Source organism: Streptococcus sp. Marseille-P6264, from assembly GCF_902460355.1.
Classification (GTDB): domain Bacteria; phylum Bacillota; class Bacilli; order Lactobacillales; family Streptococcaceae; genus Streptococcus.
Genome location: NZ_CABPTO010000005.1, coordinates 115,344 through 172,606, shown reverse-complemented (window position 1 = coordinate 172,606; position 57,263 = coordinate 115,344). Strand labels below are relative to the sequence as shown.

Genomic DNA, 57,263 nt, shown 5'->3' with positions numbered 1-57,263 from the left:
AATAAGGAAACTGAAATTTTGTCTGTTCTCTATCTTGGAAAGGATATAAAAATCTTTTAAACTGATGGATTTCTTCAGGGAAAGACCATGAAATTTTTGATATAATATGGAGGATAGACTGCTAGATACTTTTTTATTTGTCTAGTAAAAAGGGATATTTTTCAAAAGACTTACAGGTGAGAACTAAGAAAATTTAAATACATATGTAATGTTTGACAGAAAATCACTCTGCCCTCATCAATGGATAAACAGAAATAAATTAAATAAAAGGAGTAACCAATGTCCGGAAACTATTCAACACGGGAATACCGTGAGAAATTATACGATGACCTTCATGTTCGATTGAGAGATACAGCGATTTTGATGTGTGCAATTTTTATTGCCTCTATCGGTCTAAATATGAATTCAACAGCTGTTATTATTGGAGCCATGCTGATTTCCCCTCTTATGACACCGATTGTTGGACTGGGGTTTGGTTTAGCTATTTTTGATACGCGTTTAATCAAGCAATCTCTAGAGGTTTTATTTACCCAAGTATTGGTCAGCTTGCTTGTCTCAGCTCTGTATTTCTGGATTTCTCCCTTATCTTATGAAAGTAGCGAATTGATTGCACGAACCTCTCCAACCATTTGGGATGTCCTCATTGCTATTGCTGGTGGGATTGCTGGTGTGATCGGTTCAAGGAAAAAAGAAGCAAACAATATCGTGCCAGGAGTAGCCATTGCTACAGCTCTGATGCCGCCTATCTGTACTGCTGGCTATGGTTTAGCTAATGGGAATGTACGATTTTTATTGGGGGCTCTCTATCTTTTCTTGATCAACTGTGTCTTTATCATGCTAGCCAACATTGTTGGAACAAGAATTTTGATGAGAAAATCTCCTTTAACTTCATTTAAAGAGCTGAGCATTAAAATGAGAATTGGCTTGATATCTTTGATTGTATTGTTGATTCTTCCAGCTAGCTATTCGGCAGTTACTCTGACAATAGAACAAGCGCGCAAAGAAGGGATCAAACAGTTTGTAGGAAAAGAGTTCGCCAATTATACGGTTATTAATCAAGTCTACAAGTCAAGGAACAATGAATTGGTCTTGACGGTTGTTGGAGATCCGATTTCAGAAGAAGAATTAGAAACACTCCACCAAAAACAAGCCTCTTACGGTATTCAATCTGTTCAATTGAAAGTGAATCAAGTTCAGAACTCGCCAACATTAGATAGTGAAGCGACCAAGGAATTTTATGAAAACATTGACAAGTATATTGATCAAAAACTCTCTGAAAAAGATTCACAAAACGATCTCGTAAAAGAAAATGAAGCAGACAAGGATTGAGGACAATGAACTGAATCGGTTTTTACGCCGTGTTTTTCTTGTATCTTCCTCTTTCTTACTTATAGCAGGTTGTTTTTGCTTGAATAAGAAATAAATTAGAAGTTCTATCATCTAAGAAAAATGATGAACAAAAAATCATTTAACTAATGGTGTGAACGTTTAGTGTTTATCAGCTCCATTCTCTGTAATTTTGGGGGTAAAATCCACACCATTCGGATAAAATTAGTTGAATTTGATTGGAAAAAAGCTTTTATAAAAGCGGAGAAAAGTCTTGATATTACGCTGTTTTTAGTCCAACTGAAATTCATACTTTCCAAACCAGGCTTGAAAAAAGCTCGTAAAGCATCACAATTTAGTAAACGTTAAAACTTATTTAAACTTATTGAAAGCATTTCGTATCAAAAATACGGGATGCTTTTTCTGTTCACCCCAAATTTTTGTAACTAGGTGATACTTGAAATTAATACAAATTTGGTTGTTTTTGATAAATCTAAGCAACACTACATGATGAAGTGAAAGGGGATGAATCTTTGATAGTATTCACTTATTGTGAAATATGATATATTTATTAATTAGATGGATGAATACTTCTAGAGTTAAATATAGTATAATAGGGACATACTTTTTGGTTTATTTTTGTTTGTAGTCGGATTATGAAAGAATATCCAATATTATGCGATAAGATAGAATGTTACAAAAAAGAAAGGGGATGCAATCCGATGAAGAAAGACAGATTAATTGTATTGACAGATGCTGTTCTAGCAATTATTATGACCATCTTGGTTTTAGAGTTAGAAAAACCAACAACACCAAGTCTTGAAGCTTTTTGGGATTTACGGCAAAATTTCTTTGCTTGTTTTCTTTCCTTTTTCTGGTTGGGATCGTTATGGATGGCACTAAACACATTATGGGAAAAGGTTGAGAAAATTTCCTCAGAAATTATTTGGTGGAATTTGTTTCTACTCTTGGAGCGGCAGGAGTTCTCTTTGGAGAATTTCATGCCATCCAAGATACCAGTCTGAATGATGTGGTGGACCGGATCTATATAAATGTCAAGGATTTACCGTTTCAGTCCTTGGGAGCTTTAGCTAATATCCTGTCTGATATTAAGAAGGGACTGATTCAAGACAGTCATATCTGGTCTTTCTTCCAGTCATTTTTCAAACAATATCAGTTGATAATCAGCTTAAATCAGATCTATCAGTTTGTCTATCTTTCTCTGATGGAGATCATGTCCTATCTTCACTTTGATTATTGGAAAAAAACGGCTCGGTCAGGAGCTAGTATGAATAAGGAGAACAAATGAAACGTTTAAAAATGTTATGGCATATTATGCAGGTTACGGGTTTTACTCGGTTTGCCCTGAGTTTTGTGACCTTTGTTTTTGGGTCAGGAGGCGTGCTTTTCCTAGTTGAACCTGCTATCACAAATTACGGAGACGGTCTTTGGTATGCTTTTGTGACTTCGACGACTGTCGGCTACGGGGATCTCCTAGCTGTGACCTTGATTGGAAGGATTACCAGTGTCTTCTTGACGATTTATGGGCTCATATTTTTTGGCTGTTTATCAGCTGTTATTTTTAATTATTATACCAATTTAAATAAGGAAAGAGGAGAGGACAAATGACTGCCAATTATTCAACACGGGAATACCGTGAGAAATTATACGATGACCTTCATGTTCGATTGAGAGATACAGCGATTTTGATGTGTGCAATTTTTATTGCCTCTATCGGACTAAATATGAATTCAACAGCTGTCATTATAGGAGCCATGTTGATTTCACCTCTCATGACACCGATTGTTGGACTGGGATTCGGTTTAGCTATTTTTGATACGCGTTTAATCAAGCAATCTCTAGAGGTTTTATTGACTCAAGTGTTGGTCAGTTTGCTTGTCTCGACTCTGTATTTCTGGATTTCTCCCTTGTCTTATGCAAGTAGCGAGTTGATCGCACGAACCTCTCCAACCATTTGGGATGTTCTCATTGCTATTGCTGGTGGGATTGCTGGTGTGATCGGTTCAAGGAAAAAAGAAGCAAACAATATCGTGCCAGGAGTAGCCATTGCTACAGCTTTGATGCCGCCTATCTGTACTGCTGGCTATGGTTTAGCTAATGGGAATGTACGATTTTTATTGGGGGCTCTCTATCTTTTCTTGATTAACTGTGTTTTTATCATGCTAATCAACATTGTTGGAACAAGAATTATGATGAGAAAATCTCCCTTAAGTTCATTTAAAGAGCTAAATATTAAAATGAGAATTGGGTTGATATCCTTGATTGTATTATTGATTCTTCCAGCCAGCTATTCAGCAGTCACTCTGACGATAGATCAAGCGCGAAAAGAAGGAATCAAACAGTTTGTAGGAAAAGAGTTCGCCAATCATACGGTCATTAATCAAGTCTACAAGTCAAGGAATAATGAATTGGTCTTGACGGTTGTTGGAGATCCGATTTCAGAAGAAGAATTAGAAACGCTCCACCAAAAACAAGCCTCTTACGGTATTCAATCTGTTCAATTGAAAGTCAATCAAGTTCATAATTCGACAAAATTAGACAGTGATACGACCAAGGAATTTTATGAAACCATTAACAAGTATATCGATCAAAAACTCTCTGAAAAGGATTCACAAAACGATCTCGTAAAAGAAAATGAAGCAGACAAGGATTGAGGGCGATGAACAGAATAGGTTTAGAGTTGCTGTCTGAAGAAAATAGTCTAGATGTCTATTCTTTTGAAAAAGAAAATCGGGAGTATTTTGAGCGAAATTTACCTCCCAGACCAGCTAACTATTTTGATCCAGAAGGTTTTAAAAAAATTACAGCGGAATTGTTAATGGAACAAGAAAATCATGACACCTACATGCATCTTATTAGAGATTCGCAAGGCATGATGGTCGGAAGAATCAATTTAAGTGTTTTAGGGAGCGATAGAAAAACAGCAGAACTTGGATATAGGATTGGAGAAAATGTTACTAATTTAGGCTATGCAAGCGAAGCGGTTAAACTCGTTTTAGACAAAGCATTTCATACTTATGGTTTAAATAGAATCATTGCGGGAGCGGCAACGGATAATCTTGCCTCTAAGAGAGTGCTTTTAAAAAATGGTTTCACCTTTAGTAGGATCATAGAAAATGACCTACAAATGAATAATGAGTGGGTTCATACAGCGGTATTTGAGATAATGAATCTATAACATCATCATTTCCAGTTTAGTGACAGGAATGATGGAGTCGTTAATCTTTGCGGACATTCAAGAATTTTCTCTGGATCTCTTTTTTCTAAAAAGTCAAGAGTTTCCCGGAAATTTCTCTGAGTCATTTTTTGAGATTTATAAAAGCAATTTTCACGAATTGTTTGATTAGCGATATCAGCTGTAATTACATATGCTTTTGTTACCTGTTTATCACTATGAGTTAAGGCTCCAGAAACAGGCTGTAGTGAAACTCCAGCTTGTTTGGCTAACATGGCTTCTGTGTATCTCAGTTTATAAAAGGATCGTAGAAAAAGTCTCAGTTTGACATTCAGGGGATGCTTCTGATCTCTCCTGAAAAGTCAATGCCTTAGCAATATAGAAAAACACCCTTATCCCTAGTTCTGCTAAAAGCATAGGATAAGAGTGTTTTTTATAAGAACGACAGATGATGATTATTCTTCGTCTTTTTTGATAATGTTTTTAACGCCTGCGATAGCACCTTCAACAGCGCCTTTTGCGTCTTCAGCAACTTCTTTCGCTTTTGAAGCTAGTTTTTCAGCAGTGCCTTCTGCTTGAGTTTTTGTATCGCCAGTAAGTTTTCCCAATCCTTCTTTGAGAGAACCTTTAGCTTGGTTGAATTTTTCTTCGATTGACATGGAAATTTCCTCCCTTTATTAAATGTATTATCTAAGTTGGATGCGGTTTGATACTCATTCAAGCGAGATAATACATACAAGTATAGACTCTTTACTAAGAAAAAGCAAATAACTGCTACGAAATGACAAAACATTTTTAATAAGTCACGACATTAATTTCGCCTTTGTCATATTCTGCAATGAAGATATCGGAGACATTTTCAAAGCCTTCTTTTTGGAGTTCGGTCATCAACCATTCTTCTGACTTACCAATAGATTCTAAAATTTCAAGCTGGACAACTCCATCCGTAATGATTGGATACTTCGGATTTTCGTCGCCAATTCTTACGATAATCAATTGACCATTTTGCTCGATGACAGCTCTTTTGACTTCTTTCAGTTGGAAGACTCCTTGGGAGCGTAATTTCAGAGCGACGTCTGATGCGGATAGGCCTTTTGAACGGCAGGCTTCAGGATCTAGTTTGCCGTTTTTGATGATAATAGTTGGCTTCCCGTCAATCAGGTGTTTGATGTAGGAAACATTGGTGTTCAGCCATTTTAAGAGCAAAATCAGAATAGTCCAGATGATTAGGATGATTGCATATTGAAGGATAGTAATGGAGCTATTGTAGATGACCCCGCCGATAATGCCACCGAGAACATAGTTTTGTACTTGGTCTGTTGCAGAGCTTGGTGCTAAATTCCCTTTACCTGTCACATTGATGACAAAAACGAGGGAAACAAGTCCCAAAGCTAACTTAATCGCAATTGTAATAAAAAAGCTCATTATTTTTCAACCTCCACGAGTTCAACGTCTGATTTGTACAGTTCCATTTTTTCTAATAAATAGCTATCTTGGTCGGTTCCGCTAATAGCACGGTAGAATTGTTTGCCAACCTTGATGATTGCGCCATCTGTAGTAGCTGAAGTATTGACGTAGACTTCTTCCTTCTCAACGCCTAATTCCTTTGAGACAACCTCAATAAAATGCAAGGAGCTACGGAATTGATTGTCATTTGATTGATTACTTTGGAAATTAGTAATGCTAATCAGAACAGTTGCTACTAGGGTCAAAATAGAAATAATGGACAGTTCACGGAACTTACTTCCTCGTCTATCTTTATAGGCCTTAAAGGCGAAAAATCCTGTTACCAAAACCAAGCATGCTGATACAATCACCATCACCCAATTCTGCTGGCTAATCTGACTCAGTACATAGTCATATGAATAGAATTTCATAAGATCCCTCACTTTTTTTGAATTCAAGCTATTATAAAACAATTAATCAGCTACATCAATAGCTTTATATAGAAAAAATAAAGTTTTCTAGAACTTGTTTGAAAGATGGAAGCTATATATTCCTAAGTAGAATATTTCACTTCATTCGAGTTTTGAAACTGCTAATAAAGCTTGACAAAATCCTTCAGAGTGCTAGAATAAGAGACAGGTAGAGGCCGATTTAGCTCAGTTGGTAGAGCAACGCACTCGTAACGCGTAGGTCACAGGTTCGAACCCTGCAATCGGCAAAAAGAAAACCAGCACCTTTTTTATGGGGTTGCTGGTTTTGTTTATATAATTCTTATAAAGAAGTAAGAAAAGTTAGGCCACCTAATATCACCCCCGCAGCATTGGGAATAATGAGGATCCAGTCTTTTTTAGGTTCTTTTGTCCAACCGTAGATAACCCAAATCAGGCAAGAAACTGCTGCGAATAGTGGTTGGAAAGGTTGAGCTTTGGATCCTTGTAAGTTTGCGATAATTTGTGGAATATAAGCGACGAATACAAGAATTCCAATAAAAGCTCCAATAGATCCGACAAAACGATTAATTTTTTGTTTTGACATACGATACCTCCTGAGCGTCCATTATATCAAAACGGAAAAAATTGTCAAATGAGACATAAGCCAGTATGGGAAATTCAAGATTTTTTATTTCATTTTAATCTTTTAAAACAACCACTTACTGCTCCAAATTGACCACTTACTGAAAGTCCCTTGTTTCTTTTCAAGAAATTGTTATAATGAAGATAGAAAGAGGGGAGGAGTGCTTATGAAGGTTCGGATTGAGCTAGACGATCGTTTGGCTGATACAGAATTGGTGATTCGAGTATCGCGGATTGATGAGAGGATTCAGAAGATTCAAGAGGCTTTGAATGAAGCGACTGCTCCAGCTATTCTCTTTTATAAGGAAAATAGTGAGTATTTTGTGGACTTGGCGGAGATTCTCTTTTTCGAGACCGATGGAGCCAAAATCTTTGCTCACGCGCGCAATGATGCCTATGAGGTCAAGTTGAAACTCTACGAATTGGAGGACTTACTGCCCCGTTATTTTTGCAGAATTTCCAAGTCAACCATTGCTAATGCTAGGGCGATCTATTCTTTAGAAAAGTCTTTCTCGGGTACTAGTTCCGTCCAGTTTTCTGAAACGCATAAGAAAGTGCATGTTTCAAGGCATTATTATCAACTACTAAAAGAAAAGTTAAGTGAAGTGAGGTAATCATCATGAAAAAAACAATTCTAGGCATCGGTTTTTTGGTTTTAGCCGGCTGGGTTTTGCTTCAGGGAAACTTTGGTATTCCTATGTTCAATTTTAATATCTGGCCCCTGCTTTTGGTCGGCATGTTTGCGTATTTTGCTTTGGAAAATTTCTTGGAGCGAGATTTTGGGACTGGTTTGATTATGACGATTATTGCTCTGATGATTGCCAATTCTGCCTATCACTTTTTGGCTATCTCCACAGGTACCTTGATCATGGGTGGTATTTTGGCCTGCATTGGGCTCAATATGATTTTCAAGCCAAGAAGGATCTGGGGTGTTCGTTATTTGTCTAGAAAGGGCTTGTCTACAACGGAAGGAGAGATTTCTTTTGGCAGCGGCACTCGCTATATCAATTCGGAGAATTTCGTCCATGATAAAGTAGAATGTGTTTTTGGTAGCGCAACTGTATATTTTGATAATGCCAGAATTTTAGGCGATTCTGCTAGTTTTGATGTGGAAGTATCCTTCGGTAGTGCGGTGCTTTACATTCCAAGCAACTGGCGAGTAGAGCTAAATGTGGACAATGCTTTCGGTACGGTTGTCAATCCGCATAATGGTAATGAAAAAGACAAGACTTTATATGTGCGCGGGGATGTCGCCTTTGGAGCTTTGAAGATTGTTTACATTTAAGAAAACGGATTATTGGTTAGAAATTGTAAAGTTTGGGAAAATGTACTTGCCAAACGTCAAGTTTTTTGATAATATAGTACGGTATGTGGTGCTAGCACATCCGTAATATTAGATCTAATAGGAGGAAACACACTAATGGCTAAAGTATGTTACTTTACAGGTCGTAAGACTGTATCTGGAAACAACCGCTCTCACGCGATGAACCAAACAAAACGCGCTGTTAAACCAAATCTTCAAAAAGTTACTGTTTTGATCGACGGAAAACCTAAAAAAGTTTGGGCTTCAGCTCGCGCGCTTAAGTCAGGTAAAGTTGAACGCGTTTAATACATGAAAGGGATTGGAAAGATTTATTCCTTCCCTTTTTTGTTGTTGAATTTTCAGACTAGACAGTTTATTTCTGTCCTTCCTCTTTTACACCCTGTCTAAAATATGGTAAAATAAACTATAAAATACTTTTGAGGTACAAGTGATGACTGTAAAAATCAATACAAAAGATGGTCAAATTGAGCTGACTGATGACGTGATTGCGACAATCGTTGGCGGCGCAGCAACCGAAATTTTTGGTGTGGTTGGAATGGCCAGCAAAAATGCAATTAAAGATAACTTTCAAGCTCTTTTGGGTAAAGAAAACTATGCCAAGGGTGTGGTAGTAAAAACGTCTGAGGATGGTGGTATTGCAGTTGATGTTTATACCGTTTTGAGCTACGGCATTAAAATTAGTGAAGTTTCCAAAAATATCCAAGAACGCGTTAAGTTTAGTTTGGAAAATCAACTTGGGATCACTGCCCACACAGTGAATGTCTATATCCAAAATATTAAAGTTGTAGGAGAATAATCGTGTCAAATATTACTACTAGTTTATTTCAAGAAATGGTGCAGGCGGCATCAACTCGTTTAAATAAACAGGCTGAATATGTCAATTCTTTAAATGTTTTCCCAGTTCCAGATGGTGACACAGGAACGAATATGGGCATGACCATTGAAAATGGTGCCAAAGAAGTAGCGGATAAGTCAGCTTCAACAGTTGGTGAAGTGGCCGCTATCTTTGCCAAGGGACTCTTGATGGGTGCGCGTGGGAACTCTGGTGTTATCACGTCTCAGCTCTTTCGTGGTTTTTCACAAAGCGTGAAAGGAAAAGATGAGCTTGATGGACAAGCTTTGGCTCTTGCCTTCCAGTCTGGTGTAGAAGTGGCCTATAAGGCTGTTATGAAGCCAGTTGAGGGAACGATTTTGACCGTTTCCCGCGGTGCGGCTATCGGTGCTAAAAAGAAAGCTGAAGCGACAAATGATGCTGTCGAAGTTATGAAAGCGGCTCTTGAAGGAGCAAAGGCTGCCCTTGCTAAAACGCCAGATATGTTGCCAGTTCTCAAGGAAGTTGGTGTTGTGGACTCTGGTGGTCAAGGTTTGGTCTTTATCTATGAAGGTTTCCTTTCTGCCCTGACTGGCGAATACATCGCATCAGAAGATTTCCAAGCGACTCCAGCTACGATGAGCCAGATGATCAATGCTGAACACCACAAATCTGTAGCAGGTCATGTGGCAACAGAAGACATCACTTTTGGTTATTGTACAGAAATCATGGTTGCCTTGAAGCAAGGACCAACCTATGTCAAGGACTTTGACTATGATGAATTCCGTAATTATTTGAATGAGCTTGGGGATTCCTTGCTGGTAGTTAATGATGATGAAATCGTGAAAGTGCACGTTCATACAGAAGATCCAGGTCTTGTTATGCAAGAAGGCCTGAAGTATGGTAGCCTTGTCAAGGTAAAAGTGGACAACATGCGTAACCAGCACGAAGCCCAGCTTGAGAAGGAAGAAAAAGCTACCAAGCCAGCTGAAGAAAAAGAATACGCTATTATCGCCGTAGTAGCTGGTGACGGTCTTGCTGAAATCTTCAAGGCTCAGGGTGTGGACTATATCATTTCTGGCGGTCAGACTATGAACCCTTCTACAGAGGACTTTATCAAGGCTGTTGACCAGGTGAATGCGCGCAATATCATTTTCTTGCCAAACAATAAAAATATCTTCATGGCAGCTCAATCTGCAGCAGAAGTGCTTGAGCAACCGACGACAGTGATTGAAACACGCACACTTCCTCAAGGTTTGACAAGCCTTTTGGCCTTTGATAGTGGAAAAACAATTGAAGAGAACCATGAGAGAATGACAGCGGCTTTGAGCGATGTGGTCAGCGGTAGCATTACGACTGCAGTTCGTGATACGACCATTGATGGCCTCGAAATCCATGAAAATGATAACTTGGGCATGGTGGATGGCAAAATTCTTGTGTCAAATCCAGATATGTTAACAACTCTGAAGGCAACCTTTGCGAAGATGTTGGATGAGGACAGTGAAATTGTTTCCATCTATATCGGTGAAGATGGTGACGAGGAATTAGCAAATGGCTTGGCTCAAGATCTGATGGAAGAATATGAAGATCTAGAAGTTGAGATCCACCAAGGAAATCAGCCAGTTTATCCATATATTTTTAGTGTAGAATAATTTATTTGGGAGTGGGGCAGAAATCGGTCATTCGTTAGAATTCGATTTCGTCGTCCCACCTCCGCACAGTTAAGTAGGGCTGTAAAAGCTGATGAAATCAGCGTAGTAGAGCCCACTCAACCACCGCGTCTTGCTCGACAATCCAAAGACAATTGAGAGGCTAGGACTTTTGTCCCAGCCTCTTTGATTTTTTTATATGCAAGATTTAGACAAGATAGTGGCATTATGGTATACTGGAAAAAATAAAAAGAAAAGGTGTACTATGAAAAAGTTATTTATTCTAGTTATTTCTGCTTCTGTATTATTGACAGGATGTGTAGTTCCGAAATTTGGCAAGCATCGTCCAAAGGCTCCAGCAGAATCAAGAGTTGCTGAAACGAGTTCAAGCTCCAGCTCTAGTGCTTCATCTTCTTACTCACTTTCTGAAAGCAAAGAGATTGTTTCTAAAACCTTGGTTGGAGACCTTAAAGGTATCCATCATCGCGACACGGTGACCTATCGAGGAGACAAACTCTTGAAACTTCGAATGGAGCTATTGAGTAATTTGCCAGAAGAAGCCAGTGGTGCTGCAGCTACTATGAGCCCAGAGGAAATGACAGTTATCATTCGAGAAGGAATGGAATCAGAACCAAACTACGTGGAAGCTAAGAATATGGAGGGAGTGACGATTGAATACTCCGTAACAGCTGATAAGAAATTACAGGCCATAGTTGATCTGGATTTTGAGAAAATGGATATAGCGAAAGCAGCAAGTCTATCTTTCTTTAAAGAATTGGGACTTAATGACATAAAAGACGCCTCCCCTTCAATGTTTATTTTAGGTATGAAATTAGGCGGCTTGAAAGAAGAATAAGAATATTTAAAAGGCGAGTCATCTCGTCTTTTTTTGCTGTCTAGAAACCATGACATTTGTCATATGGTCTAGTGACAAAATCATCTAGTCGGAAGAGGCAGGAAGTTTTATAATACAAGTAAGAAATGAAGAAATAGGGAGTAGTTACATGAAAATATGGTTGATAAAGGTAGCAGTCTTGAGTCTTGTTGGGATGATGTTTTACCAGTTAGCAAGAATGAGCGGAGTAGGTCTTTACCGCTTTCCTTGGGAGATTTTTGCTAGCTTGGGAATGGCTAGCTATGTCCTAAAGGAAGTGGCTAAGTTAAGCAAAAGGGGAAAGTAGAAATGAAAAAGCGCTTGCCCCTCTTATTCATTGGAGTTGCAATGGGTGTATGGTGTTTTCAGATGATACCGGGTTTTCTGTTGGAATTTCTACCCCGGCAATTTTATATAGGAGTATGGGGAGTGATTCTAGTTGTCTTTGTCATCTGGCCGCTCATCTATGATTTTATTAAGGAGGAAGATCATGAAATTGATTGAAGTGAAAAAGTTATCTAAAAGTATTCGGGGGAAGGAGATTTTGCGCCACATTTCCTTTGACATTGAAGAAGGGGATTGTATGGCTTTGATTGGCCCCAACGGAGCTGGCAAAACAACTCTGATGGACTGTCTCCTAGGCGATAAATTCCTGACTTCTGGCCAAGCGCTGGTTCAAGGGCTAAAACCAACAGATAATCGATTAAAAGAGATGGTTGCCATTTTGCCTCAGGAAAATACAGTGGTGGGAGATTTGAAAGTCAAGGAACTCCTTGCTTTCTTTCGCTCTATCTATCCTAACAGCCTGTCCGAAGAGGAAATCGATGCCTTGTTGGGCTTTTCTGACAAGCAGAAGAACCAGCTAGCTTCCAAGCTCTCTGGTGGTCAAAAACGCCTCTTCTCCTTTATCTTAGCCTTGATTGGCCGTCCGAAGATTCTTTTCTTGGATGAACCGACTTCGGCTATGGATACCTCGACCCGCCAGCATTTCTGGGAAATTGTGGATCAGCTCAAGAAGCAAGGCGTGACTATTGTCTATTCTTCCCACTACATTGAAGAAGTGGAGCATACAGCTGACAGGATTTTGGTGCTTCATAAGGGAGAGCTGATCCGCGACACCACGCCTTATGCCATGCGCAAGGAAGAGCAGGAAAAACACTTCACCCTGCCCCTTTCCTATAAAGAAGTTGTGGAAAAGATAGCTGGTGTGACAGAGATTGAAATCAAGCAAAAGGCCTTATCCTTTGCGACCAAGGACGCCAGTCAGGTCTGGCAAATTCTGCAGGAGCATGGCTGTACGATTGAAGAAATCGAAGTCCGCAATCGCACCCTGCTGGATAGTATTTTTGAGACGACACAAGAGTAAAGGAGCAGCATCATGAAAAATATGGCAAGTTTAATGAAAATGGAGCTAATTTTGATGAAGCGGCAGGCGGCCTACTACCTGCTCTCTATCGGGCTACCCAGCGTTTTCTATCTGATCTTTTCAGGAATAATGTCAGGTTCTGATATACCGGCGCTTGTGCTCCGAACCTATCTCTTTTCTATGACACTTTTTAGTATCATGTCTAGTGCCTTTTTTAGCATTCCTAGCACCTTGCAGTCGGACAAGACCAATAACTGGCAAAAATTGATTCAGCATTCGCCCGTTTCTATGGTAGAATATTATATATCAAAGCTTTTCAGTACTTTACTGACCTTTCTGCTTTCCATCATCGTGGTCTTCTCTGTTGGACATTTCGTTCGTGGAGTCAATATGCCCATGATGGACTGGCTAGTGATTGCCCTAATTCTTTTGGTTGGCAGTATGGTCTTTATCGCCATGGGCGTCTTGGTTAGTCTCCTGCCCAGTGCCCAGCTCATGTCGGTCGTAGGCAATATCGTTTATATGGCTTTAGCAGTCTTGGGTGGGCTTTGGTTTCCTCTGACCATGTTCCCAGACTGGTTGCAATCTATCGGCAAGTTAACGCCAAGCTATCAGCTCATGCAGGTGGTTTCTGGCTATTTGGAACACCATAACTGGAATGTCTCTGCCATGCTAATCGTTCTAGCCTACACCATTTTCTTTAGCATTTTAGTCCTTCAGCTCAAAAAACGGATTGAGGTTAAATAATTCTATGTGGGAAAAGTTCAAAAACATACATCATATGTTTCATATTTCTCTGGTCTTTATCATCTTTCCGATAGCGGGTGTCATCAGTGGTGAATACCCGCTTTTGACTTTGCTTTGGACAGCATTGTTTATCGGGGCCTATTACACCATCCTCACGGAGAAAAAGCCTTTCTACCAGGCTCTGTCCTGGTGGGGCATGCTTGCTTACATTTTTTACACTCCCATTTGGCTGAATGTGGGCTTTGTGTGGTATATTTTTTATTTGTCCAACCTTCTTGTTTATCATTACAATGAGATTTCCCTTAAATCTTGGCGCTTTTGGAGTTTCTTGGCTGTCCAACCGGCTCTTCTGGTCGGGCTGTATATGCAGCAGCAATTTAGCACAGGCTATCTGGTCTTTTTCTCGACGACTTTCCTCTTTTCGGATTTCTTGACCTTGGGTCTGCATCGCATCCAAGTTGCTGAACAGCTCAAGGAAGAAAAAAGTAAGCAAAATGCCCAGCTCAATCTTTTCTTGGCGGAAAATGAGCGCAATCGAATCGGACGGGATTTACATGATAGTTTGGGCCATACCTTTGCCATGCTCAGCGTCAAGACAGAGCTGGCCCAGCAATTCCTGCAAATGGAGGCCTACGGGCAGGCGGAGAAAGAGATGGAGGAAGTACGACGAATCAGTAAGCAGGCCATGGCAGATGTTCGACGGATTGTAGAGAATCTCAAGACGCGGACGCTGGATGAAGAATTAGCAACAATCCGAACCATGCTGGAAATGAGCGATATTGACTTGGAGCTTCATAATCAGCTCAATGTTGCTAGCATTCCTACAGAAATGCAGTTTACCATTAGTATGATTTTATTGGAATTAGCAACTAATATTATCAAGCATGCGGAGGCCAAGAAGTCCAGAATTAATTTGTATAGTCAGGATCAAGATTTGATCTTGGAAGTTGAAGATGACGGCCGAGGCTTTAAGCAAGTGACGGACCAAGACTTGCATTCGGTACGTGAGCGCTTGGAGGGACTTGACGGTAGCGTGGAGGTCATCAGCAATCACAAGCCAACCATTATTCGCGTGCACTTGCCATATAGGATTAGAGGAGACGAGCGATGAAGTTATTATTAGCAGAAGACCAGAGTATGCTGCGGGATGCCCTTAGCCAGCTCTTGCAGTTGCAACCGGATGTTGAAGTAGTTTATCAAGCGGCAGATGGTCGTGAAGCTATTGAGCTGCTCAAGACCAATCCAGTCGATGTGGCCATCTTGGATGTGGAAATGCCCTATCAGACGGGACTGGACGTCCTAGAATGGATCAAGGAACACCAGCCAGTTGTCAAGGTCATCATTGTGACAACTTTTAAGCGGCCAGGCTATTTTGAGCGGGCTGTCAAGGCGGATGTTGATGCCTATGTACTCAAGGAGCGGAGCATTGCAGACCTGATGAAGACTATCCACACTGTCTTAGCTGGGCAAAAAGAATACTCACCTGAACTCATGGAAGTGCTGATGACTCATAAAAATCCCCTCTCCCATCAGGAGCTTCTAGTCTTAGAGGCAGCAGCAACTGGGCTTTCTAATAAAGAAATTGCTGAAAAACTCTATTTATCAAATGGCACTATTCGTAACTATATGTCGACCATCCTGACCAAGCTAGCAGCAGACAATCGCACAGAAGCTGTCCGGATTGCTCAAGAACAAGGATGGATATAAAATAATTATCTCGCTACATTCGGATTTAGCGGGATTTTCTTATCTTTTTCAATCAGAATGAAAAAAAACATCCGCGATACTTGCAATTTTTTTCAAAAATGTTATCATAGTAGAAAGCTTTTTGAATTTTTAGAAAATTGTAAATAAATGAAAGGGGAAATATGGAAAGAATCCAATTAGAAACTCCTAAGTCCGGCTCGCAGCTGGTCTTGGAAACCTTGAAGAATCTTGGTGTTGATACTATTTTTGGCTATCCTGGTGGTGCAGTCTTGCCCCTCTATGATGCTATTTATAGCTTTAAAGGTATCCGCCATATTCTTGGTCGCCATGAGCAGGGGTGTGTTCATGAAGCAGAAGGCTACGCTAAGTCTACTGGGAAAATTGGTGTGGCCGTTGTAACTAGTGGTCCGGGGGCAACCAATGCCATTACTGGGATCGCCGATGCGATGAGTGACAGTGTTCCCCTTTTGGTTTTTACTGGGCAGGTAGCGACGCCAGGCATTGGTAAGGATGCCTTTCAAGAAGCCGACATTGTTGGTATTACTACTCCCATCACTAAGTACAATTATCAGGTACGGGAGACGGCAGATATACCAAGAATCATTACGGAGGCCATTCATATTGCGACCACAGGTCGTCCAGGGCCAGTCGTTATTGATTTGCCAAAGGATGTCTCAGCTCTAGATACGGCCTTTATCTATGACACTCAGTTGCATCTGCCAAGCTATCAACCAACAATTGAGCCTAATGAATTACAAATTAAGAAGATTCTTAAACAGCTTTCTAAGGCTAAAAAACCCGTTCTTCTTTCTGGTGGCGGTATTAGCTATGCAGGAGCAGCAGCGGAGATGGTTGCTTTTGCAGAGCGGTATCAGATTCCAGTAGTGACCTCATTGTTGGGTCAGGGAACGATTGCGACAGATCATCCTTTGTTCTTAGGTATGGGTGGCATGCATGGTTCTTTCGCGGCTAATATTGCTATGACGGAAGCAGACTTCATGATTAGCATTGGATGTCGTTTTGATGACCGTCTGACTGGTAATCCTAAGACCTTTGCTAAAAGTGCTAAGGTAGCCCACATTGATATCGATCCAGCAGAGATTGGTAAAATCATCAGCGTGGATATTCCTATTGTAGGAGATGCCAAGAAAGCTTTGCAAATGTTGCTTGAAGAAGAGCAGGTGCACAACAATACCAGCAAGTGGATAGAAAAGGTGACACGAAACAAGGAGCGGGTGCGCTCCTATGATAAGAAGGAACGAGTTGTCCAACCTCAGGCTGTTATTGAGCGCGTGGGTGAGTTGACCAAGGGAGACGCTATTGTGGTAACGGACGTTGGCCAGCACCAAATGTGGACAGCCCAGTATTATCCTTATCGCAACGAGCGTCAGCTAGTTACGTCTGGTGGTCTGGGAACCATGGGCTTTGGTGTTCCAGCAGCGATTGGAGCCAAGATTGCCAATCCAGATAAGGAAGTAGTTCTCTTCGTTGGAGATGGCGGCTACCAGATGACCAATCAAGAGATGGCTATCCTAAATATCTACAAGATTCCGATTAAGGTTATCATGCTCAATAATCATTCGTTGGGGATGGTTCGTCAGTGGCAGGAAGCCTTCTATGATGGTCGGACCTCCGAGTCAGTCTTTGACAGTTTGCCAGATTTTCAGCTCATGGCTCAGGCTTATGGTGTCAAATCCTATAAATTTGATAATCCCGAGACCATTGCTCAAGATTTGGAAGTCCTAAAGGAAGATATACCGATGTTTATCGAGGTAGATATTTCTCGCAAGGAGCATGTGCTTCCAATGGTGCCAGCTGGCAAGAGCAATCATGAGATGTTGGGGGTGAAGTTCCATGCGTAGAATGTTGACAGCTAAACTCCAAAATCGTTCGGGTGTTCTGAACCGCTTCACTGGTGTGCTTTCCAGACGTCAGGTCAATATCGAAAGTATCTCTGTAGGTGCGACCGAGGATGAAAATGTTTCTCGGATCACCATTATCATTGATGTAAATTCCCTCAATGAAGTGGAGCAGATTATCAAGCAGCTTAATCGCCAGATTGATGTGATTCGGGTGCGAGATATTACAGATCATCCTCACCTAGAGCGAGAAGTTATTTTGATCAAGGTATCAGCACCGGTTGCTAAGCGTGCAGAAATCTTGGCCATTATCCAGCCTTTCCGGGCAACGGTAGTCGATGTGGCGCCAAGCTCGATCACTATCCAGATGACGGGCGATGCAGAAAAGAGCGAGGCCCTCTTACGAGTCATCCGTCCTTACGGCATTCGCAATATCGCACGGACTGGGGCAACTGGCTTTACCCGTGATTAAACGAAATCTTTAATTTGTTAAAACCGCCTAAGAGGCAATAAAAATAGAAAAGAGAGTAAACATTATGGCAGTAACAATGGAATACGAAAAAGATGTAAAAGTAGCAGCACTTGACGGTAAAAAGATCGCCGTTATCGGTTATGGTTCACAAGGTCATGCTCATGCACAAAACTTGCGTGATACAGGCCACGATGTGATTATCGGTGTTCGTCCAGGTAAGTCATTTGACAAGGCTAAAGAAGATGGTTTTGCTACATACACAGTAGCAGAAGCTGCTAAATTGGCTGATGTTATCATGATCTTGGCTCCAGATGAAATCCAACAAGAACTTTACGAAACAGAAATCGCTCCTAACTTGGAAGCTGGTAACGCAGTTGGCTTTGCTCATGGTTTCAATATCCATTTTGAATTTATCAAAGTTCCTGCAGATGTAGATGTCTTCATGTGTGCACCAAAAGGTCCTGGTCACTTGGTTCGCCGTACTTTTGAAGAAGGCTTCGGTGTTCCAGCTCTTTACGCGGTATATCAGGATGCGACTGGCAATGCCAAAGATATCGCGATGGACTGGTGTAAAGGTGTTGGTGCAGCTCGTGTTGGTTTGCTTGAAACAACTTATAAAGAAGAAACAGAAGAAGATCTCTTTGGTGAACAAGCCGTTCTCTGCGGTGGCTTGACAGCTCTTATCGAAGCAGGATTTGAAGTCTTGACCGAAGCAGGCTATGCACCAGAATTAGCTTACTTTGAAGTGCTGCACGAAATGAAACTGATTGTGGACTTAATCTATGAAGGTGGATTCAAGAAAATGCGTCAATCTATTTCAAACACTGCTGAATACGGTGACTATGTATCAGGTCCACGTGTGATTACTGATCAAGTCAAAGAAAACATGAAAGCAGTTCTTGCAGATATCCAAAATGGTAAATTTGCAAATGACTTTGTAAATGACTATAAAGCTGGACGTCCAAAACTCACTGCTTACCGTGAACAAGCAGCTAACCTTGAAATTGAAAAAGTCGGTGCAGAATTGCGTAAAGCAATGCCATTCGTTGGTAAAAACGACGATGATGCTTTCAAGATCTACAACTAAGATTGTGTGGAAAACTCAGCTGGTATCCCAGCTGAGTTTGTTTACCTCATTTGGAAAGGAAAAGGAATGTTAACAGCAAAAGATATCGTCCGTGCTCATAAGGTATTAAAAGATGTTGTCGTCAATACACCGCTTGATTATGATCATTACTTGTCAGAGAAGTATGGGGCAAAGGTCTATCTTAAAAAAGAAAATGCCCAAAGTGTCCGTTCTTTCAAAATCCGTGGTGCCTATTATGCCATTTCTCAGTTGAGCGAGGAAGAACGTGAACGTGGGGTTGTCTGTGCTTCTGCGGGCAATCATGCTCAAGGGGTCGCTTACACTTGTAATGAGATGAAAATTCCAGCGACCATTTTTATGCCCATCACGACTCCCCAGCAAAAAATTGGGCAGGTTCGCTTCTTTGGCGGTGACTTTGTGACCATCAAGTTGGTAGGAGATACTTTCGACGCTTCTGCTCGGGCAGCTATGGAATTCACACGAGTGGAGAATCGGACCTTTATTGATCCCTTTGATGATGTATATGTCCAAGCTGGTCAGGGAACGGTTGCTTATGAAATCCTAGATAGTGCAGCTCGGGAGTCCATCGATTTAGACTTGGTCTTGGTACCAGTAGGAGGCGGCGGTCTCATCGCAGGAGTATCCACTTACATCAAGGAAAGTCAGCCACAAATTGAAGTGATCGGGGTAGAGGCGAATGGGGCCCGCAGTATGAGAGCGGCTTTTGAAGCAGGCGGTCCTGTAAAACTCAATGAAATTGACAAATTTGCGGACGGTATCGCAGTCCAAAAGGTAGGGGCTTCTACTTATGAAGCAACGAAGAAGAATGTAGAAACACTTATCGGGGTTGATGAAGGATTGATTTCAGAAACCTTGATTGATCTTTATTCTAAACAAGGAATCATCGCAGAGCCTGCTGGTGCAGCTAGCGTGGCAGCCTTGGAAGTGTTGCGAGAATATATCAAAGGAAAAACTGTCTGCTGTATCATTTCGGGAGGAAATAATGACATTAACCGTATGCCTGAAATGGAAGAGCGTGCCCTTATCTATGATGGCATCAAGCATTATTTTGTAGTAAATTTCCCGCAGCGGCCAGGTGCCTTACGTGAATTTGTAAATGATATCTTAGGGCCAAATGATGACATTACTCGATTTGAATACATCAAGCGGGCCAGCAAAGGAACCGGACCGGTCCTGATTGGGATTGCCTTGGCCAATAAGCATGACTATGCAGGTCTGATCAATCGAATCGAGCATTTTGATCCTTCCTTCATCAATCTAAACGGAAATGAAACGCTTTACAACATGTTAGTCTGATCCTAAAAATATTTTAGCAAAAGTCCGCTTTTTGATTGCAAGCGATTGAGGACTGTGCTAGAATATAATATATTAAATCAAGGAGATGATCTTATGTTTTTTAATTTCTTCTTTTTCTTCTTTCTCTTTTTTATCATTCTTTGTGTTTTAGCAGCATTTAGCTCGCTCTATGTCGTGCGCCAGCAGTCTGTTGCCATCATTGAGCGTTTCGGCCGCTACCACAAGACTAGTACAAGTGGGATGAATGTTCGTTTGCCTTTGGGAATTGACAAAATTGCTGCTCGTGTCCAGTTGCGTTTGCTGCAGAGCGAGATTATTGTCGAGACCAAGACTCAGGATAATGTCTTTGTGACCATGAATGTTGCGACCCAGTATCGCGTAAATGAACACAATGTCACAGATGCCTACTATAAACTCATGCGACCAGAAGCGCAGATCAAGTCCTATATCGAAGATGCCCTGCGTTCTTCTGTTCCTAAACTGACCTTGGACGAGCTCTTTGAAAAGAAAGATGAGATTGCCCTGGAAGTTCAAAAACAGGTGGCAGAAGAAATGTCGACTTATGGCTACATCATTGTCAAGACCTTGATTACTAAGGTTGAGCCAGATGCAGAAGTTAAACAGTCTATGAACGAAATCAACGCGGCTCAACGCAAACGGGTGGCAGCTCAGGAATTGGCAGAAGCAGATAAGATTAAAATTGTAACTGCAGCAGAGGCCGAGGCTGAGAAAGACCGCCTTCACGGGGTCGGTATTGCAGAGCAGCGGAAGGCGATTGTAGATGGTTTAGCTGACTCCATCAAAGAACTTAAAGGGGCCAATGTTGAACTGACAGAAGAGCAAATCATGTCCATTCTCTTGACCAACCAATATCTAGATACCTTGAATAATTTTGCAGATAAGCAAGGAAATAACACGATCTTCCTTCCAGCAAATCCTGATGGAGTGGAGAGTATTCGCACCCAGATCCTTTCAGCCCTCAAAGCTAAATAAATATAGAATATTCAGAATTATTTAATTTGTTTGTTTTGGTTTTTCTAAGTTGACAAACTGTATAAAAACCATTATATTAGTATTCGAAATAAGTTAGAGAGGAGTAAGAAATGGCTAAATCAAATTTTGAAAAAGTAGAGTCAGTCGTTGGATGGGTTCGTGACAAAAAAATTACAGGTTACCGTATTAGTAAAGAAACAAACGCGCGTGAAATGTCAATTATTGCTCTTGCTCAAGGACGTGCAAAAGTAAAGAATATTTCTTTTGAAACAGCTCTTGGCTTGATTGATTTCTACGATAAGAATCACGAAAAGTTTGAAGACTAATCTTCAAAAAGTGGGGAAACCCGCTTTTTTATTTTGCGAATAAAAAAACAAGGCGGATGTATCTTTTTCCGTCTTGTTTGTTTGATTGGTTGTTTATTTCAAGAAGCGATGTAGGAATTCCTTGGTTCGTTCTTCTTTAGGATTGGTAAAGAATTCTTGTGGAGTGCCTTCTTCTGCGATGACGCCCTTATCCATAAAGATAACACGGCTGGAAACATCGCGGGCAAATTCCATTTCGTGGGTCACGACAATCATGGTCAGACCTTCTTTAGCTAATTCCTTCATGATTTTCAGGACTTCACCGACCATTTCTGGGTCAAGAGCTGAAGTTGGCTCATCGAAAAGGATAGCGTCAGGGTTCATAGAAAGCGCACGCGCAATGGCAACCCGCTGTTTTTGTCCACCTGAAAGTTGTTTAGGTTTGGCTTGCCAGTAGAGCTCACCCATACCGACCTTTTCTAGATTTTCTTTGGCAATCTTTTCTGCTTCAGCACGCTCTCTTTTGAGTACGGTTGTCTGAGCTACGATGGTGTTTTCTAGCACATTGAGATTTTCAAAAAGATTGAAACTTTGGAACACCATACCTAATTTTTCGCGGTAGTGAGTCAGGTCGTAATTTTCATCCAAGACATTTTTGCCACGGTAGAGAATTTCGCCAGCAGTAGGTGTTTCGAGGAGGTTGATGGAGCGGAGAAAAGTTGATTTCCCGCTACCTGAACTTCCGATAATGGAGATAACTTCGCCCTTGTGGACAGTCAGAGAAATGTCTTTCAAGACTTGGTTCTCTCCATAGGATTTTTTGAGATTTTTAATTTCTAAAATTGTTTCGGTCATTGTTTCAATTCTCCCGTCTGCATTTGATTGGCACCTGTTGTGTAATGATCTGTGTCAAACTTCCGCTCGATGAAACGTAGGATTCGAGTGATGGTAAAGGTCAAGACGAAGTAAATGACTGCGATAATGGTGAAGGTTTGGAAGTACTGATAGGTCTGAGTTGCAATGGTATTTCCTGAGAAGTAAAGCTCCACCACGGAGATAACATTGAGGACAGAGGTATCCTTGATATTGATGACAAATTCATTACCCGTTGCAGGCAAAATGTTGCGGACTACCTGTGGCAGGACAACCTTGCGCATGGTTTGACCGTGGGTCATTCCTAGCGCAGTAGCCGCTTCAAATTGTCCCTTGTCAACGGCAAAGATACCACCGCGGACAATTTCACTCATGTAAGCACCAGTATTGATAGAAACGATAAAGATGGCTGCAGCTGTCCGGTCAATCGAAATACCAAAAGCCTGAGCTGTTCCATAGTAGATAACCATGGATTGTACAATCATAGGAGTACCACGGAAGATTTCAATGTAAACATTGAGGAACCAACCGAATAGTTTTTGTAGGAAGGCTAAAGCCTTGTTTTTTGAAATCGGTGCTGTCCGATAAACCCCAATCAGCAAACCGATGAGGAGGCCAGCGATTGTCCCTGTAATGGAAATGAGCAAGGTCAAACCAGCTCCGCGTAAGAACTGCGGCCAATTCTCCTTCCAAATCTTAAAAACTTTGTTGAAGAATGTATCTTCTGCATCGTCGGTGTCAGTATCTACAGGCTGATTTTTAATCATCTGATCCATCAGTTGCGTTTGGTCATCCGTTGAGAGTTTAGCGATAGCTGCATTCGCTTGCTCGATTCGACTGTCGTCTTTACGCATGCCGACGGCGATGGAGGCATCTTCTTCGCCAACTTTAAAGCCCTCTTTGAATTGAATCATTTTGAACTTAGAGTTGGCAGCTTCAGCTGTTAGAGCTTCGGGACGTTCAGAGATGTATCCGTCAATAACACCAGATTCTAGAGCTTGACGCATTTGGGCAAAATCTCCCATTGCCGTTTCTTGCTTGGCACCTGGCAGTTGAGAAATCAGATTGTAAAGATAGACACCTTGCTGGGAGGTGATTTTAGCATCTTTAAAGTCCTTGAGGGTCTTGGCATTGGCGTAGTTGCCGTCTTTTCGAACCAGCATAACAGGCTCACTGGTGTAGTAGCTGTTAGAAAAGGCGATTTCTTTTTTCCGTTCAGCTGTTGGACTCATGCCAGCGATAATCATATCGATTTTACCAGAGGTCAAGGCTGGAATCAGTCCGTTCCAAGAAGTTTTCACAACTAGAGGTTCTTTGCCCATTTCCTGAGCAATCTTTTTGGCAACTTGGACATCGTAGCCATTAGCATACTGATTTGTTCCTTCGATTTTGACAGCGCCATTCGAATCATCATCTTGGGTCCAGTTGAAAGGGGCATAGGCCGCTTCCATCCCAATTCTAAGGTAATCATCTGCCTGGGCTACGGTAAAGGTTCCCAGACAGACGAGGAGGGCTGTCAATAAGGTTAAAATGAATTTTTTCATATTCTCTCCTAGTCCTTCTAAAATAGTTCTTTCTATTCTACCGAAAAATATTCGACTTTTCAATCCCGGTAAGCCCTTACTTGAGAAAAATGCTATAATAGGATAAAGATTTAGAAAAGGACTTTGGTTTATGAAAAGGTACTTGTCAGGGATTTTTATTCTTTTTTTGAGTTTATTTTTTGCTGGAACGGTGTCAGCTTTAGACTATCAAATCCAGTCGTATCAAGGAGATTTGGAGATCCACGCCGATAATACAGCCACCTATACAGAAGAGGTGACCTATCATTTTGATGATGATTACAATGGCCAGATGGTCTCCTTAGGCTCAGCGGGAAAGATGCCAGAAGGCTTTGCTATTGATTCAGATCCAAAAGTTTCCGTGAAAACGAATGGAGTCGTAAAATATGACTTTGAGCCACGAGTCACGGATTTAGGAGATGGCTACGAGGTTAAGATTTACAATGCGGGTAAAGAAGGCGACACGGTCAAAGTAACAGTCACATGGAACCTGACCAATCTTCTGTTTCTCCATAAAGATATTGCAGAGCTCAAATGGACGCCGATCAGTGATTGGGAAGAAGAGCTGCAAAATGTGACGATTAAGGTTTGGGGTCTGGGAACTTGGACCTTAACGGACATGTATGTCCATACAGGTTATTTTGGCCAATCGGCCACTATAGATGAAAATCGTGGTGTTTATCAGATTCAGCTATCTCATTTGCCTAGCAGGAAGAAGGTTGAACTGCATGGATATTGGCATCGTCAAGCTCTGCATCAGGCAGCAGAGGATCCGAGAGCGACCGACTATCTACAGACTTTTCAAGCCGTTGAGGAAGAGATTGTAGCCAAGAACCAGTTTTATCATCGCTTGGGAGAAGTTTATCTGCCTCTTTTGGCCTTGTTCTTGCTGATGCTTTCGGGAATATTTTATCTGATCTTTCGGATTAAGATTCGTCCTAGCCAAGCATTTCCAAAAGATGCTCGCCTCTATGAAGCTCCGCAAGATCTGGCTCCCCTCATTGTAGCGGCTAATATCTTTGCTGTGGATATGAGAGAAGTCGATCCGACCAGTGGCGGACGGGCGCATTTAAAATTTGAAGATCTAGTGCAGGCAACCTTGCTGGATTTGATGGATCGAGGCTATATCGAGCTTTTAGGAACTGCAGACAAGCCAATCTTGAAACCAACTTCTAAAAAAGGTTTGTCAGAGTTTGAAGGTCAATTCCTACAGATGGCATTTGGCGACCATAAACAGGCAGCTGTAGCAGACTTGTTTGAATCTTATCAGATTTCAGAAGACCTTTATAAAAATAAAAAATCAACAGATGAAGCACGAATCCGCCAAATAGGCAATCGAATAAAAAATCGCTTTTCAACTGATTTAAACCTTTTGTCTGAACAAGTATTAAAGGAGATTCGGGAGCTAAACTTGCTGGATCACTATCGTCCTTTGAAACGAGGAGAAAAGCTTCTCTTCTGGTTGGCTCTAATGGCAAGTTTCCTTGCTTTCGTCTTGTCTCTCTTGACATTTTTTGTCTATTTGATCAAGCTAGACGGTTTTATTTGGTCCTATCTTCCGCTTGCAGTTGTCGCTTCGGTGTTGACCGTTCTGCTGGGCAGAGCCTTGCAGTTATATCAGCGGGATGGTGTCTTGAGCGATGAGGGAGCCCATGATTTCTATCTCTGGAATAGCTTTGCGAATATGCTACGCTACATCGCTCGCCTATACGATACCGAGGTGGAGGGCATTGTCCTGTGGAACCGGCTTTTGGTCTATGCTACCCTATTTGGCTATGCAGATCGTGTTAGTCGGGTCATGAAGCTGCGTCAGATTTCCTTGGAAAACGCGTCTATGAATACTTATATACAATACAATCTTCATCCTATTTTCTACGCAAGTTCCCATAGTTTTTCAAATTATGGACACATTGCCTCGACGGCCAGTCATTTTTCTGTTTCATCGGGCGGCGGAGCAGGAGGTGGCTTCTCTGGTGGCGGTGGAGGCGGCGGGGGCGGAGCCTTTTGATAAAAAGCTTGCTAAAGCCCTTGAGAAAGCTTTTCCTCTCCTCCAATATGTGGTATAATAAATGCTAAAGTTGTTTTAGGAGTTATCTATGTTTATTATTGAAATTTTAAAGTCCATTATTTATGGAATTGTTGAAGGAATTACAGAGTGGCTACCCATTTCGAGTACTGGCCACTTGATTCTGATTCAAGATTTTATTAAGTATAAAAATGAAAATCCGGCCTTCATGGAAATGTTCAATGTTGTCATTCAGCTGGGAGCAATCTTGGCGGTTGTGGTGATTTATTTTGATAAGCTCAATCCTTTTAAACCAGGGAAAACAGCTCGTCAAATTCAGCTGACATGGCAGCTCTGGGCCAAGGTAGTCGTTGCTGCTTTGCCAGCCGCAATCATCGGTCTTTTCCTAGACGATTGGTTTGAAGCACATTTTTATAATCTGGTATCCGTTGCGATCATGTTGATTATCTACGGGGTAGCCTTTATCTATCTAGAAAAACGAGAGCAGGTGGAACCGACCGTTACAGAATTGAGTAGACTTCCTTATCAAACAGCTCTTTATATCGGTCTTTTCCAAGTCTTGTCCCTCTTTCCAGGAACTAGCCGTTCAGGTGCGACCATTGTCGGTGGTCTCTTGAATGGTGTCAGCCGATCTGTTGTAACAGAGTTTACTTTCTACTTGGGTATTCCAATCATGTTTGGCGCAAGTGGGCTGAAAATCCTGAAATTTATCATCAAGGGCAATTCTTTAGGCTTCGACCAATTATTCCTTTTGTTGGTAGCTATGGGAGTGGCTTTCGGAGTCAGTCTTTACGTGATTCGCTTCCTAACAGACTATGTCAAGAATCATGACTTTACAATCTTTGGTAAATATCGGATCGGCCTCGGAGCCCTGTTGTTGGTTTACGGTCTGATCAAGGTTATTATTGGCTAATCAAGAGGCTGGGACAAAAGTCCTAGCCTCTCAATTGTCTTTGGATTGTAGAGCAAGACGCAGTGGTTGAGTGGGCTCTACTACGCTGATTTCATCAGCTTTTACGGCCCTACTCAACTGTGCGGAGGTGGGACGACGAAATCGAATTCTAACGAATTACCGATTTCTGTCCCACTCTCTTTTCTTATTTGACCAGTTATTTTTTTGAAATAAGTTTAGAATTTTAGTATAATAGAAAGACTATGAAAGTATGAGGTTAATGAGATGGAAGTGAAACAGATTAATGATTCGACGATTAAAATCACCATCCAGTTGGAAGATTTGGAAGAACACGGAATGGAAATTGCAGATTTCCTAGTTCCCCAAGAAAAAACAGAAGAATTTTTCTATACCATCTTGGATGAGCTGGAAATGCCGGAAAGCTTTTTAGACAGTGGCATGCTGAGCTTTCGAGTGACGCCTAAGCCAGACAAGCTGGATGTCTTTGTGACGAGATCGAAGATTGATAAGAATTTAAATTTTGAGGATTTGGGCAATCTACCAGACATGGATGAGCTCAGCCAGATGTCTCCAGATGAGTTCTTAAAGACTTTAGAGAAAAATATCTTTGAAAAGAGTAAGGATGACCTTGAGGCGGTCAAATCTTTAGAGGCAGCAGAGGCTGATCAGGAGGCCTCTGTAGATTCTTCAGAAGATAGGGAAGAGAATCTAGACCGTTATGTCTACTATATTTTGTCATTTACTGATTTGCAGAGTGCAGTTTCTTTCGCCAAAACGGTTGACTATCCGATAGACCTGTCAGAACTCTATAAATATGACTCTGCCTACTACCTAACTATTTTGGTAGATTTGGAAGAGCAACCAGAGCTTTATCCAGCTTGGTTACTGGCTAAAATGCGTGAATTTGCTGAGGATACAGATATTACACGTTCTGTCCTACAAGAACACGGACGTCTGCTTTTGGTGACAGAAGCCATCCAACAGTTGCAGAAAGTTGAATGCGTATGATTGCTTTTCCATTGAAGTTCATTTTGGTGCTGCTAGCGACATTTTTTGTCGGAGTTTTGCTGACTCCCCTAGTTCGGCTCTTGGCTTTTAAAATGGATGCAGTCGACTATCCTAATGCTCGACGAATCAATAAAAAGCCCATGCCAAGTGCAGGCGGACTGGCGGTTGTGGCAGCTTTTACCTTGGCGACTTTGGTCTTCATGCCGCAGATTGTTGGCATCACTTTTTTTGAACAGACTTATTTTGACTATATTTGGCCGGTGGTGCTGGGGGGCTTGATTGTTGCCCTGACGGGGCTTATCGATGATATTAAAGAATTAAGTCCCCTGATGAAGTTAGGGGGGATTGTGCTGGCTGCCTGCCTGATTTGGTGGCTGACGGATTTCCGCTTGGATGATTTTAAGATTCCTTTTGGAGGTCCCCATCTCTTTTTCCCACCTTGGCTATCTTTCATTTTGACTATTCTCTGGATTGTCTCCATTACCAATGCGGTCAATCTCATGGATGGTTTGGACGGTCTTGTCAGCGGAGTCTCCATTATTTCCTTGCTGACCATGGGCATTGTTTCCTACTTTTTCTTACCGGGTCATAATTTATTCCTGACCCTGACCATCTTGGTTTTAGTGGCCTCTATTGCTGGCTTCTTTCCTTACAATTATCATCCAGCCATTATATATGGCGGGGATACGGGCGCTCTTTTCATCGGTTTTATGATTTCGGTCCTGTCTCTACAAGGCTTGAAGAATGCAACGGCAGTAGCGATTGTCACGCCTATGATTATCTTGGGTGTGCCGATTACCGATACCTTTTTAGCAATCGTTCGTCGGACTTTGTCTGGCCAGAAATTTTACCAGCCTGACCGTCACCACCTTCACCATAGGCTCTTATCTTTGGGGCTGACACATCGGGGAACAGTTCTGGTTATCTATGGGATTTCGATGATTTTCTCAATGATTTCCCTCCTGTTAAATGTATCGACTCGTATCGGCGGACTCCTCCTCGTGATTGGCCTTCTGCTAGGTGTTGAACTCTTAGTAGAACTAATAGGTGTTCTAGGGCCGCAGAGGACGCCCTTGCTCAATATTTTGCGTTTTATCGGGAACTCTTCTTATCGAGAAGAAGTCCGAGAGAAAAGATACCAAAAGAAACACAAACAAGAATAGTTCTAAACAAAATAAAAGCCTTTTGGGCTTTTTTTTGGTATACTAAAGAAAGCATAAATTGCCAAAAAGGAAAGGAAAACAATCATGTCTGTATTGGAAATCAAAGACCTTCATGTTGAAATTGAAGGGAAGAAAATTCTTAAGGGAGTCAACTTGACGCTGAAAACAGGAGAAGTTGCAGCGATCATGGGACCAAATGGAACAGGGAAGTCTACACTATCTGCAGCCATCATGGGCAATCCTAACTACGAAGTAACTCAAGGAGAGGTGCTTTTTGATGGGGTTAATATCTTGGAGCTGGAAGTAGACGAGCGTGCTCGTATGGGACTCTTCCTTGCGATGCAGTATCCTAGTGAAATTCCTGGCATTACCAATGCAGAGTTTCTCCGTGCGGCCATGAATGCTGGCAAGGAAGACGATGAAAAAATCTCTGTCCGTGACTTCATTACTAAACTAGATGAAAAGATGGAACTGCTCAACATGAAAGAAGAAATGGCTGAGCGCTACCTCAATGAAGGCTTCTCAGGTGGTGAGAAAAAACGCAATGAAATCCTGCAGTTGCTTATGCTAGAGCCAACTTTTGCGCTTTTGGATGAGATTGACTCAGGTCTGGATATCGATGCGCTTAAGGTCGTTTCTAAAGGGGTCAACGCTATGCGTGGTGAAGGTTTTGGTGCGATGATTATCACCCACTACCAACGCCTGCTCAACTATATCACTCCAGATGTAGTTCATGTCATGATGGAGGGGAAAGTTGTTCTTTCTGGCGGTCCAGAATTGGCAATCCGCTTGGAGAAAGAGGGTTATGCTAAGTTGGCTGAAGAGTTGGGCTTCAACTACACTGAGGAAGCTTAGTCAAACATTCTTTTGACTTTGATAAAAGATAGGAGAATGACATGACGAAAGAATTAATTCACGAATTTTCACAGCTTCACGCAGAACCAGCATGGTTGGCTAATCTCCGTCAGCAGGCTTTTGACAAGATGGACCAACTGGATTTTCCAGTTATTGAGCGGGTTAAATTTCACCGCTGGAATCTGGGAGACGGACGGATTTCTGATAGCGAGCCTTTGACCAGTGTGCCAGATTTTACGGCTCTTGGAGACAATCTCAAGTTTATCCAAATGGGAACTCAAACAGTCCTTGAGCAGCTGCCAGCAGATTTGGCAGCCCAAGGTGTGGTCTTCACTGATTTCCACTCTGCTTTGGAAGAGATTCCAGAGTTGGTAGAGAAGCATTTTATGTCCGCAGTCAAGTATGACGAGGATAAATTGGCAGCTTACCATACGGCTTTTTTCAATAGCGGTGCGGTGCTTTATGTGCCGGACAATGTTGAGATTGACCAGCCGATTGAAGGAATTTTTTATCAGGACAGCGAAAGCGATGTTCCTTTTAACAAGCATATTTTGATTATCGCGGGCAAGCATTCCAAGGTTAACTACTTGGAACGCTTGGAAACTTACGGCGAGGGCTCTGTTCCAGTAACAGCTAATATCACTGTCGAAGTCATTGCCCAAGCAGGTGCCCAGATTAAGTTTTCAGCCATTGACCGCCTAGGCGAAAATGTAACAGCCTATATCAGCCGCCGTGGCAAGCTGGATAATGATGCCATGATTGACTGGGCCATCGGCGTTATGAACGAAGGCAATGTCGTGGCTGACTTTGATGGCGACCTTTATGGTAAGGGCAGCCATGCGGATATGAAAGTGGTGGCTCTTTCCAGCGGTAAGCAAGTTCAGGGAATTGATACCCGCGTAACTAACTATGGCTGCAACTCTATCGGAAATATCCTGCAGCACGGAGTTATCCTGGAAAAAGGAACCTTGACCTTCAATGGTATCGGTCATATTATCAAGGGGGCTAAAGGAGCAGATGCCCAGCAGGAAAGCCGAGTTCTCATGCTGTCTGACCAGGCTCGCTCGGATGCTAACCCGATCCTCTTGATTGATGAGAACGATGTGACAGCTGGTCACGCGGCTTCTATCGGCCAGGTGGATCCAGAAGATATGTACTACCTCATGAGTCGAGGTCTTGATAAGGCGACGGCTGAACGCTTGGTCGTGCGTGGCTTCTTAGGCTCAGTGATTGTAGAAATCCCTGTTAAAGAAGTCCGTGATGAAATGATTGAAAATATCGATATTATTCTCGCAAAAAGATAAAAAGCTGGGCCTTGTCCCGTGTAAGTAGATAGGAGTCTTCATGTCTGGATTTAATGCAGAAGCAATCAAGCAAGATTTTCCCATTTTGGACCAAATTGTCAATGATGAGCCTTTGGTTTATTTGGACAATGCGGCGACAACCCAGAAACCCAAGCAGGTGCTGGCGGCTATCGAGAACTACTATCTTAGAGACAATGCCAATGTCCACCGCGGTGTGCATACGCTAGCCGAGCGGGCGACAGCAGCCTACGAAGCAGCTAGAGAAAGAGTTCGTTCTTTTATCAATGCGGCTTCTAGCAGAGAAGTCCTCTTTACACGAGGAACCACGACGAGTCTCAATTGGGTGGCTCAGTTTGCGGCTGAAAGGCTGCAGTCTGGTGATGAAGTGATGATTTCTATCATGGAGCACCATTCCAATGTTATTCCTTGGCAGGAAGCTTGTAGGAAGACTGGAGCCAAGCTGGTCTATGTCTATCTCAAAGATGGTGCTCTGGATATGGAGGATTTCCGTACCAAGCTCAATGAGCGAACCAAGTTTGTTTCTCTGGCTCATGCCTCTAACGTCCTTGGGGTTATCAATCCCATCAAAGAGATTGCCCAGTTGGTTCATAAGCAAGGTTCGCTTTTGGTGGTAGATGGTGCTCAATCCATTCCGCACATGAAGATTGATGTACAGGATTTGGATGTGGACTTCTTCGCCTTTTCTGGGCATAAGATGGCAGGCCCGACTGGTATTGGAGTTCTCTATGGCAAAGAAGAGCTGCTAGAGCAGATGTCGCCAGTTGAGTTCGGCGGTGAAATGATTGATTTTGTCTATGAGCAGGAAGCGACTTGGAAGGAGCTTCCGTGGAAGTTTGAGGCTGGAACGCCGAATATGGCCGGAGCAATTGGTCTTGCGGCGGCCATTGATTATTTGGAAGACTTAGGTATGGATGCCATTGCCCAGCATGAGCAGGACCTAATTGCCTACGTATTTCCAAAGCTGCAGGCAGTAGAAGGGTTGACCATTTATGGCTCTCAGGATTTGGCCCAGCGGTCAGGTGTGATTGCCTTTAATATGGATGGTATCCATCCGCATGATGTCGCGACGGCTCTGGACTACGAAGGAGTGGCTGTTCGGGCAGGTCACCATTGTGCTCAGCCCTTGCTAACCTATCTGCAGGTACCCGCGACTGTACGGGCCAGCTTTTACATCTACAATACCTATGCGGATTGTGACAAGCTGGTAGATGCTTTAGAAAAGACAAAGGAGTTTTTCAATGGCGCTTTCTAAGTTAGACAGTCTTTATAAGGCGGTTGTGACTGATCACTCGGCTCACCCCCATCATCATGGGAAGCTGGAAGATGTGGAGCAGGTAGTCCTTAATAATCCGACATGTGGCGATGTTATCAGCCTGTCTGTGAAGTTTAATGAGGAAAATCAGATTGAGGATATTGCCTTTGTGAATTCCGGCTGTACCATCTCAACGGCTTCGGCCAGCATGATGACGGATGCGGTGTTGGGCAAGACAAAAGAGCAGGTGCTGGAATTAGCAGAAGTTTTCTCGCAGATGGTTCAGGGCCAGGAAGACAGTCGCCAGAAAGAATTGGGAGATGGAGCCTTTTTAGCTGGCGTTGCCAAATTCCCACAGAGGATTAAGTGTGCGACCTTGGGTTGGAATGCCCTCAAGCGAGCAATTGAAGAAGATAAAAAGTAAGAATGTGAAAGGAAATTATGTCAGAAGAAAGAGTAGAACCAAAACCGATTGATCTTGGTGAGTACAAGTTTGGTTTCCATGACGATGTTGAGCCTGTTCTCTCAACAGGGAAAGGGCTGAATGAAGCGGTTATTCGCGAGCTCTCTGCAGCCAAGGGTGAACCAGAGTGGATGTTGGATTTCCGCCTTAAGTCCTACGAGGTTTTCAAGAAAATGCCGATGCAGACTTGGGGTCCAGATTTGTCAGAAATTAATTTTGATGACTTGATTTATTACCAAAAGGCCTCTGATAAGCCAGCTAGAAGCTGGGATGAAGTGCCTGAGAAGATCAAGGAAACCTTTGAGCGGATTGGGATCCCAGAAGCGGAGCGAGCTTACCTTGCTGGTGCAGCTGCCCAGTATGAGTCCGAAGTGGTCTACCACAATATGAAGGAAGAGTTCCAAAAGCTTGGGATCGTCTTTACGGATACCGACTCAGCTCTTAAGGAATACCCAGAGCTTTTCAAGCAGTATTTTGCTAAGTTGGTTCCGCCGACAGACAACAAGTTGGCTGCCCTTAACTCTGCAGTTTGGTCTGGTGGTACCTTTATCTATGTTCCAAAAGGTGTTAAGGTAGACATTCCACTTCAAACCTACTTCCGTATCAACAATGAAAATTCCGGTCAGTTTGAACGGACCTTGATTATCGTTGATGAAGGAGCAAGTGTCCACTACGTAGAAGGATGTACAGCGCCTACTTATTCAAGTAACAGCTTGCATGCAGCGATTGTTGAAATCTTTGCCCTGGACGGCGCCTATATGCGCTATACGACCATTCAAAACTGGTCTGATAATGTTTATAACTTGGTAACCAAACGAGCGCGGGCTATGAAAGATGCGACGGTTGAGTGGATTGATGGAAATTTGGGTGCCAAAACAACCATGAAGTACCCATCTGTTTACCTTGATGGAGAAGGGGCGCGTGGAACCATGCTTTCTATCGCCTTTGCCAATGCTGGTCAGCACCAGGATACAGGGGCTAAGATGATTCACAATGCGCCACATACTAGCTCATCTATTGTTTCCAAGTCCATTGCCAAGGGCGGAGGTAAGGTAGACTACCGTGGCCAAGTGACCTTTGCTCGCAATTCTAAGAAATCTGTCAGCCATATCGAATGTGATACCATTATCATGGACGATTTGTCTGCATCAGACACCATTCCATTTAATGAAATCCACAACTCACAGGTAGCTTTGGAGCATGAAGCTAAAGTTTCTAAGATTTCAGAGGAGCAGCTCTACTATCTCATGAGCCGTGGCCTATCTGAATCCGAAGCAACAGAAATGATTGTCATGGGCTTTGTCGAGCCTTTTACCAAAGAACTGCCTATGGAATACGCTGTTGAGCTGAACCGCTTGATTAGCTATGAAATGGAAGGATCTGTTGGATAAAAAGAGGCGTTGACCTCTTTTTAATTGTGAATAAATCTTTGCTTAAGCAAAGTTTAAAAGATTTAGAGGACCTGTTAAACAGTAGCGGAATACTCGATTGCTAGTTAACCCTCAAAGAACTTTTTTTGATTACGTTAAACGTTTACAAACTATAGAAATACCGCGAATCAATTGATTCGCGGTATTTCTTTTATAACTTCTCATTGACGAAGCGGATGAAGTCGTTCCACCAGACTTTAAAAATAATCGCTTTTTCAATGTTTTTTTCTGTGACCATAGAAACAGAAGTTTTCTTGTTTTCGATGTAGCCCTGGCCGATTGGCTCAGAATCTGTATAAGTGAGGGTACCCACTACACTACCTTTTTTCAAGGGTGCCTGCAGCTCCTGTGGACTTGGAGTAAAGGTGACTTTATGTTCAGCCTGATTGGCTATCCGTTCTAGAATTACCAGGTCCTCACTAGCAACTGCAGCGACCTTATCCTCTTGGCTGTCTCTAATGGCTACTTGTGAGTTATTATATCGTTCGCCTTTTTTGACCAAGACCGTCGGAGAAAAATTTTGCGTAACGTAGGTCATTAGGCTAGATGTAACGCCAAAACGGGTATTAGGGTCGTTATCTTCCTGTGCGACCCCTAAAACGACTGTGATCAATCGCATCCCTTTTTCACTTGTCACACCGACAAATGAAACACCATTCTGCTCAGATCCTCCTGTCTTCAAACCCTTCACTCCTGTTCGAAAACTAGGAGAACCTTCCAACATTAAGTTGGGATTTTCTAGTTGGATTCCTGCAAAATTTACATGAGATTTGGAAGTGATGCCAAGTACTTCTGGGTAGTCATCAATCAGATGTGAAGCAATCACGGCTATATCATAAGCACTGAACTTATTGACAGTCTCTTGTTTTTTCTTGCTTTTAGAATTCTCTGCGGACTCCCCTTCGGTATTGGTAGTTTCTAGCGAACCATCTAGTAAACGAATATCTGTACCAGTAGCATTTACAATGGTTGCATCAGAAATATTCCATTCCTTGAGTTTGGCTTTCATCATTTTGACAAAATTTTCTTCACTTCCAGCAACTTGTTCTGCCAGAGCAATGGTGGCGCTGTTGGCGCTTGCTAAAAGAGAAGCATTCAGCAAGTCCTTTACCTTGTAGCGTCGCGCTTCCAGAGGAAGATTTGCAATAGATGGATTTACTGTCAGATGATAAGCATAATCAGAAATATCAACTTCAGTTTCTAAGCTCAGTTTGCCTTCGGCAATGGCCTCGTAAACCAGATAAGTAGTCAAAATGTTAGTAATAGCACCGACTTCTAGTGGGCTTGTAGCCTCCTTTTCATAGAGGATTTTCCCTGAGTTTGCATCGACAGCAATAGCGCTTTTAGCGGCAATTTCATAGTCATCCGCCAGAACGGGCTTGGCAATCAGACCAAAGAATAGCAGTAGGAATACAAAAAGTTTTTTCATTTCTTTCCCCTAGATTAGTAATAAATCTATTGTAACATAAAAAAGCCGATATTTTTGATAATCCTATTCAAGAATCCTTGTAAAATATTGAACAAATTTTTATTTATAAGATTTTCTGCATGTTTATGAAAATATATGAAAATGCATAAAAATTTTCCTATACTTTGTTTCAATAAAAATAAGAAAAATGTATAGAATTTTAAAATTTTCTTAAATAAGACTTGTTTTTGTCTGGAAATGATGTATAATAATACATAATCCAAAGAAGGAGATTTGCTTATGAAAAAATCTAAATGGTTGGCTATTACTGGTTTGGTTGCAGCATCAGCGCTATTCTTAGCTGCTTGTGGCAAGTCAAGCGCCAGCTCGGCAAAGACATATTCTTATGTCTATAATACAGATCCAGATACATTGGATTATGTAAATTCCAATCGCGCCTCCACTTCTGACGTTATTGCCAATTTGGTCGACGGTCTTTTAGAAAATGATCAATATGGGAATCTTATCCCTTCATTGGCTGAAGACTGGACTGTGTCCAAAGATGGCCTGACTTATACTTATAAGTTGCGTAAGGACGCTAAATGGTACACAGCAGAAGGTGAAGAATATGCTGCTGTCAAGGCACAAGACTTTGTAACAGGGCTCAAGCACGCTGCAGATGAAAAATCAGAAGCATTACCAATCGTGCAAAACTCTATCAAGGGATTAGATGCTTATATCAAAGGAGAAAGCAATGATTTCTCTACTGTCGGTGTCAAGGCAATCGACGATTATACAGTTCAATATACCTTGAATCAGCCAGAAAGCTACTGGAATTCTAAGACAACGATGGGCATTCTCTTCCCGATTAACGAAGAATTTCTGAAGAAAGAAGGCAAAGACTTTGGTACCGTGAAAACTTCCGGTATCCTCTACAATGGCCCATATGTATTAAAATCATTTACTTCTAAGTCTGTTATCGAATATTCTAAAAACCCAAACTATTGGGACAAGGACAATGTGAAGATCGAAGATGTCAAGTTGACTTACTACGATGGTTCTGACCAAGAGTCATTGATCCGTAACTTTACTGATGGTGCTTACACACAAGCTCGTCTCTATCCGACTAGCTCAAACTATGCATCAGTAGAAAAGAAATATAAAGACAACATCATCTTTACTCCACAAAACTCAACTAGCTATTTCTATGCCTTTAACTTGAATCGTCAGGCTTATAGCCACACTTCTAAGACAGATGCCCAAAAAGCTGCCAGCAAAGAAGCGATCCAAAATAAAGACTTCCGCCAAGCAGTCAACTTTGCTTTTGACCGTAAATCCTTTGGTGCCCAGATGAATGGTAATGAAGGAGCAACGAAGATCATCAGAAGCCTACTTGTACCTCCTAGTTTTGTGCAAGTAGATGGCAAGGACTTCTCGGATGTTGTTGAATCTCAGTTAGCTTCTTATGGGGATGAATGGAAAGGTGTCAAATTAGCTGATGCCCAAGACAGCATTTACAACCCAGAAAAGGCCAAGGCAGAATTTACTAAGGCAAAAGAAGCTTTGCAAGCACAAGGAGTTGAATTCCCAATTCATCTAGATGTACCAGTTGACCAAACTGATAAAATCATGGTGCAGCGGACCAATTCCTTCAAACAATCTGTTGAGGCAGCTCTAGGCCAAGAAAACGTTGTGATTGACGTGCATCAAATGTCATCAGACGATTTTGATAACTCTACTTACTTTGCAGAAACAGCTGCCCAAAAGGACTATGACCTCAATATGTCTGGTTGGTCAGCAGACTATCAAGATCCAGTGACTTATCTGAATATCTTTAACCCAGAGACAGGGGATATTTTGGACAATATTGGTCTGACAAAAGGCCAAAACCAAGACCTTGCTTCTAAGGTTGGTTTAACGGACTACAAAGCGCTTTTGGATCAGGCAGATGCAGAAAAGCAAGATACCAATGCTCGCTATACGAAATATGCGGCAGCGCAGGCTTGGTTAACAGATAGTTCTATTGTGATCCCATCTATTTCTGCAGGTGCTTCACCAATGGTTCAAAAGGTCGTACCATTTACCAAAGCCTACTCTTATGTAGGTATCAAGGGTGATAGCTATGTATTTAAGGGAATGGAACTTCAAGATAAGGTTCTGACAGTAGCTGATTATCAAAAAGCTTTGAAAAAATGGGAAAAAGAAAAAGAAGAATCAAATAAAAAAGCTCAAGAAGAGTTAGTAAGTCACGTTAAGTAAAAGAAAAGAGGCTGGGACAAAAGTCCTAGCCTCTCAATTGTCTTTGGATTGTCGAGCAAGACGCAGTGGTTGAGTGGGCTCTACTACGCTGATTTCATCAGCTTTCACAGCCCTACTCAACTGTGCGGAGGTGGGACGACGAAATCGAATTCTAACGAATTACCGATTTCTGTCCCACTCTCTTTTAAAGTAGAAAATCCTATATTTCGTTTATTTTTTTGAACTGTTGGATTTCTCCTCAAGTAGAATAAGAAAAGGTCCGATTTGTTTCGGACCTTTCATTGCTTATTTTGGTGCGATGACTTCCAAGCCGCCCATGTAAGGACGTAGGACTTCAGGAATGGTCACAGAACCATCTTCATTTTGGTAATTTTCCAAGATAGCAGCGACTGTGCGTCCGACAGCCAGTCCAGACCCGTTGAGAGTGTGGAGGAGTTTGACCTTGCCATCTGCTTCGTCACGGTAGCGGATTTGGGCTCGACGAGCTTGGAAATCTTCTGTGTTAGAGCAGCTAGAGATTTCACGGTAGGTGTTCTGAGCAGGAATCCAAACTTCCAAGTCATAAGTCTTAGCAGCTGAGAAGCCCATGTCGCCAGTAGAAAGGGCAACAACGCGGTAAGGCAGATTGAGCTTTTGCAGGATGTTTTCTGCATTGGCAGTCATCTTTTCTAGCTCTTCATAAGATTCTTCTGGCTTGGCAAATTTTACCATTTCAACCTTGTGGAATTGGTGCAGGCGGATCAGACCGCGCGTGTCACGACCAGCAGAACCAGCTTCAGAGCGGAATGATGGGCTCATAGCTGTGAAGTAGATTGGCAATTCTTTACCGTCTAGAATTTCGTCTCGATAATAGTTGGTCAGCGGAACTTCAGCAGTCGGAATCAGAACGAAGTTGGTATCGCTTAGCTCAAAGGTATCTTCTTTGAACTTAGGATATTGTCCAGTACCAAACATAGAGTCATGGTTGACCATATAGGGAGTGATGACCTCCGTATAGCCTTCTTTGCCATGCTCGTCTAGCATGAAGTTGTAGATAGCGCGTTCCAAACGAGCTCCCAAGCCCTTGTAGAAGAGGAAGCGGGCTCCAGTGACTTTTGCACCACGCTCCCAGTCCAGGATATCCAAGTCTTCGCCTAAATCCCAGTGAGCCTTAGCTTCAAAGTCAAAGTGGCGAGGTGTACCCCAACGGCGGACTTCTACATTGTCATCCTCGTCTGCCCCGACTGGCACGCTATCGTGCGGAATGTTTGGCAGGGTTGTGGTGAACTCGGTCAATTTAGCATCCAATTCAGCCAAAGTAGCATCCAAGTCCTTGACTTGGGCAGATAGTTTTTGCATGGCTGCAATCTTGTCATCTGCATTTTCTTTGTTGCGCTTAGCTTGGGCAATCTCAGCAGAAACAGTATTGCGCTCTGCCTTGAGATTTTCTACTTTCACCAACAAATCACGTCGTTGCTCATCAATTTCCTTCATTTGATTGAGCACATCAGCTGCTACGCCACGGGTAGCTAATTTCTCTGCGACAGCATCAAAGTCTGTCCGAATACGTTTTAAATCTAACATAAGACCTCCAAAAATAAAAGCACACCGTGGAAACTGTTGGAGCGGCTAGACCGCGGTTCCATCCAACTTCACAGGTGTGCACTTGATTATGTATGTAGTTGTATTGCAACGGTAGAATTTCACACTAGGCTCCTATCTGCTCGCAGCACCCGCAGACTTTCTGAAAGAAGCGATAGTCTTACTTATCCGTTTCCTAGATTATACAGGATTTTCTATTTTTTTGCAAATAGATTTTTAAAGAATTGGCCAATTGTTTGGATCAAGGTAGGCAATTTGACGACTTTTTCATTTCCGATATGTTGCCGTGCAATTTTGAGAATCTTTCCAGTATCCTTAGAAGCAAAGAGAAACTTACCCTTGTCTGTAAAAACTTCGAAATGGCGACTGATATTTTTCCCAGAGACATTGGCACCGATTTGCTGGATGCTAGACCAAGGTAGCTGGATATAGTCTTCTACATTGGCGTCAGCGTAGAATTCCAGTGCGACATCACCGATCAAAAACTTCCCAACCTTGCCACCCAAACCCAGATAGGAAACCCCTGTCGTTTGAAATTCAATCGATTTATTTTGCGATTGCGCCATAAAACATCTCCCTTTTAAATACTATAGCTATTATACCACAATAAAAAGAAGGCCGAAACCTTCTTTTTAATTACATCAAACCAGCAACGTGAGCTAGCACACCAACTACAAAGAGGGCGATGATGATAGTGATAGGGGATACTTTCTTCTTAAGCAACCACATACAAGCGAAAGTTAGAAGCAGTCCCATCAAACCAGGAATCAAAGAATCCAAGTTTTGTTGGAAAGTTGTAACTTTTTCAGGGGTTTGAGATAGTCCTTGCCCTACTTGAGCAAAGGCTTCTTGGATACCCTTATAGCCACTAGACAATTTGTCCCAATGAATATATGCTTTATCATCTAGCTTAACAGATGAAACGTTAAAGACAAACTTAATAGATACCCAGCGCTCAACCAGAACAGCCAAGATAAACATACCTAGAATTGAAGCACCTTTGGTAATGTCTTGGAGGATACCACCAGACATGTCCTTAGTGATTTCAGAACCAGCCTTGTAGCCCAATTCTTGTGTGTACCAGAGGAAAGCCATCCGGATAGCATTCCAAGCTAAGAAGAAGATAAGTGGGCCAATGATATTTCCAGTCAAAGCAAGAGATGCCCCAAGTGCTCCAAGGATAGGACGAACTGTGAACCAGAAGACAGGGTCTCCGATACCAGCCAGAGGTCCCATCATACCGATTTTAACCCCTTGGATAGCCGCATCGTCAATTGCTGCACCATTTGCTTTTTCTTCTTCAAGCGCAAGTGTAACTCCGATGATTGGAGCTGCAACATATGGGTGAGTGTTGAAGAATTCCAAGTGACGCTCAAGAGCAGCAGCTTGATCTTCTTTTTTAGTATAAAGCTTCTTAATAGCTGGAATCAGTGAATAAGCCCAGCCCAAGTTTTGCATACGTTCGTAGTTCCAAGAACCTTGCAAGAAAGTAGAACGCCACCAAACTTTTTGACGGTCAGCCTTTGAAAGAGTCAATTTTCCTGACTCATCAGGTTTTACAGTATTTAATTCTGTCATGATAGTGTGTCTCCTTTCTTAGTAGTCTTCTAGGATATCGCCGATTGGATCGTTAGATGAAGCTGTTGCTCCACCGCCACCATTTCCGCCTTTTTTAGACAGGGTAAGGTAGATGAGAGCGATAGCGACACCAATTGCACCAAGAGCAATCAGAGTGAGTTCGCTGACAGCAGCTAAAGCGAAACCAATAGCGAAGAATGGCCATACTTCACGAGTTGCCATCATGTTGATAACCATGGCATAACCAACAGCTACGACCATACCACCACCAATTTGCATCCCTTCTGATAGCCAAGCTGGCATAGCTTCAAGAGCAGCTTTAACGGACTCAGCAGGAATCATCAAAAGAAGTGCTGCAGGGATAGCAATACGTGCTCCTTGCATGAAGAGAGCGATAAAGTGAGCGCGTTCAACGCCTTTGATGTCTCCTTTTTTCGCAGCAGCATCTGCACCGTGAACCAAACCGACTGACAAAGTACGGACAATCATAGTTAAGAAGAGACCAGCAACAGCAAGTGGAATTGCAACACCTTGTGCTACAGCAATTCCTTTGCTTGAGAAGTCTCCACCCAGTACCATGATGATAGCAGCGGCAACAGAAGCGAGGGCAGCATCAGGTGCTACAGCAGCTCCGATATTAGCCCAGCCAAGAGCGATCAGCTGGAGAGAGCCACCAAGCATAACACCGGCTGCCAAATTACCAGTTACCAGTCCAATCAAGGTACAAGCAACCAGCGGTTGGTGGAATTGGAATTGGTCCAAGATACCTTCTAGACCAGCTAAGAAGGCAACAAAGACTACTAAAACCATAGAAATAATAGACATGTTTTAAATCCTTTCATAATAATATGAGAGCGAAACGTTTAAGATTATTGAACGTTGGCTTTGTTAATTAAGTCAAACAAATCTTTCTTAGAGTCATTTGGTACTTTACGTACGTCGAATTCAACTCCGAGATCACGCAATTTTTCGTAAGTAGCTACGTCGTCCTTGTCCATTGACAGAACGTTGTTGACCATTGTCTTACCAGTTGAGTGAGCCATTGAGCCGACGTTGAGAGTCTTGATTGGCACACCGCCTTCGATAGCGCGTAGGGCATCTTGTGGAGTTTCAAATAAGATAAGAGCGTGCGTATTACCAAAGCGTGGATCTTTTGAAACAGCAATCAGCTTATCAATTGGAACAACGTTTGCTTTAACATTACCAGGTGCAGCTTGTTTGATGAGCTCTTTACGAAGTTCATCTTTAGCTACTGAGTCAGAAGCAACGATGATACGGTCTGCTTTTGAATCTGGAGTCCAAGCTGTTGCAACTTGTCCGTGCAACAAACGAGTATCGATACGAGCAAGGTTGATTTTGAGCTTGCCGTCTCCGATAACAGTTCCTTCTGGGATAGCTGATTGAGTAACTGGTGCAGCAGCAGGAGCAGCGCTTTCTAGGACTGGATTCAGCTCTTCTGGAAGTGCTTTTACGCCTTCCTTAGCTTCCTTGATGATATTTGCAACGACAGCATCTACGCCAGCGTTTGCATCCATCATGCGCTCTGTGTAGGCTTGAATTAGCATAGGCAGGTTCAAACCTGTAATAATCGCGAACTTGCGGTCTGGATTTTCACCCATGACACGGCTAGCTTGGTTAAATGGAGACCCGCTCCAAAGGTCAGCCAAGACCAATACCTCATCGTCCGCATCAAACGAAGCCACTGCGTCATTGAATTTTGCATACAGATCATCAGGACCTTCGTTTGGCATGAAAGTTACAACTTGAACTTTTTCTTGCTCACCAAAAATCATAGAACCTGACTGATGAATGCCGGCAGCAAATTCACCGTGGCTGGCAATAATGATTCCAATACTCATTATTGTTTTTCCTCCTTATAAAATGTTTGACTTAAGTTTAAGAAAACTTTAAGGCTAACTATTATTATAAAACGTTTTCATGAAAAATGCAAGTACCTGAGTCAAAGCAACAAAGATTTTCAAATTCTATTTCTAGTGAAAAACGCTGTTATATCAGTCTTTTTTTATCCTTTCTTCTCACTAAATAATTAGATGAAGATTAGATTATCAATATAACTAGGTTAATATATGAAAATTGTTGAAAATTTCTATGAAAATGCTTATCTACTAGATTGATAGAAAGCAAATCTGTATAGGAAGAATTTATAGCTGAAGCTCAAGAAGTATTTTACAAAGCATCTATTTTCTGTTATAATCTTTTTTAGGAAGAATTCTCATTGTCTACTTTTTAGCGAGTTCGGGATAGTGTGAGCCGGATAGGGAAGCAGTGCAGATGGCGCTTTCGGTATTAATTTCAAAAGTAATGAAGTAATAAATTAGGGTGGAACCGCGTCTTGACGCCCCTAGGTCGCATAGCCTAGGACTGTCGGATGTGGTTCTTTTGCGTACTGAGTCTATTGTTCGAAAGAAAGGAGATTCATGGAGAACCTTTATCTTGTAAAAGATGAGAATCAATTAGTAGCTTTTCGAGATTTCGTTGCAAAGAATGCTGCAAAGTTGCAGGATTATCTGGCTTTTTTAAAAGACGAGTTTGCGGTTTATGACTTGCCGCAAGCCATCATTTGGTCCGATTTTGATTCTGCTACGCAGATCATTCGTGAAAGTCCTGTGCCGGCTTATACAAATGATAAGCGAATGGTTATGACTCCCGAGTTGCCGGTTTGGAAAGAGTTGTATCTCCTTCAGTTGGAGAATTACGAGATCTCTCACCAAACTCGAGCAATAGAAAGCCACTATAAGTCTTTGTCAGGAAATTCCCTCTTACAGATTGTAGGCCATGAGTTGGCTCATTGGTCAGAGCATTTTTCAGATGACTTTGATGAATACGGTGCCTATATCTGGTTTGAAGAAGGTATGGCTGAGTATATTAGTCGCAAGTATTTCTTTACAGATGAAGAATTTCGAGCAGAAAAAGCATGTAATCAGTCTCTTGTAAAGCTCTTTCAGAAAAAGCACGATTGGCACTCATTGAATGATTTCGGTACTTCGACTTATCAAGGGAATTATGCTAGTATTTTTTACGAATACTGGCGCAGTTTTTTGACAGTTGACAAGTTAGTAGAAAATCTAGGCAGTGTGCAAGCGGTCTTTAATTCTTATCATCGTTGGGAAAATACAGATAAAGCACTTCCCTTGTTGGATTGGTTCATACAGCAGAAAATAATAGACAAAGAGATATAAACAAACTAAAGGAGTAGAAAATGTCTAAAAAGTTAACATTTCACCTCGCCAAAGTCAATTGCGAACCTAAGGGTTTGATTGACTAACGACAACCGCTATGGGCGGTTTGTCTAGGCGATGTACTAGCTTTTCAAAAGGGAAATGATCGTTCCCTTTTGAACGCTTCGCAAGAATCTCAAGAAATTAAAGGAGTAACAAATGTCTAAGAAATTAACATTTCAAGAAATTATCTTGACTTTACAGCAATTCTGGAATGACCAGGGCTGTATGCTCATGCAGGCTTATGATAATGAAAAGGGTGCGGGAACCATGAGTCCCTATACCTTCCTTCGTGCTATTGGGCCAGAGCCGTGGAATGCGGCCTATGTAGAGCCGTCTCGTCGGCCAGCGGATGGCCGTTATGGGGAAAATCCTAACCGTCTTTATCAGCACCATCAATTTCAGGTAGTCATGAAGCCGTCTCCAAGCAATATCCAAGAACTTTATTTGCAGTCTTTGGAGCTCTTGGGCATCAATCCGCTGGAACATGATATCCGCTTTGTCGAGGACAACTGGGAAAATCCGTCAACTGGATCGGCTGGTCTGGGTTGGGAAGTCTGGCTGGATGGGATGGAAATCACTCAGTTCACTTACTTCCAACAGGTCGGAGGTCTGCCAACTCAACCGGTAACTGCTGAGGTGACTTATGGTCTGGAGCGTCTGGCTTCATATATCCAAGAAGTGGACTCTGTCTACGACATTGAGTGGGCTGATGGCGTCAAGTACGGTGAAATTTTCACGCATCCTGAGTATGAACATTCCAAGTACAGCTTTGAGGTCAGCGACCAAGACTTACTTTTGGAGAATTTTGAGAAGTTTGAAGCAGAAGCCAAGCGCTGTCTGGACGAGCATCTGGTGCACCCAGCCTATGACTATGTTCTCAAGTGCTCGCATACCTTTAACCTTTTGGATGCTCGTGGCGCTGTATCTGTGACAGAGCGGGCTGGTTATATCGCTCGTATTCGTAATCTGGCTCGTGTTGTGGCCAAGACCTTTGTTGCTGAGCGCAAGCGTCTGGGCTACCCACTTTTGGATGCAGAGACTCGTGAGAAACTCTTGGCAGAGGAGGGAGAATAATCATGGTAAAAAATTTATTAGTTGAATTAGGTTTGGAAGAAATGCCAGCCTATGTCGTGACACCGAGCATGAAGCAGCTGCGCGACAAGATGGGAGCCTTCCTGACAGACCATCGTCTGACCTTTGAGAAAATTGAAATGTTCTCAACACCGCGTCGTCTGGCGGTGCGCGTGGTTGGCTTGGCGGACAAGCAGTCTGATTTGACCGAAGATTTCAAAGGCCCTTCTAAGAAAATCGCTCTGGATGCAGATGGTAACTTTACCAAGGCTGCCGAAGGTTTTGTCCGTGGCAAGGGCTTGACGGTTGAGGACATCACTTTCCGTGAAATCAAGGGCGAAGAATATGTCTATGTGACCAAGGAAGAAGTCGGTCGCCCGGTAGAGGAAATTATCCCAGCAGTGACGGAAGTTCTGCAAGCTTTGACTTTCCCTGTCAGCATGCACTGGGCCAACAACACCTTTGAATATATCCGCCCGGTCCACACCTTGACTGTACTCTTAGATGAGCAGGCCTTTGATGTAGATTTCTTAGATATCAAGAGCAGTCGCACTAGCCGTGGACATCGATTCTTGGGTCAAGAAACGCAGATTGCTTCAGCGGATTCCTATGAAGATGACCTGCGTGCTCAGTTTGTCATTACCAATCCTATTGAACGGGAAAATATGATTGTCGAACAGATTCGAGCGTTAGAGCAGAAGCACGGTGTTTCTATCGAGATTGACGAAGACCTGCTCAATGAAGTGTTGAATCTGGTAGAATATCCAACTGCTTTCCTGGGTAATTTTGATGCTAAATACTTAGAAGTTCCTGAGGAAGTACTGGTGACTTCTATGAAAGAGCACCAGCGTTACTTTGTTGTGCGCGATGCTGAAGGCAAACTTTTACCGCACTTCATCTCTGTCCGCAACGGAAATGCAGAGCATCTGGAAAATGTCATCAAAGGGAATGAAAAAGTCTTGGTGGCTCGTCTGGAAGACGGGGAATTCTTCTGGCGGGAAGACCAAAAACTAGCTATTGCCGACTTGGTTGAAAAGCTGAGCAATGTGACCTTCCACGAAAAGATTGGCTCTCTAGCAGAGCATATGGAGCGGACTGGTAAGATTGCTGCTCTCTTGGCACAAGAGGCAGGCTTGGATGCTGCTGAGACAGCTGACTTGGCTCGTGCAGCGGCTATTTATAAGTTTGATTTGCTGACTGGCATGGTGGGTGAGTTTGATGAGCTGCAAGGTATCATGGGTGAGAAGTATGCTCTGCTGGCTGGTGAGAATGCAGCAGTGGCAGCTGCCATTCGGGAGCACTATATGCCGACTTCAGCCGATGGCGAATTGCCTGACACCAAGGTCGGAGCGGTCTTGGCTCTGGCTGATAAGCTGGATACGATTTTGTCCTTCTTCTCAGTTGGCTTGATTCCAAGCGGTTCCAATGACCCGTATGCACTACGCCGTGCGACTCAGGGTGTTGTGCGTATCTTGGACAAGTTTGGCTGGAACATTGACTTAGCTCAGCTGGTTAGCCGACTTTACGAACTGAAGTTTGATAGTCTAAGCTATGACAATCAAGAGGCCGTGCTAGACTTCTTCCGTGCCCGTGTTGAGAAGATGATGGATCGCAGCATTCCAAAAGACATCGTGATGGCTGTTCTTCAAAGCACTCACTTTGTCGTACGCGATTTGATAGAAACAGCTGCGCTCCTGGCAGAAAAAGCTAAGCAAGATAACTTCAAGTCGGCAGTGGAAAGCCTGTCTCGGGTCTTCAATCTAGCTGAGAAAGCCCAAGGGCAGACAACTGTCAATCCAGCTCTCTTTGAAAATCAAGAGGAAAAAGACTTGGCTGTGGCCATTGAAAAAGTGGAGTTGACTGCTGACTTAGCTGCCAATTTGGACCAACTCTTTGCCCTCAGTCCAGTTATTGATGCTTTCTTTGACCATACCATGGTCATGGCAGAAGATGAGGCCGTGCGCAATAACCGCCTAGCTCTTCTAGCTTCTTTGATGGCCAAGGCTGGACAAATGGCGCAATTTAATCAGATTAATACCAAATAACAGGTAAGAGAGGGAGAATCATGGATCCTAAAAAAATTGAACGTATCAACGAACTGGCTAAAAAGAAAAAAACGGAAGGCTTAACTGCTGAGGAAAAAGTGGAACAAGCCAAGCTTCGTGAAGAGTATATTGAGGGCTACCGTCGCTCTGTTCGCCATCACATTGAAGGTATCAAGATAGTTGACGAGGATGGCAATGATGTGACGCCTGAAAAGCTCCGTCAAATCCAGCGTGAGAAAGGTCTTCATGGCCGCAGTCTGGATGATCCAAATTCATAACAACAAGAAAAAGAGAGAGTGGGACAGAAATCGGTAATTCGTTAGAATTCGATTTCGTCGTCCCACCTCCGCAAAGTTGAGTAGGGCTGTAAAAGCTGATGAAATCAGCGTAGTAGAGCCCACTCAACCACTGCGTCTTGCTCGACAATCCAAAGACAATTGAGGAGTCTGGGACAAAAAGATTTCAATTTTTAAAAATCTTAATTATTAAGGCCTTCAAATCTATAATTAAATGCGAAAAGCGAACAAAGCAGAATTCTGATTACCAGAAAACTAGTTTTGTTCGCTTTTTATATTTGAGGTTGGACTTTTGTCCCAAACTCCTTTTTTGAATTTATAACTTCGCTTGAGGTTAAGAATAATTATGAACTTGGAACTTTATATCGAGGGATACAGCATTTATAAAGGAAAATCAAGAAATAATGCCTAGCAAGCGAGTAGACAAGCTTGGTTTTTTATCCTTCTATATAGTCTCTTAATGCTTGACCACTTAGGCCGACATTGAGGGCAATCAGCAACTTGATGCGAGCCTTCGGTGCATTGAGCTCTTTGACAAACATGATTCCGGCTTGGTGTAGCTTGACACCGCCACCTTCGTAGGCGTAGACAGGCTCAGCAATGCCGTTGAAACAGCGTGAAACGAGAGCGATGGGGAGGCCAGCTTCTGCCATCGCTGTTAATGTTTCCGCAGTTTCTTTTGGCAGATTGCCTGCGCCAAAGGCTTCGATGATGAGGCCATCCAACTTTTGCCAATCCAGCATATCAAGCAGTTCTGTTTTCATACCGGCATAGGCTGAAATGATGGGTACCAGTCCCGAAATGCTAGTCAGATCAAAGCGGACGCGAGGCTCTGCTGTTTTAAAATAAAGAATTTCCTGCTTCATGACCAGGCCTAGAGGACCGTGCGTCGGAGTTTGAAAGGTGCTGACATTGGTGGTGTGGGTTTTAGTGACATATTTGGCAGCATGCACTTCATCATTCATAACGACGAGAACGCCCTTGCCTCGACTCTTCTCGTCACTGGCTACCCGCAAAGCAGTCAGGTAGTTATAAACTCCGTCACTGCCGAGTTCATTTGAACTTCTCATAGCTCCGGTCAAAACGACAGGGATATCAGGCATATCCATAGTATCAAGGAAGTAGGCTGTTTCCTCTAGAGTATCGGTTCCGTGGGTAATGACTACTCCGTCGTAGTGCTCAGCAACAGACTTGATTTTTTGGTAGAGTTCTAGCATGTGCTGGGGAGTGATGTGAGGACTGGGAACGTTGAAGAAATCAACTACCGTCACTTCAATACCATCTAAGGGAACAGCCACATGATTCATGGGATTGTCTTGGCTGCTATTGACGGTACCACTTCCGTCAGCCTGCATGGAAATGGTTCCACCAGTATGTAAAACTAAAATCTGCTTATTCATAGATGTGCTTCTCCGTGAATTGTGTTATAATTTATTGTATCATAAAAGGAAAGAATGAGAAAATCAATGGAAATAAAAGCCGTCTTTTTTGATATAGATGGAACCTTGATTAATGACAGCCGAACCGTCTTGAAATCGACAGAGGCCGCCATTAAGAGTTTGCAAGAACAAGGGATTTTGGTCGGTTTAGCAACAGGCCGTGGCCCCTTCTTTGTCAAGCCTTTTATGGATAAGCTGGATTTAGACTTTGCTGTCACCTACAATGGTCAGTATATTTTTTCAAAGGACAGGGTTATTTCTGCCACACCGATTGATAAGCAGAGCCTGCGCGATTTGATTGCCTATGCCAAGGAGCACCGGAAAGAGATTTCCTTGGGAACAGAACAGGCCATGCAAGGTTCAAAAATAATGACCTTTGGTATGAGTTCCTTTTCTCAGTGGGCTACCCAGTTTATCCCTAGGAGCATGACTCGGACGGTGAGCCATGGTTTTAACAAGATTGTGAGCAAGGCCTTGCCTCAGCATGAAGAAGACCTGTTGAAATTGATCCAAGAGCCCATTTATCAAGTGTTGATTTTGGCGAATCCGGCTGAGAGTGAAAAAATTGAAGCGAATTTTCCCCATTTGAAATTTACTCGTTCGAGCCCCTATGCAGCGGACATTATCAATCAAGGGATGTCCAAGCTGGAGGGGATTCGTCTAGTTGGTCAAGAATACGGCTTTGATATCCATCAGGTCATGGCCTTCGGAGATTCAGACAATGACTTGGAAATGCTGTCAGGAGTTGGCTTGTCTATTGCCATGGGAAATGGCACCAGCTCTGTCAAGGAAGTAGCCAAGCATACGACCAGCAGCAATAGTCAGGATGGGATTCATCGGGCGCTGGAACATTTCGGTATTTTGGCCAGCGAGAAAGTCTTTGTATCCCGCGATCACCACTTCAATAAGGTCAAGACCTTCCATGGTGTCATGGATGAGTCTACGCAGGAAGAACCCATCGCTTGGACACCAGAGGAAGCTCGGCATCGTGCTGACTTCAAGTTGGAAGAGGTAGTTGAATTTCTCAGAGCTGCCAGCTCTTCAGAGGAAGAATTTGATCAGTCGATGGCTAGAATGCACGAGGCTTTAGATAAGGCTGCTGCCAAGGTACGAAGCAAGCGAGAGGCCGAAATTTCCTTGGTTGGGCAAGTCGATGCCCTGATCGACATGCTCTACTTTACATATGGTAGCTTTGTCTTGATGGGAGTCGATCCCGAGCGGATTTTTGATATTGTCCATCAGGCCAATATGGGGAAAATTTTCCCAGATGGAAAAGCGCATTTTGATCCCGTGACTCATAAAATCCTAAAACCAGATGACTGGGAAGAGAAATATGCGCCAGAACCAGCGATCGAACGGGAGTTGGAGCGCCAGATTCAGGCCTATCAGCGCAATGTGGAAAAGGCGCAAAAAGAAACAAAGGACGAGGAGTAACGGCTCTTTGTCGGCAGAATTTTATTTTACGATAATCAAATGAAATATTTTACGGAGGTACCTCATGTTATCAAGAGTTGAAAAATTTGAAGCAGCCTTGGCTCAGACGGAGTGTGATGCTGTCCTAGTAACTAATCTGAAGAATATTTACTATCTGACTGGTTTCAGCGGGACAGAGGCGACAGTTTTCATTAGCAAGTCACGACGGATTTTCCTGACGGATTCTCGTTATACCTTGATTGCCAAGGGCGTGGTTGAGGGCTTTGACATTGTGGAAACGAGGGATGCGGTTGGTGAAATTGCTAAAATCATTGCGGACGACAAGCTGCAAAAGATCGGTTTTGATGATGAGATTTCCTATGCTTACTTCAAGATGCTGGAAAGTGTGTTTGCTGGTCATGAGCTGGTGCCGATGACAGGTTTTATTGAAAAGTTGCGCATGATCAAGGATGAGCAAGAAATCGCGACCATTCGCAAGGCCTGCCAGATTTCTGACCAAGCCTTCCTAGACGTGCTGGACTTTATTAAGCCTGGTCAGACGACAGAGCTGGCTGTCATGAACTTTTTGGATGCCCGCATGCGCCAGTTAGGTGCTTCAGGCGCGTCCTTTGACTTTATCATCGCTTCGGGCTACCGCTCTGCTATGCCACATGGCGTGGCTAGTGACAAGGTCATCCAAAATGGTGAAACCCTGACTATGGACTTTGGTTGCTACTACAATCACTATGTCAGCGATATGACACGGACTGTTCATGTGGGGCAGGTGACAGATGAAGAGCGGGAAATTTATGATATTGTCCTGCGCAGCAATCAAGCCTTAATAGAAGCGGCTAAAGCTGGACTCAGCTGTATTGATTTTGACCGGATTCCTCGTCAAATTATCAACGATGCAGGCTACGGACCTTACTTCAGCCACGGGATTGGCCACGGGATTGGTCTGGATATCCATGAGATTCCTTACTTTGGCAAGTCAGAAGAGCCAATCAAGGCTGGCATGGTCTTGACCGATGAGCCGGGCATCTATCTGGATGGCAAATACGGCGTTCGGATCGAAGATGATCTTCTGATTACAGAGACTGGTTGTGAGGTCTTGACCCTCGCTCCAAAAGAATTGATTGTGATTTGAGAATTATCAAGCTTTATGGTAGAATAAAGAGTAAATTATTTATTAAAGAGGTAAAAAACAAATGATTGAAGCAAGCAAGCTGAGAGCTGGAATGACTTTTGAAACTGCAGATGGTAAATTGATCCGCGTGTTGGAAGCAAGCCACCACAAACCAGGTAAGGGAAATACTATCATGCGTATGAAATTGCGTGATGTTCGTACTGGTTCTACATTTGAGACTAGCTACCGTCCAGAAGAAAAATTTGAACAAGCTATCATCGAAACAGTACCAGCACAATACTTGTACCAAATGGATGGTACTGCGTATTTTATGAATACTGAGACTTATGACCAATACGAAATCCCAGTCGTTAATGTAGAGGACGAGTTGAAATTCATCCTTGAAAACTCAGATGTGAAAATCCAATTCTACGGATCAGAAGTGATCGGTGTAACAGTACCTACAACTGTTGAATTGGTGGTAACAGAAACACAACCATCTATCAAAGGTGCTACTGTAACAGGTTCTGGTAAACCAGCAACTCTTGAAACAGGTCTTGTTGTCAACGTACCAGACTTCATCGAAGTTGGACAAAAATTGGTCATCAATACAGCAGAAGGAACTTACGTTTCTCGTGCGTAATTTCAATCTTTCATATAGAAAGGAATTCTTATGGCAAACGAACAATTAGGCGAAATCGTTATTGCGCCACGAGTCTTGGAAAAAATTATTGCCATTGCTACGGCTAAGGTAGAGGGCGTTCATTCTTTTGCAAATAAAAGCATGTCAGATAGCCTTTCTATGCGTACGCTTGGACGCGGTGTTGCGCTGCATACGGATGAAAGTGGCGACATATCAGTTGATATCTACCTCTATCTGGAGTACGGTATTAGTGTGCCAACAGTTGCAGTTGCAATCCAAAAGGCGGTCAAAAGTGCTGTGAACGATATGGCTGAAGTAGAGCTGTCTGCTGTCAATATCCACGTGGCAGGTATTGTTCCAGAAAAATCACCAAAACCAGATTTGAAAGATCTGTTTGATGAGGATTTCCTCAATGACTGATGTTTTGTTAGAATCTAGAAGAGAGCTACGCCAGCGGGCGTTTCAGGCCTTGATGAGCCTAGAGTATGAAGGGGATGCCATTGAGTCTTGTCGCTTTGCCTATACTTATGATAAGGACGAAGAGCAGACAGATACTGAGGTCAATATCCCAGCTTTTCTACTCAACTTGGTCACAGGAGTATCTCAATCCAAGGAAGAGTTAGATAAGAAAATCGCCCAGCACTTGAAAGCAGGCTGGACAGTTGAGCGTCTGACCTTAGTGGAAAAGAATATCCTGCGATTAGGCATCTTTGAAATCACAGAGTTTGATACTCCCCAGCGAGTAGCGGTCAATGAAGCCATTGAACTCTCCAAGCAATTCTCAGATGAAAAATCAAGTAAGTTTATCAATGGGATTTTGAGTCAATTTATAACAGAAGAATAGGAGAGTTGGACAGAAATCGGTAATTCGTTAGAATTCGATTTCGTCGTCCCACCTCCGCACAGTTGAGTAGGGTTGTAAAAGCTGATGAAATCAGCCTAGTAGAGCCCACTCAACCACTGCGTCTTGTTCGACAATCCAAAGATAATTGAGAGGCTAGGACCTTTGTCCCAGCCTCTTTTTTGGCATCTTGCTAGTTGTAGTCGCTGAAAAATCATAGGAAGTTTCCCTGATAGAGGTATAAAGCTGAACCAGTCTAGCTTGCTGTATCTTAACGGCGACCTAGGTCTCGGCTGGTTACTTTTCCTATAGATTCATGGCAACCTAGGTCTCGGCTGGTTACTTTTCCTATAAATTCATGGCAATTTAGGTCTCGGCTGATCACTTTTCCTATAGATTCATGGCAACTTAGGCCTCGGCTGGTTACTTTTCCTATAGATTCGTGGTAACTTAGATCTCGGTTGGTCACTTTCCCTATAAATTCATGGTATTCTAGACCTCGAACGCTCTTTTCATATCTGTTTATAGGCCAAATCGCTTTCGTTTCTTACAATTTTTACTAGGTCTTTTAGAGATGAGGAATGGTCTAGTCAGTCTAAGTAAGAAAAGAAAGAGATAATAGAAAATCTCCTAAAGAGCAATTCTTTAGAAGAGAGTTTTTGAGGGGGATCTTTGGATTTAATAACTATTTGAATACGGCTATATGGGAAATTTAACTTGTTAGTAAACTTGATAATGTTGAAAAAGTTCCTGTCTGTTTTTGTATGGTATTTATACATAAAAACTTTATGGACTAAATCATAATTGCTATAATAGGACTGAGGGAGTATCTAATAGATTGTATTATTAAAAGCTTTAAGCTACTTGAAAAATTCCAAGAGGAGGAAGAGTTTAGAGCAGGTGAATACATGGATTATTTGCAGATTACAAGAGGATAAGTATGACGATTGTTTTGATTTCAGTTATTACTGCATTTCTATATCATAAAATCGCAGAACATTTTAAGAATAGTTATATTGATTGTATTCTATTTCTATTATTGAGTTTGTCTCATTTTATATGGGATTACTATTTCTTACCAATTGACATAGTGATAGCCTTCAGTGGAGTACATTTACTATCAAATTTCTTTGAAAAGGCGAGAAGTAAGCAATGAAATTGATTTAGAGAGAGTCACTAGAAAATGAAAGTTAAAAAGTTGGGTATTTAAAATGAAACATTTTTTTGCAGGTCTTGGTGCAATAAACCTTGTTAGTTATCTAATTGCTATAGGTGTAGGATTGGCACCTCTCTTTCACATTTTTATAATCCGTTCGGAAATAAGTTTTGGGAAAATAGTATTGTCTATAATAGCTATACTTTTAATCATTGTTTTAACAATTGCTCGAATTTATAGAAGATTTTTTTATGTAGATTAGTTCGATTTTCTTTAAAGTTTGGGAAAATCTTATCTTTCTAAAAAAACGGACAGTGCTATTGAAATGCAGGTGATAGCCTAAGAAAAGCGGTAGTGATTCTAACACCAAAAGGTAATCAGGGGTTGAACCACATGAAAAAAACTTTAAAAGAAGAGTCTGGGACAAAAGTCCTAGCCTCTCAATTGTCTTTGGATTGTCGAGTAAGACGCAGTGGTTGAGTGGGCTCTACTAGGCTGATTTCATCAGCTTTTACAGCCCTACTCAACTGTGCGGAGGTGGGACGACGAAATCGAATTCTAACGAATTACCGATTTCTGTCCCACTCTCTTTTTGATGAGTTTAAAGAAATATTTAGTTTCATTAACTTAAACAACAAAGAGAGAGCTGGTGGATTCCGTATAAAACTAAATCAGAAATCATACATAAAGCTTTGGAATAAAAAATGATCTATGAAAACCTTTACATTTCGATAGATAATCTGTATAATAAATACAGAAAACGTTTGCATACGTATTTTCTATAGGAAAAAATAAAGGAGTTTTTTTATTTATGAAAAGAAACTATCATCTACAGTCTCGGACCAGTGAAAAGCGTCATTATTTTGGGATTCGTCGCTTAAAAGTCGGAGTAGCATCTGTCGTGATTGCATCTGGCTTCCTCTTTGGAGGTGCTCAGTTAGCCAAAGCGGATGAGACAAAGACTACGACTAGCCCAGCAACGGAAACAGTATCAGTTGCTAATTCAGAAGTTTTGCCTAAGCCAGCAGATGAAGCAAAAGCTGAGGAAGTGGATAGTTCAGCGCAAAAAGAAAGCGAACAAAAAGGAGATATCGAGAAAAGCGCCCAGCCTGAAGCAGTAGTAAGTCAAGCTACCCAGCCTACAGAGGGGGCAGACTCTAGTGCGACTCCAGAAGCAGCTGGGAAAGAAGCAAAGGAGACAGCTGCATCTGACGAGAAAGAAAAACCAGCGTCAACTAGTCAGTCGGAGACATCGACAAAGGATGCTATCGCAGATGGCCATATGCGTTTCCATTTCAAAAATCTACCATCCGAGAATCTGGATAGCTTAGGTTTATGGACTTGGGATGATGTTGAAACGCCTTCTGGTCAAAAGGGAGGTTGGCCGACTGGTGCGACTAGTTTTGCGACAGCTAAAAAAGATGATTATGGCTATTACCTTGATGTCAAGATGGCAGAGAAAAGAAGCAAGGTTAGTCTCTTAATCAACAATACAGCAGGTCAAAATATTACGGGTGATAAGACGGTTGAGCTGCTCAGCCCTCAGATGAATGAAGTTTGGTTTGACAAAGATTATAATCCTCATACCTCCGAGCCTTTAAAAGAAGGAATGCTTCGGATCAATTATTATCGCACAGATGGTCAGTATGATAAGAAATCCCTCTGGCTCTGGGGAGATGTGCAAAATCCAGGTCAAAATTGGCCTGATGGCGTGGACTTTGAGAAGACTGGAAAATACGGTCGCTACGTAGATGTTCCTCTGAAAGAGGCTGCAAAGATGGTTGGTTTCCTGCTTTTAGATGAAAGCAAGTCGGGAGATGATGTGAAGATTCAAAAACAGGATTATAATTTTGCAAATTTGGGTAAGACTAGCCAGATTTTCTTACGTGATGCGGATCCAACAGTTTATACCAACCCATACTTTGTCAATGATATTCGCATGACAGGAGCCCAGCATGTTAGTTTGACAGAGATTGAGGCGACCTTCTCTACTTTGGAAAACGCTAAAAAAGAAGACATTCTGAAAAACCTAAAAATTACCAACAAAGATGGCGGAGAAGTCGCTGTTAAAGATGTGGTTCTGGACGCAAAGAATAAAAGCGCAAAATTGATTGGTGATTTTAATCAAGCTCAGTCACCTTACCTTATCAAATATGGCAATGACCAATTCAAAACCAGCATGAACTGGCAGCTGAAGGATAGTCTTTACAAGTATGATGGTGATTTGGGCGCGCGTGTTTCTCAAGCGGGCAAACAAGTGGACCTGACCTTCTGGTCACCAAGTGCGGACCAAGTCGATTTGGTGGTCTATGACAAGGAAGATCAGAACAAGGTCCTTGGGCGCATAGCTATGCAGAGGGGTGAGTCTGGTACATGGACTAGCAGCTTGACGCCTGAGAGCGGGCTAGGTCTTTCTGACTATCGTGGATATTTCTATCATTATGAAATTAGCCGTGGCGGCAAAAAAGTCCTTGTGCTGGATCCTTATGCCAAGTCTTTGGCAGCTTGGAATAGTGAAGATGCGGACAAGGGGGATGCTTACAAGATTGCTAAGGCGGCCTTTGTAGATCCAAGTGAATATGGACCGAAAGACTTAACCTATGCCAATATTCCAAACTTCAAGAAGCGGGAAGATGCCTTGATCTATGAGGCGCACGTTCGTGATTTCACTTCAGATCCAGCTATTTCAAAGGATTTGAAATCTCAATTTGGGACCTTCTCAGCTTTCATTGAGAAATTGGAT

The 57,263-nt window shown here is 42.4% G+C and carries 59 protein-coding genes and 1 tRNA gene (1 of these 60 only partly in view); 46 read left to right on the top strand and 14 right to left on the bottom strand.

The features are described from left to right. Positions 1–279 precede the first annotated feature (279 nt). The 6 genes from FZ941_RS07975 to FZ941_RS07945 all read left to right on the top strand — a co-directional run bounded on the left by FZ941_RS07975 (position 280) and on the right by FZ941_RS07945 (position 4,525). A complete protein-coding gene (locus FZ941_RS07975; RefSeq protein WP_148887479.1) occupies positions 280–1,329 on the top strand; it encodes a DUF389 domain-containing protein in 1,050 nt (349 codons plus the stop codon). Positions 1,330–2,048: 719 nt separating this feature from the next. Continuing rightward, on the top strand, positions 2,049–2,351 hold the full coding sequence (locus tag FZ941_RS07965; RefSeq protein WP_006151097.1) for a TMEM175 family protein: 303 nt from the start codon (positions 2,049–2,051) through the stop codon (positions 2,349–2,351). Further along, entirely contained in the window at positions 2,276–2,635 is a 360-nt protein-coding gene (locus tag FZ941_RS07960; RefSeq protein ID WP_000397555.1) for a hypothetical protein, read from the top strand. Before FZ941_RS07965 ends, FZ941_RS07960 begins: the two co-directional genes overlap by 76 nt. Then, positions 2,632–2,955 carry a potassium channel family protein gene (locus FZ941_RS07955; protein WP_000825751.1) on the top strand — a complete coding sequence of 108 codons (324 nt, stop codon included), beginning with the start codon at positions 2,632–2,634 and terminating at the stop codon, positions 2,953–2,955. Before FZ941_RS07960 ends, FZ941_RS07955 begins: the two co-directional genes overlap by 4 nt. Then, on the top strand, positions 2,952–4,001 hold the full coding sequence (locus FZ941_RS07950; RefSeq protein ID WP_148887478.1) for a DUF389 domain-containing protein: 1,050 nt from the start codon (positions 2,952–2,954) through the stop codon (positions 3,999–4,001). The genes FZ941_RS07955 and FZ941_RS07950 overlap by 4 nt, the downstream gene beginning before the upstream one ends. A 5-nt stretch (positions 4,002–4,006) precedes the next feature. Next, a complete protein-coding gene (locus tag FZ941_RS07945) occupies positions 4,007–4,525 on the top strand; it encodes a GNAT family N-acetyltransferase (protein WP_148887477.1) in 519 nt (172 codons plus the stop codon). Positions 4,526–4,530: 5 nt separating this feature from the next. On the opposite strand, the gene FZ941_RS10790 is transcribed toward FZ941_RS07945, so the two are convergent. The 4 genes from FZ941_RS10790 to FZ941_RS07925 all read right to left on the bottom strand — a co-directional run bounded on the left by FZ941_RS10790 (position 4,531) and on the right by FZ941_RS07925 (position 6,399). Then, complete coding sequence (locus tag FZ941_RS10790) at positions 4,531–4,797, bottom strand: hypothetical protein (protein ID WP_045500670.1); 267 nt, start codon at positions 4,795–4,797, stop codon at positions 4,531–4,533. A gap of 180 nt (positions 4,798–4,977) precedes the next feature. Then, complete coding sequence (locus FZ941_RS07935) at positions 4,978–5,181, bottom strand: CsbD family protein (RefSeq protein ID WP_048766472.1); 204 nt, start codon at positions 5,179–5,181, stop codon at positions 4,978–4,980. A gap of 136 nt (positions 5,182–5,317) precedes the next feature. Continuing rightward, positions 5,318–5,947 carry a DUF421 domain-containing protein gene (locus FZ941_RS07930; protein ID WP_398587570.1) on the bottom strand — a complete coding sequence of 210 codons (630 nt, stop codon included), beginning with the start codon at positions 5,945–5,947 and terminating at the stop codon, positions 5,318–5,320. Next, positions 5,947–6,399, bottom strand: coding sequence for a DUF3290 family protein (locus tag FZ941_RS07925; RefSeq protein WP_125371117.1), 453 nt, complete (start codon positions 6,397–6,399; stop codon positions 5,947–5,949). Before FZ941_RS07925 ends, FZ941_RS07930 begins: the two co-directional genes overlap by 1 nt. Before the next feature lie 214 nt (positions 6,400–6,613). On the opposite strand from FZ941_RS07925, the gene FZ941_RS07920 reads away from it, so the two are divergent. After that, positions 6,614–6,686, top strand: a tRNA-Thr gene (locus tag FZ941_RS07920). A 53-nt stretch (positions 6,687–6,739) separates the two neighbouring features. Here FZ941_RS07920 and FZ941_RS07915 read toward each other — a convergent pair. Next, positions 6,740–7,003 (bottom strand): SemiSWEET family transporter, encoded by a 264-nt coding sequence (locus FZ941_RS07915; RefSeq protein WP_005591744.1) that lies wholly within the window; start codon positions 7,001–7,003, stop codon positions 6,740–6,742. 205 nt (positions 7,004–7,208) lie between these two features. Here FZ941_RS07915 and FZ941_RS07910 point away from each other — a divergent pair, with 205 nt between their 5' ends. From FZ941_RS07910 to FZ941_RS07830, 17 genes are all read left to right on the top strand, one after another. After that, complete coding sequence (locus FZ941_RS07910) at positions 7,209–7,655, top strand: LytTR family DNA-binding domain-containing protein (protein ID WP_148887475.1); 447 nt, start codon at positions 7,209–7,211, stop codon at positions 7,653–7,655. A gap of 5 nt (positions 7,656–7,660) precedes the next feature. Next, on the top strand, positions 7,661–8,326 hold the full coding sequence (locus tag FZ941_RS07905) for a LiaF transmembrane domain-containing protein (RefSeq protein WP_148887474.1): 666 nt from the start codon (positions 7,661–7,663) through the stop codon (positions 8,324–8,326). Positions 8,327–8,461: 135 nt separating this feature from the next. Continuing rightward, positions 8,462–8,650 (top strand): 50S ribosomal protein L28, encoded by a 189-nt coding sequence (rpmB, locus tag FZ941_RS07900; protein ID WP_001140948.1) that lies wholly within the window; start codon positions 8,462–8,464, stop codon positions 8,648–8,650. Between the two features lie 145 nt (positions 8,651–8,795). Then, the gene (locus FZ941_RS07895; protein WP_005591747.1) at positions 8,796–9,161 is read left to right on the top strand and encodes an Asp23/Gls24 family envelope stress response protein; all 366 of its coding nucleotides are present in this window, start codon (positions 8,796–8,798) and stop codon (positions 9,159–9,161) included. Between the two features lie 2 nt (positions 9,162–9,163). Then, complete coding sequence (locus FZ941_RS07890) at positions 9,164–10,828, top strand: DAK2 domain-containing protein (RefSeq protein WP_148887473.1); 1,665 nt, start codon at positions 9,164–9,166, stop codon at positions 10,826–10,828. Between the two features lie 262 nt (positions 10,829–11,090). Then, on the top strand, positions 11,091–11,681 hold the full coding sequence (locus tag FZ941_RS07885) for an SP0191 family lipoprotein (protein ID WP_148887472.1): 591 nt from the start codon (positions 11,091–11,093) through the stop codon (positions 11,679–11,681). A gap of 148 nt (positions 11,682–11,829) precedes the next feature. Continuing rightward, positions 11,830–12,006, top strand: a complete 177-nt coding sequence (locus FZ941_RS10610; protein WP_185774118.1) for a hypothetical protein — start codon at positions 11,830–11,832, stop codon at positions 12,004–12,006. Between the two features lie 183 nt (positions 12,007–12,189). Then, entirely contained in the window at positions 12,190–13,065 is an 876-nt protein-coding gene (locus tag FZ941_RS07875; protein ID WP_148887470.1) for an ABC transporter ATP-binding protein, read from the top strand. A 12-nt stretch (positions 13,066–13,077) separates the two neighbouring features. After that, positions 13,078–13,812 carry an ABC transporter permease gene (locus FZ941_RS07870; RefSeq protein ID WP_148887469.1) on the top strand — a complete coding sequence of 245 codons (735 nt, stop codon included), beginning with the start codon at positions 13,078–13,080 and terminating at the stop codon, positions 13,810–13,812. A 4-nt stretch (positions 13,813–13,816) separates the two neighbouring features. After that, positions 13,817–14,923: a sensor histidine kinase gene (locus tag FZ941_RS07865; protein WP_148887468.1), complete on the top strand. Its 1,107-nt coding sequence runs from the start codon at positions 13,817–13,819 to the stop codon at positions 14,921–14,923. Continuing rightward, positions 14,920–15,519: a response regulator transcription factor gene (locus tag FZ941_RS07860; RefSeq protein ID WP_148887467.1), complete on the top strand. Its 600-nt coding sequence runs from the start codon at positions 14,920–14,922 to the stop codon at positions 15,517–15,519. Before FZ941_RS07865 ends, FZ941_RS07860 begins: the two co-directional genes overlap by 4 nt. A gap of 161 nt (positions 15,520–15,680) precedes the next feature. Then, positions 15,681–17,381, top strand: a complete 1,701-nt coding sequence (locus tag FZ941_RS07855; protein WP_148887466.1) for an acetolactate synthase large subunit — start codon at positions 15,681–15,683, stop codon at positions 17,379–17,381. Beyond that, positions 17,374–17,850: an acetolactate synthase small subunit gene (gene ilvN, locus FZ941_RS07850; RefSeq protein WP_005591757.1), complete on the top strand. Its 477-nt coding sequence runs from the start codon at positions 17,374–17,376 to the stop codon at positions 17,848–17,850. Before FZ941_RS07855 ends, ilvN begins: the two co-directional genes overlap by 8 nt. Positions 17,851–17,914: 64 nt before the next feature. Then, complete coding sequence (ilvC, locus tag FZ941_RS07845; RefSeq protein WP_148887465.1) at positions 17,915–18,937, top strand: ketol-acid reductoisomerase; 1,023 nt, start codon at positions 17,915–17,917, stop codon at positions 18,935–18,937. Positions 18,938–19,003: 66 nt separating this feature from the next. Then, positions 19,004–20,254, top strand: a complete 1,251-nt coding sequence (gene ilvA / locus FZ941_RS07840) for a threonine ammonia-lyase IlvA (protein ID WP_148887464.1) — start codon at positions 19,004–19,006, stop codon at positions 20,252–20,254. 93 nt (positions 20,255–20,347) lie between these two features. Next, positions 20,348–21,247, top strand: a complete 900-nt coding sequence (locus FZ941_RS07835) for an SPFH domain-containing protein (RefSeq protein ID WP_187418403.1) — start codon at positions 20,348–20,350, stop codon at positions 21,245–21,247. Positions 21,248–21,357: 110 nt separating this feature from the next. Further along, complete coding sequence (locus FZ941_RS07830) at positions 21,358–21,573, top strand: hypothetical protein (RefSeq protein ID WP_001130035.1); 216 nt, start codon at positions 21,358–21,360, stop codon at positions 21,571–21,573. Positions 21,574–21,666: 93 nt separating this feature from the next. Here FZ941_RS07830 and FZ941_RS07825 read toward each other — a convergent pair whose 3' ends face one another. Together FZ941_RS07825 and FZ941_RS07820 are read right to left on the bottom strand one after the other, a co-directional pair. Continuing rightward, complete coding sequence (locus tag FZ941_RS07825) at positions 21,667–22,407, bottom strand: amino acid ABC transporter ATP-binding protein (RefSeq protein WP_005591761.1); 741 nt, start codon at positions 22,405–22,407, stop codon at positions 21,667–21,669. Beyond that, entirely contained in the window at positions 22,404–23,969 is a 1,566-nt protein-coding gene (locus tag FZ941_RS07820; RefSeq protein WP_148887462.1) for an ABC transporter substrate-binding protein/permease, read from the bottom strand. Before FZ941_RS07820 ends, FZ941_RS07825 begins: the two co-directional genes overlap by 4 nt. Before the next feature lie 130 nt (positions 23,970–24,099). Here FZ941_RS07820 and FZ941_RS07815 point away from each other — a divergent pair, with 130 nt between their 5' ends. The 9 genes from FZ941_RS07815 (at position 24,100) to sufB (ending at position 34,383) form a co-directional block, all read left to right on the top strand. Then, positions 24,100–25,995 carry a DUF2207 domain-containing protein gene (locus FZ941_RS07815; protein ID WP_148887461.1) on the top strand — a complete coding sequence of 632 codons (1,896 nt, stop codon included), beginning with the start codon at positions 24,100–24,102 and terminating at the stop codon, positions 25,993–25,995. 88 nt (positions 25,996–26,083) lie between these two features. Next, entirely contained in the window at positions 26,084–26,926 is an 843-nt protein-coding gene (locus FZ941_RS07810; protein ID WP_125372493.1) for an undecaprenyl-diphosphate phosphatase, read from the top strand. A 264-nt stretch (positions 26,927–27,190) separates the two neighbouring features. After that, positions 27,191–27,934, top strand: coding sequence for an adaptor protein MecA (gene mecA, locus FZ941_RS07800; RefSeq protein WP_148887460.1), 744 nt, complete (start codon positions 27,191–27,193; stop codon positions 27,932–27,934). Next, complete coding sequence (locus FZ941_RS07795; RefSeq protein WP_148887459.1) at positions 27,925–29,097, top strand: glycosyltransferase family 4 protein; 1,173 nt, start codon at positions 27,925–27,927, stop codon at positions 29,095–29,097. The genes mecA and FZ941_RS07795 overlap by 10 nt, the downstream gene beginning before the upstream one ends. A gap of 84 nt (positions 29,098–29,181) precedes the next feature. Continuing rightward, entirely contained in the window at positions 29,182–29,952 is a 771-nt protein-coding gene (gene sufC / locus FZ941_RS07790) for a Fe-S cluster assembly ATPase SufC (protein WP_148887458.1), read from the top strand. A gap of 41 nt (positions 29,953–29,993) precedes the next feature. Continuing rightward, positions 29,994–31,256 (top strand): Fe-S cluster assembly protein SufD, encoded by a 1,263-nt coding sequence (sufD, locus tag FZ941_RS07785; RefSeq protein WP_148887457.1) that lies wholly within the window; start codon positions 29,994–29,996, stop codon positions 31,254–31,256. Between the two features lie 40 nt (positions 31,257–31,296). Next, the gene (locus FZ941_RS07780; RefSeq protein WP_148887456.1) at positions 31,297–32,529 is read left to right on the top strand and encodes a cysteine desulfurase; all 1,233 of its coding nucleotides are present in this window, start codon (positions 31,297–31,299) and stop codon (positions 32,527–32,529) included. Further along, positions 32,516–32,953, top strand: a complete 438-nt coding sequence (gene sufU, locus FZ941_RS07775) for a Fe-S cluster assembly sulfur transfer protein SufU (protein ID WP_148887455.1) — start codon at positions 32,516–32,518, stop codon at positions 32,951–32,953. The genes FZ941_RS07780 and sufU overlap by 14 nt, the downstream gene beginning before the upstream one ends. A 17-nt stretch (positions 32,954–32,970) precedes the next feature. Continuing rightward, on the top strand, positions 32,971–34,383 hold the full coding sequence (sufB, locus tag FZ941_RS07770) for a Fe-S cluster assembly protein SufB (protein ID WP_125383452.1): 1,413 nt from the start codon (positions 32,971–32,973) through the stop codon (positions 34,381–34,383). A 190-nt stretch (positions 34,384–34,573) separates the two neighbouring features. On the opposite strand, the gene pbp3 is transcribed toward sufB, so the two are convergent. Further along, entirely contained in the window at positions 34,574–35,851 is a 1,278-nt protein-coding gene (gene pbp3, locus FZ941_RS07765; protein ID WP_148887454.1) for a D-alanyl-D-alanine carboxypeptidase PBP3, read from the bottom strand. Between the two features lie 279 nt (positions 35,852–36,130). Between pbp3 and FZ941_RS07760 the strand changes: the two genes are divergently transcribed. Then, positions 36,131–38,089, top strand: a complete 1,959-nt coding sequence (locus FZ941_RS07760) for a peptide ABC transporter substrate-binding protein (RefSeq protein ID WP_187418402.1) — start codon at positions 36,131–36,133, stop codon at positions 38,087–38,089. A 285-nt stretch (positions 38,090–38,374) separates the two neighbouring features. Here the strand turns inward: FZ941_RS07760 and serS are convergent, their stop codons facing one another. From serS to FZ941_RS07735, 5 genes are all read right to left on the bottom strand, one after another. Beyond that, positions 38,375–39,652 (bottom strand): serine--tRNA ligase, encoded by a 1,278-nt coding sequence (serS, locus tag FZ941_RS07755; protein ID WP_148887452.1) that lies wholly within the window; start codon positions 39,650–39,652, stop codon positions 38,375–38,377. 212 nt (positions 39,653–39,864) lie between these two features. Beyond that, positions 39,865–40,236 (bottom strand): DUF956 family protein, encoded by a 372-nt coding sequence (locus tag FZ941_RS07750; protein WP_148887451.1) that lies wholly within the window; start codon positions 40,234–40,236, stop codon positions 39,865–39,867. A 70-nt stretch (positions 40,237–40,306) separates the two neighbouring features. Continuing rightward, on the bottom strand, positions 40,307–41,248 hold the full coding sequence (locus FZ941_RS07745) for a PTS system mannose/fructose/sorbose family transporter subunit IID (RefSeq protein ID WP_002893579.1): 942 nt from the start codon (positions 41,246–41,248) through the stop codon (positions 40,307–40,309). Between the two features lie 18 nt (positions 41,249–41,266). Further along, entirely contained in the window at positions 41,267–42,073 is an 807-nt protein-coding gene (locus FZ941_RS07740; protein WP_148887450.1) for a PTS mannose/fructose/sorbose transporter subunit IIC, read from the bottom strand. 44 nt (positions 42,074–42,117) lie between these two features. Further along, positions 42,118–43,107, bottom strand: a complete 990-nt coding sequence (locus tag FZ941_RS07735) for a PTS sugar transporter subunit IIB (protein ID WP_148887449.1) — start codon at positions 43,105–43,107, stop codon at positions 42,118–42,120. A 579-nt stretch (positions 43,108–43,686) separates the two neighbouring features. Here FZ941_RS07735 and FZ941_RS07730 point away from each other — a divergent pair. The 4 genes from FZ941_RS07730 to FZ941_RS07715 all read left to right on the top strand — a co-directional run bounded on the left by FZ941_RS07730 (position 43,687) and on the right by FZ941_RS07715 (position 47,884). Next, on the top strand, positions 43,687–44,448 hold the full coding sequence (locus FZ941_RS07730; RefSeq protein ID WP_148887448.1) for an elongation factor Tu: 762 nt from the start codon (positions 43,687–43,689) through the stop codon (positions 44,446–44,448). Positions 44,449–44,646: 198 nt separating this feature from the next. After that, positions 44,647–45,564: a glycine--tRNA ligase subunit alpha gene (gene glyQ, locus FZ941_RS07725; RefSeq protein ID WP_061592636.1), complete on the top strand. Its 918-nt coding sequence runs from the start codon at positions 44,647–44,649 to the stop codon at positions 45,562–45,564. Between the two features lie 2 nt (positions 45,565–45,566). Next, positions 45,567–47,606: a glycine--tRNA ligase subunit beta gene (glyS, locus tag FZ941_RS07720; RefSeq protein ID WP_148887447.1), complete on the top strand. Its 2,040-nt coding sequence runs from the start codon at positions 45,567–45,569 to the stop codon at positions 47,604–47,606. A gap of 20 nt (positions 47,607–47,626) precedes the next feature. Further along, positions 47,627–47,884: a DUF896 family protein gene (locus FZ941_RS07715; protein ID WP_148887446.1), complete on the top strand. Its 258-nt coding sequence runs from the start codon at positions 47,627–47,629 to the stop codon at positions 47,882–47,884. 455 nt (positions 47,885–48,339) lie between these two features. Here the strand turns inward: FZ941_RS07715 and FZ941_RS07710 are convergent, their stop codons facing one another. Next, on the bottom strand, positions 48,340–49,302 hold the full coding sequence (locus FZ941_RS07710; RefSeq protein ID WP_148887445.1) for an asparaginase: 963 nt from the start codon (positions 49,300–49,302) through the stop codon (positions 48,340–48,342). Between the two features lie 66 nt (positions 49,303–49,368). On the opposite strand from FZ941_RS07710, the gene FZ941_RS07705 reads away from it, so the two are divergent. The 8 genes from FZ941_RS07705 to FZ941_RS07665 all read left to right on the top strand — a co-directional run. After that, positions 49,369–50,775: a Cof-type HAD-IIB family hydrolase gene (locus tag FZ941_RS07705; protein ID WP_148887490.1), complete on the top strand. Its 1,407-nt coding sequence runs from the start codon at positions 49,369–49,371 to the stop codon at positions 50,773–50,775. A gap of 64 nt (positions 50,776–50,839) precedes the next feature. Further along, complete coding sequence (locus tag FZ941_RS07700; protein ID WP_148887444.1) at positions 50,840–51,901, top strand: Xaa-Pro peptidase family protein; 1,062 nt, start codon at positions 50,840–50,842, stop codon at positions 51,899–51,901. A gap of 61 nt (positions 51,902–51,962) precedes the next feature. Next, positions 51,963–52,523, top strand: a complete 561-nt coding sequence (gene efp / locus FZ941_RS07695) for an elongation factor P (protein ID WP_125387389.1) — start codon at positions 51,963–51,965, stop codon at positions 52,521–52,523. 30 nt (positions 52,524–52,553) lie between these two features. After that, positions 52,554–52,943, top strand: a complete 390-nt coding sequence (locus tag FZ941_RS07690; RefSeq protein ID WP_045500744.1) for an Asp23/Gls24 family envelope stress response protein — start codon at positions 52,554–52,556, stop codon at positions 52,941–52,943. After that, the gene (nusB, locus tag FZ941_RS07685; protein WP_045500745.1) at positions 52,936–53,367 is read left to right on the top strand and encodes a transcription antitermination factor NusB; all 432 of its coding nucleotides are present in this window, start codon (positions 52,936–52,938) and stop codon (positions 53,365–53,367) included. The genes FZ941_RS07690 and nusB overlap by 8 nt, the downstream gene beginning before the upstream one ends. A 937-nt stretch (positions 53,368–54,304) precedes the next feature. After that, a complete protein-coding gene (locus tag FZ941_RS10785; protein WP_148887443.1) occupies positions 54,305–54,520 on the top strand; it encodes a hypothetical protein in 216 nt (71 codons plus the stop codon). Positions 54,521–54,575: 55 nt separating this feature from the next. Further along, positions 54,576–54,782: a hypothetical protein gene (locus FZ941_RS10780; protein WP_148887442.1), complete on the top strand. Its 207-nt coding sequence runs from the start codon at positions 54,576–54,578 to the stop codon at positions 54,780–54,782. 549 nt (positions 54,783–55,331) lie between these two features. Continuing rightward, positions 55,332–57,263 carry the 5' portion of a pullulanase gene (locus FZ941_RS07665; RefSeq protein WP_148887441.1) on the top strand. It continues 1,881 nt past the right edge of the window, so the window shows 1,932 of its 3,813 coding nt (coding positions 1–1,932); the start codon lies at positions 55,332–55,334; its stop codon lies beyond the right edge, outside the window.

Coding starts and splice junctions, on each gene's coding strand:
- FZ941_RS07690 (WP_045500744.1), top strand. CDS start 52,554: ATGGCAAACGAACAATTAGGCGAAATCGTTATTGCGCCACGAGTCTTG.
- FZ941_RS07935 (WP_048766472.1), bottom strand. CDS start 5,181: ATGTCAATCGAAGAAAAATTCAACCAAGCTAAAGGTTCTCTCAAAGAA.
- FZ941_RS07975 (WP_148887479.1), top strand. CDS start 280: ATGTCCGGAAACTATTCAACACGGGAATACCGTGAGAAATTATACGAT.
- ilvN (WP_005591757.1), top strand. CDS start 17,374: ATGCGTAGAATGTTGACAGCTAAACTCCAAAATCGTTCGGGTGTTCTG.
- pbp3 (WP_148887454.1), bottom strand. CDS start 35,851: ATGAAAAAACTTTTTGTATTCCTACTGCTATTCTTTGGTCTGATTGCC.
- FZ941_RS07835 (WP_187418403.1), top strand. CDS start 20,348: ATGTTTTTTAATTTCTTCTTTTTCTTCTTTCTCTTTTTTATCATTCTT.
- FZ941_RS07715 (WP_148887446.1), top strand. CDS start 47,627: ATGGATCCTAAAAAAATTGAACGTATCAACGAACTGGCTAAAAAGAAA.
- FZ941_RS07895 (WP_005591747.1), top strand. CDS start 8,796: ATGACTGTAAAAATCAATACAAAAGATGGTCAAATTGAGCTGACTGAT.
- FZ941_RS07885 (WP_148887472.1), top strand. CDS start 11,091: ATGAAAAAGTTATTTATTCTAGTTATTTCTGCTTCTGTATTATTGACA.
- serS (WP_148887452.1), bottom strand. CDS start 39,652: ATGTTAGATTTAAAACGTATTCGGACAGACTTTGATGCTGTCGCAGAG.
- FZ941_RS10790 (WP_045500670.1), bottom strand. CDS start 4,797: ATGTTAGCCAAACAAGCTGGAGTTTCACTACAGCCTGTTTCTGGAGCC.
- FZ941_RS07860 (WP_148887467.1), top strand. CDS start 14,920: ATGAAGTTATTATTAGCAGAAGACCAGAGTATGCTGCGGGATGCCCTT.
- FZ941_RS07810 (WP_125372493.1), top strand. CDS start 26,084: ATGTTTATTATTGAAATTTTAAAGTCCATTATTTATGGAATTGTTGAA.
- mecA (WP_148887460.1), top strand. CDS start 27,191: ATGGAAGTGAAACAGATTAATGATTCGACGATTAAAATCACCATCCAG.
- FZ941_RS10610 (WP_185774118.1), top strand. CDS start 11,830: ATGAAAATATGGTTGATAAAGGTAGCAGTCTTGAGTCTTGTTGGGATG.
- FZ941_RS07815 (WP_148887461.1), top strand. CDS start 24,100: ATGAAAAGGTACTTGTCAGGGATTTTTATTCTTTTTTTGAGTTTATTT.
- FZ941_RS07825 (WP_005591761.1), bottom strand. CDS start 22,407: ATGACCGAAACAATTTTAGAAATTAAAAATCTCAAAAAATCCTATGGA.
- FZ941_RS07910 (WP_148887475.1), top strand. CDS start 7,209: ATGAAGGTTCGGATTGAGCTAGACGATCGTTTGGCTGATACAGAATTG.
- FZ941_RS07710 (WP_148887445.1), bottom strand. CDS start 49,302: ATGAATAAGCAGATTTTAGTTTTACATACTGGTGGAACCATTTCCATG.
- FZ941_RS07950 (WP_148887478.1), top strand. CDS start 2,952: ATGACTGCCAATTATTCAACACGGGAATACCGTGAGAAATTATACGAT.
- FZ941_RS07735 (WP_148887449.1), bottom strand. CDS start 43,107: ATGAGTATTGGAATCATTATTGCCAGCCACGGTGAATTTGCTGCCGGC.
- FZ941_RS07740 (WP_148887450.1), bottom strand. CDS start 42,073: ATGTCTATTATTTCTATGGTTTTAGTAGTCTTTGTTGCCTTCTTAGCT.
- glyQ (WP_061592636.1), top strand. CDS start 44,647: ATGTCTAAGAAATTAACATTTCAAGAAATTATCTTGACTTTACAGCAA.
- FZ941_RS07925 (WP_125371117.1), bottom strand. CDS start 6,399: ATGAAATTCTATTCATATGACTATGTACTGAGTCAGATTAGCCAGCAG.
- FZ941_RS07905 (WP_148887474.1), top strand. CDS start 7,661: ATGAAAAAAACAATTCTAGGCATCGGTTTTTTGGTTTTAGCCGGCTGG.
- ilvA (WP_148887464.1), top strand. CDS start 19,004: ATGTTAACAGCAAAAGATATCGTCCGTGCTCATAAGGTATTAAAAGAT.
- FZ941_RS07915 (WP_005591744.1), bottom strand. CDS start 7,003: ATGTCAAAACAAAAAATTAATCGTTTTGTCGGATCTATTGGAGCTTTT.
- FZ941_RS07750 (WP_148887451.1), bottom strand. CDS start 40,236: ATGGCGCAATCGCAAAATAAATCGATTGAATTTCAAACGACAGGGGTT.
- FZ941_RS07795 (WP_148887459.1), top strand. CDS start 27,925: ATGCGTATGATTGCTTTTCCATTGAAGTTCATTTTGGTGCTGCTAGCG.
- sufB (WP_125383452.1), top strand. CDS start 32,971: ATGTCAGAAGAAAGAGTAGAACCAAAACCGATTGATCTTGGTGAGTAC.
- FZ941_RS07780 (WP_148887456.1), top strand. CDS start 31,297: ATGTCTGGATTTAATGCAGAAGCAATCAAGCAAGATTTTCCCATTTTG.
- glyS (WP_148887447.1), top strand. CDS start 45,567: ATGGTAAAAAATTTATTAGTTGAATTAGGTTTGGAAGAAATGCCAGCC.
- FZ941_RS07830 (WP_001130035.1), top strand. CDS start 21,358: ATGGCTAAATCAAATTTTGAAAAAGTAGAGTCAGTCGTTGGATGGGTT.
- FZ941_RS07745 (WP_002893579.1), bottom strand. CDS start 41,248: ATGACAGAATTAAATACTGTAAAACCTGATGAGTCAGGAAAATTGACT.
- FZ941_RS07965 (WP_006151097.1), top strand. CDS start 2,049: ATGAAGAAAGACAGATTAATTGTATTGACAGATGCTGTTCTAGCAATT.
- nusB (WP_045500745.1), top strand. CDS start 52,936: ATGACTGATGTTTTGTTAGAATCTAGAAGAGAGCTACGCCAGCGGGCG.
- FZ941_RS07730 (WP_148887448.1), top strand. CDS start 43,687: ATGGAGAACCTTTATCTTGTAAAAGATGAGAATCAATTAGTAGCTTTT.
- FZ941_RS07705 (WP_148887490.1), top strand. CDS start 49,369: ATGGAAATAAAAGCCGTCTTTTTTGATATAGATGGAACCTTGATTAAT.
- FZ941_RS07930 (WP_398587570.1), bottom strand. CDS start 5,947: ATGAGCTTTTTTATTACAATTGCGATTAAGTTAGCTTTGGGACTTGTT.
- FZ941_RS10780 (WP_148887442.1), top strand. CDS start 54,576: ATGAAACATTTTTTTGCAGGTCTTGGTGCAATAAACCTTGTTAGTTAT.
- sufD (WP_148887457.1), top strand. CDS start 29,994: ATGACGAAAGAATTAATTCACGAATTTTCACAGCTTCACGCAGAACCA.
- FZ941_RS07865 (WP_148887468.1), top strand. CDS start 13,817: ATGTGGGAAAAGTTCAAAAACATACATCATATGTTTCATATTTCTCTG.
- FZ941_RS07855 (WP_148887466.1), top strand. CDS start 15,681: ATGGAAAGAATCCAATTAGAAACTCCTAAGTCCGGCTCGCAGCTGGTC.
- rpmB (WP_001140948.1), top strand. CDS start 8,462: ATGGCTAAAGTATGTTACTTTACAGGTCGTAAGACTGTATCTGGAAAC.
- FZ941_RS07700 (WP_148887444.1), top strand. CDS start 50,840: ATGTTATCAAGAGTTGAAAAATTTGAAGCAGCCTTGGCTCAGACGGAG.
- ilvC (WP_148887465.1), top strand. CDS start 17,915: ATGGCAGTAACAATGGAATACGAAAAAGATGTAAAAGTAGCAGCACTT.
- FZ941_RS07760 (WP_187418402.1), top strand. CDS start 36,131: ATGAAAAAATCTAAATGGTTGGCTATTACTGGTTTGGTTGCAGCATCA.
- FZ941_RS07870 (WP_148887469.1), top strand. CDS start 13,078: ATGAAAAATATGGCAAGTTTAATGAAAATGGAGCTAATTTTGATGAAG.
- sufC (WP_148887458.1), top strand. CDS start 29,182: ATGTCTGTATTGGAAATCAAAGACCTTCATGTTGAAATTGAAGGGAAG.
- efp (WP_125387389.1), top strand. CDS start 51,963: ATGATTGAAGCAAGCAAGCTGAGAGCTGGAATGACTTTTGAAACTGCA.
- FZ941_RS07945 (WP_148887477.1), top strand. CDS start 4,007: ATGAACAGAATAGGTTTAGAGTTGCTGTCTGAAGAAAATAGTCTAGAT.
- FZ941_RS07820 (WP_148887462.1), bottom strand. CDS start 23,969: ATGAAAAAATTCATTTTAACCTTATTGACAGCCCTCCTCGTCTGTCTG.
- sufU (WP_148887455.1), top strand. CDS start 32,516: ATGGCGCTTTCTAAGTTAGACAGTCTTTATAAGGCGGTTGTGACTGAT.
- FZ941_RS10785 (WP_148887443.1), top strand. CDS start 54,305: ATGACGATTGTTTTGATTTCAGTTATTACTGCATTTCTATATCATAAA.
- FZ941_RS07875 (WP_148887470.1), top strand. CDS start 12,190: ATGAAATTGATTGAAGTGAAAAAGTTATCTAAAAGTATTCGGGGGAAG.
- FZ941_RS07955 (WP_000825751.1), top strand. CDS start 2,632: ATGAAACGTTTAAAAATGTTATGGCATATTATGCAGGTTACGGGTTTT.